Below are 55900 nucleotides of genomic sequence, written 5' to 3'. Positions count from 1 at the left end.
GCGTGGATGTGCCATGTGCGTTGATATAGCTCACCTTGCGGCCCTCAGGCAGCGATTGCAGCGCCAAACGCATGGCGCGTTCGCCGCCCTCACCTGATGGGGCAACCATATCGTGGCCATCTGAGGTGGCCGCATAACCTGTGACCTCAGCATAGATTTTGGCACCACGCGCCAAGGCGTGCTCAAGATCTTCCAGCACAACCATGCCACCACCGCCAGAGATCACGAACCCGTCGCGATCCTGATCGAACGCGCGGGATGCCAACTCTGGCGTATCGTTATACTTGCTGCTCATCGCGCCCATGGCGTCAAACAGACACGACAGGGTCCAGTCCAGCTCTTCTCCGCCACCAGCGAACATTACGTCCTGCTTGCCCATCATGATCTGCTCTGCCGCGTTGCCGATGCAATGCAGCGACGTCGAACAAGCCGAGGTGATAGAATAGTTGATGCCCTTGATCTTATAGGCGGTCGAGAGGTTCGCGCTGACAGTGGATGACATGCATTTTGGCACGGCAAACGGCCCGATGCGTTTTGTCGCGCCGGTGGTTTTAACGACCTCATGCGCGGCCAGCATTGCAGACGTGGACGGCCCGCCAGAACCAGCAACCAGACCGGTGCGCGGGTTCGAGATGACATCCTCGGACAGACCGGAATCTTCGATCGCCTGCCCCATCGCAAGATAGGCATAGGCAGCGCCCGGCCCCATAAAGCGGTAGGTGCGCTTGTCGATATGCGCGGCCGGATCAATCTTGAGCGTGCCCGCGATGCGGCTACGGAACCCGTGCTCAGCCATTTCGGGCGACGCGACAATGCCGCTTGTGCCGGCCTTGAGCGATGCTTTGACCTCAGTGGCATTGTTCCCGATGGACGAAATGATCCCCAAGCCTGTGACGACGACGCGGCGCATATGCAGCACTCCCTGTTATATTCCTCCCCCCTTATTAGGCCAGCGTGCCGCGCAGGTGCAAGCGGGTAGCGCATTGGCACACTGCGGGACCGGTCGGAACTAACCTGCTTCGCCACGTGTTTAGATGGTAACAAGAGAAGGAAATCGAAATGTCGAAGTTCACCACAATAAATCCCGCGACCGCAGAACCCATCACCAGCTACACCCAGATGAGCGAAGCAGAGGCTTTCGCCGCCGTTGATGACTGCCATGATGCATTTGAGGACTGGCGCCTGCTTAGCCATAAAGAGCGCGGCACGCACCTCAAGGCCATTGCGCAAAAACTGCGCGATAACAAAGAAGAGCTGGCAAAGCTGATGACCCGCGAAGTCGGCAAGCTGTACAAAGACGGCCTGACCGAGGTTGAGCTATGCGCACGAATCTTTGAATACACTGCCGAAAACGGCCCGGACGCGCTCAAGGACGAAGAGCGTACACACTCAGGCGGTAAAAAGCGCGGCATCGTCACGTATCAACCGATTGGCGTGATCTATTCGATCCAACCGTGGAACTTCCCACTGTATCAGCCCGTGCGCGTGCTGGCCGCCAATCTGATGGCAGGAAATGGCTGTGTTCTGAAGCATGCCGAGATTTGCACAGGCAGCGGTCTGCGCTTGCGTGAATTATGCGTAGAGGCGGGTCTGCCCGAAGATATCTTCAAAGTGATCGTGATTGACCACGACGTGAGCGACACCCTGATCGCCTATAAAAAAGTGCGTGGTGTGACCATGACCGGCTCCGACGGAGCAGGTCGCCACATTGGTGCGAAAGCCGCTGAAGCGCTGAAAAAGACAGTGCTGGAGCTGGGCTCGAACGATGCCTATCTGGTGCTGGAGGATGCTGACATTGAGACGGCGGTAAAATTCTCTGTCATGGGGCGCCTCTATAACAACGGCCAAACCTGTGTATCGGCCAAACGCTTCATCGTCGCGGACAAGGTTTATGATGCCTTCATCGACGCCTATGTCGAGCAGATGTCGAAAATCCCGATGGGCGACCCGATGGATGAGGCCACCAAGCTGGGACCATTGTCGAGCACGGAGCAGCTTGAAACTGTACGCGACCAAGTCGAGCAAAGCGTAAGCAAAGGCGCAAAGGTGCTTTGCGGTGGCGAAGTGCCCGACCGCACCGGTGCCTACTACCCAGCAACCGTTCTGGGCGACGTCACCCCCGGCATGCCAGCCTATGACGACGAAATCTTTGGGCCCGTCGCCGCCGTGATCCGCGCCAAGGATGATGAAGACGCCATGCGCATCGCCAATGACAGCCGCTACGGCTTGGGTGGGGGTATCTTCTCACAAAACGAAGAGCGCGCGATTAAACTTGCGCGGGTCCACTTTGACACCGGCATGATCCGTATCAACTCCTTCGGGGCAGCCGATCCGAACATGCCATTCGGTGGCGTTAAGGACTCCGGCTATGGCCGCGAACACGGTGGCTTTGGCATGAAAGAGTTTGTGAACGTCAAAGCTGTGTACCTGCCTTCCTAAAGGCCGCGAAATCCACACATCAAATGGGCGGCGCATCTCTTGTGCCTCCGATATCAAAGGAAAATTATTTCATGACTATGAATGTACTCGTCGCTGGCTCGACCGGCAAAACCGGAAGCCAACTTGTCGCAGAGATCAAGGAACTGGGGCAAACCCCCGTGGCACTTGTGCGCGAAAGCTCGGACACCAGCGTGCTGCCTGACGGCGTGGCTACGCGGATCGCCGACCTTACCGATCTCAACGATGACGTATGCGCCGATGCGGATGTGGTGGTTTTCGCCGCAGGCTCAGGCGGCAGCACCGGCGCCGGCGCCGAAATGACAGATAAAGTAGACCGCGAAGGCGCAAAGCGGCTAATTGACATCGCTGCTAAGTCGGGCGTGAAACGGTTTGTTATGCTCAGCTCTGTCGGGGCAGACAATCCGAACCCTGAGGGTGACCTTGCCCACTATCTTGAGGCAAAGCACGCTGCAGATGAACATCTGAAGGCGTCCGGTCTGACCTATTCCATCCTACGCCCGGTCGCACTGACCGACGGTGGCCGGACGGACAACATTAAACTGGGGTCTGACGTAGATAAATCCGCCCAAGCCAGCCGCGCAGACGTCGCCCACGTGTTGGCGGATGCAGCTGTGAACGGATCCTACGACGGTCAGTCGCAGGACATGCAATCCGCCTGACAGATGGAAATCTAGGGAAATGCGCCCTGCTCCGATCCTTTATACTCTTACTGAGCCGGATCGGAGCAGGGTCTTTTTAGTGTCAGCTCTCTGATAGAGCGACCTTCATGTCTTTGACCTGATAAATAACTTCACCGTCCGCCTCTACGATACCATCAGCGACGCCCATGGTAAGACGGCGTGTCTGAATCGCTTTCGTGAAATCGATTTTGTACGTCAGCATCTTGCGATCAGGACGCACCATACCGGTGAGCTTCACTTCGCCAACGCCCAGCGCATAGCCACGCCCCAGCCAACCGCGCCAGCCAAGGTTGAAACCCGTCAGTTGCCACAAGCCATCGAGACCCAGACAGCCGGGCATGATCGGGTTGCCGGGAAAATGGCATTCAAAAAACCACAGGTCAGGATTGATATCGAACTCTGCAACGATATGACCCTTCCCGTGCGCTCCGCCGTCCGCCGAAACTTCGGTGATCCGGTCCATCATCAGCATGGGGGGCGCCGGCAATTGCGCGTTACCGGGGCCGAATAATTCGCCGCGCGCGCATTTCAGCAAGTCATCTTTGTCAAAACTAGTGGGGTAATCTGCCATCGGGCTGTTCTCCTGCGCATCTTTACAATGGGGGCCAAGTAACACTCTGCAAAGCCGAGCCGCAAGAGCGCTCCGCGTCACATTGGATGTGACACCTCTCCTAAAGTTGCGGTTTTCCGGTCGCATCGTGCGCCAGAGCCGTCTGTCGCAGCATTTGCAATTGAAAATCAGGGCCATCGTCCTCTATATTGAGGCTAGTCCGCAAAGAGGTCCGACATGTCTGATACCTATCTGGAAACCGGAACGAAATGGCTTGCCACAGCAGGGCTGCGCCCGACGCGCCAGCGCCTGACATTGGCGTCACTTCTGGTCGGGGATGGCCAGCATCGCCACGTGACCGCTGAAAGCCTTTTTGAAGCGGCAAAAGACGGCGCCGACAGTGTGTCGCTTGCGACCGTCTACAACACCCTGCGCGCTTTTTGCGATGCGGGCCTGCTGCAAGAGGTCACCGTAGACGGCTCTCGTAGCTACTTTGACACCAACACCCACGATCACCCGCACTTCTTCTGGGAGGATGAGGCGCGTCTGACCGATGCCCCCTCTGACCAACTGGTGATCGCACAGCTGCCCGACGCACCCGAAGGCGCCGAGATTGCGAGCGTCGACGTCGTGATCCGTTTGCGTAAAAAATCCTGATGTCTCACCCGTTAGTGAGCCAAGAAACCATTGACGCCTACCAGCGAGATGGCGTCGTCGTGATCCGTGGTTTGTTTGCAGATCATGTAGAAACACTGCGTGCCGGGATCGAGCGCAACATCGCCAACCCTGGCCCCTACGCGTCGAACAATGACAAAGCAGGCGAGACGGGGCGTTTTTTCGACGATTATTGCAACTGGCAACGCATCCCCGAGTTTCAGCAAGTGATTGAAGCGTCTCCAGCTGCCGAAGTGGCTGCCGATCTGATGAACTCCAACCACGTACAGCTTTTTCATGACCATGTGCTGGTGAAAGAGCCGGGTACCTCCATGGCAACGCCGTGGCATCAAGACGGTCCCTAATACTTTGTCGAAGGGCGCCAAAACGTCAGCTTCTGGTCCCCGCTTGACACAGTGACTGATGCTGCGCTGTGTGGCTGGCTCACATCTTTCGGACAAACCTGTTCTTCCCACCCGCTGGGCCAAGAATGAGCCATTTTTTGACCCGGCCCCCTATATGCACGTCCCCGATCCAGACGCCGAAGATATGGATATTCGTGAATGGCACATGGCACCGGGTGATGCCGTCGCCTTTAATTATGGCATCCTGCACGGCGCGCGGGGCAATACCTCCCCAAACCGTCGCCGCGCCTTTTCGCTTCGCTTACTTGGCGATGACGCACGCTACACCCAGCGCCCCGGCCCGACCTCACCGCCATTCCCCGATCACGGCATGACCCAAGGCCAATCCTTGCGCAAAGACTGGTTCCCAACCCTTTACACACGCCCCGAATAGAAAATTCCGCCCGGCGAATCGGACGGCATTCTATAGCATTCGGCTGAAAATATCTTGGGTGTGCCAGTAGCACAGGCGGGGGCTGCGCCCCCTACCTCCCAATTTATCAGGCCGCGTCGATCTTCACCAGTTCGATATCGAACTGCAGGTCCTTACCGGCCAGCGGGTGGTTTGCATCCAGCGTTACAGTCACCTCGTCCACTTCAATCACCGTCACCGGCATCGCCTGACCATCCGGAGTTTGCATCTGCAATTGGATGCCTACTTCCAGCGGAATTTCTGGCGGGATGCCTTCGCGCGGCACAGCCTGACGCATTTCGGGGTTCACCTGACCGTAGGCGTCATCTGCGCCGATGTTGACCACTTTCTTGTCGCCCACCTGCATGCCGGGAATCGCCACGTCCAGACCGGGAATGATCTGGCCGGAGCCCACGGTGAACTCCAAAGGATCGCGCCCTTCCGAGCTGTCAAAGGTGGTGCCATCCAAAAGGGTACCAGTGTAGTGCAATTGTACAGTGTCGCCTGCCTGAACTTCGGCCATATGTCGTCTCCAGTCTGATCGGGGAAATGGGGCGGAGGCCGCGTATCTGCGCAGGTGCTCCGAAAGATGGCCACACCCTTTCAAGCCACGCGCAAAACCACAACCCCCTTTTCGCCCTTTTCCACACGCCTGCCTCATGCCACTGTGCAGGTCATCAACCCCCAATCTGCGCGGAGCCCCCATGCCAATCACAACCTGCATCTTCGACGCCTACGGCACGCTTTTCGATGTGGCGGCCGCCGCACGTCAGGCCGCGTCCGAGCCCGACTTTTCCGCCATCAAAGACGACTGGCTTGCGCTGGCCGAACATTGGCGGCTTAAACAGCTGCAATATAGCTGGCTACGTGCCATCACCGGCGCGCATTGTGATTTTTGGCAAGTCACGCAAGAAGGTCTCGATTGGGCGCTAGAGAAAACCGGCCACGCAGGCGACGGAGCTTTGCGCGAACGTCTTTTGCAGCTGTATTGGGAGCTGGGCGCCTACGTCGAAGTGCCTGCCATGCTACAGACCCTTAAGAACGCAGGGCTGAACACGGGCATCCTGTCCAATGGCTCTCCATCTATGTTGCGCGGCGCTGTGGACAGCGCAGGCATTGACGGCGTTCTGGACGCGCTTTTATCGGTAGAAAGCGTCGGCATCTTCAAACCTGACGCGCGGGTTTATGATCTGGTCGGAGAGGCCTTCGGTTGCGCCAAGGACGAAGTGCTGTTTGTCTCGTCGAACGGCTGGGACGCAGGCGCCGCCACCGGCTATGGTTTTACCACCGCTTGGGTGAACCGTTCCGGTGATCCGGTGGACCGACTTCCGTGGACACCTGCACATATGCTCACCGATCTGACCGGAATTCCGGCACTGGCGGGTGTGTAATGGCAACGTTTACAACCTCCGACGGCCTATCGCTTTACTATACCGATGAAGGCGTCGGCCTGCCGATCCTTTGTCTTGCCGGTCTGACCCGCACCACAGCAGATTTCGACTATGTCACGCCGCATCTTTCAGGCCAGCGCCTGATCAAGTTGGACCACCGCGGACGCGGGCGTTCTGATTTTGACCCTGAATGGAAGAACTACACCCTGCCTGTTGAATGTCGCGATGTGACGGAGTTGCTTGATCACTTGGGATTAGAAAAGGTTGCTATCCTTGGCACCTCTCGCGGTGGGCTTAACGCGATGGGGCTGGCGATGGATGCAAAACAACGCATGCTTGGTGTGGCGCTCAATGATGTGGGGCCCGTAATTGACCCTAAGGGCATGGAGACGATCAAGGATTTTATCGGCCGCAACCCCGCTGCAAAAACCTATGAGGAAGCTGCCACAGCAATGGCCCGCGCCTTTCCCGAATTTCCCAACGTCCCCGAAGGCCGCTGGCTGGAGGAAGCGCGCAAGCATTACACTCAGGACGCCAAAGGGCTGCACATCACATATGACAAGCATCTGCGCGATGCCGTACTGGCGGCAGGCGAAAAGATGATGCCCGACCTGTGGCCGTTTTTTGAAGCGTTGGAAGACCTGCCTCTGGCGTTGATCTGGGGGCTGAACTCAAATCTGCTAACCGCTGATACGGTCGACGATATGCAAAAGCGCCGCCCAGATATGATCCTTGCCCGCGTGCCGGATCGGGGCCACATCCCGTTTCTGGATGAACCTGAGGCCGTCGCCGCCCTGCACCAGTGGATCGAGACAATGCAATGAATATCAACATGATCCGTGCCGCAGCCAAACGCATCGACGAGATTGCCCAGCGCACGCCTTTGTTAAACTCAAGCTTTCTGGATGCAATCGCCGGCCGACGTGTTTGGGTTAAACCCGAATGCTTGCAGCACACCGGCAGCTTCAAGTTTCGCGGCGCCTACAGCGCGCTGTCCGCATTGGATGACGCGACACGTGCGCGCGGCGTTATCGCGTTTTCGTCTGGTAACCATGCACAAGGCGTGGCGCTAGCGGCCAAGATGCACGGCACCAGTGCTGTGATCATCATGCCCTCCGATGCCCCCGCGCTGAAGATCGCCAACACAATAGCGTACGGCGCCGAAGTAGTGCTTTATGACCGCGCGACAGAATCCCGCGACGAAATCGGTGCGCGTCTGAGCGACGAGCGTGGCTTGACGCTGATCAAACCTTACGACGAACCGCAAGTCATCGCCGGTCAGGGAACTTGCGGATTGGAGATCGCAGAAGATGCCAATGCGCTGGGTATCAAAAACGCAGACGTGATCGTTTGCTGTGGAGGCGGCGGGCTGACCTCTGGCATCGCCCTTGCACTAGAGGCCGATGCCCCCACTCTGCGGGCGCGTCCGGCGGAACCTATGGGCTTTGACGATGTGGCCCGCTCCCTTCGTGCTGGCAAGATTGAGCGCAACCCGTCCCTGTCGGGCAACATCTGTGACGCTATCATTACCCCTCAGGCTGGCGATCTCACGTGGCCGCATATGCAGCGCCTCTGCGGTCCGGGACTTGTGGTGTCAGAAGACGAAGTCCTCGACGCGATGGCGCAGGCGTTTTTGCGGCTTAAGCTGGTGGCGGAACCGGGTGGTGCTGCCGCCCTTGCCGCTGCACTGTACCGCACAGACGAGATCGAGGGTGATGACGTGATCGTCACCATCTCGGGCGGCAACGTTGACCCCGCGATGTTCACCCGCGCGTTGGCGCGCTTATGACCGGCTTTACCATTGCCAGCTTCAACGCCAAAAACCTGATCGGTCCGGACAGCGAATACTACCGCTTCCAGACCTACACTCCTGAGGAATACGCGTGGAAGCGCGATTGGCTGGCAGACCAGATCGTCACGCTGGACGCTGATATCATAGGATTTCAGGAGATCTTTGACGAAGACCCCCTGCGCGATGTGATTGCTTTGGCCGATACATATGGCGCGGCTCACAATGACTTTTCCCTGCCGGACGGCACCAAACGCTACCGCAAACGCGCGATCTTTCGAAAGCTCGCCTATGGCAGCTACCGCGACGCAGAGATCGTGTTCGCCCCGAATATAAATGATGGCGAACCCGGCGAGCGGCGGCCCGGGCTGGCAGTGCTGTCACGCTTTGGATTTGCGGACGAGCCTGAAATCATTCAAGATCTTGGACGACCGCTGGACATACCGTTTTCTGACGGCGGAGAGGACGGCGGCTTTTTCCGTATCAGACGGCTGAGCCGACCTATCCTAAAAGTACGTATCCCCGTGGGAGATCAGGTGGTGACAGTGTTCAACTGCCACCTCAAATCGAAACTAGGAGAATTTATCCGCCCCAAAGATGGCGGCCCTGCACCAGAAGCTGACTTGACCGACTACGATCCCGTGGGCCGCGCGCTGGGTTCAGCCCGTGCCGCTATGCGCCGCATGGCCGAAGCTTGGGTGCTACGCGGTGCGATTGTGCAAGAAATGCAGCTCGGCAATCCCGTCCTTGTTCTGGGTGATCTCAACGATGCCCAGAATGCTGTCAGCTCTGAAATCATCTCTGGAGAGATTCCGTTCAAGAACTACGCGTGGATGCTGCGGCACGATGCCAAACACGCAGCAGACCGTTATTCAGACGAAGAGTCAGAGCAGATCACACAAGATATCGAAGCTGTACGCCTACACTCTGCGGAAAAACTGTTTATGCGCAAATCGCTACGGGACATGGTGTTTACGACGGCATTTGGCGGGGTTTATGAAAGCATCGACCAGATTTATATGTCGCGCCATTTCTTGCCCGAAAGTGAAGGCTCCATCGGTGAGATGACCTATTTCAGTGTATTCAATGACCATTTGACCGATGGCAGCCACGCTGAAGCACCCTATAATAAACTTGCCTCCGATCACGGTCAGATCATGGCTCACTTCAATCTGAAAGGGGACGCATAATGCAAATATTCGATGCTGGAGATGTCCGTATTCACTACCGCGTAGATGGCACCGAAGATGGCGCACCCGTTGTGTTCGCCAATTCGCTGGGAACAGACATGCGCCTGTGGGACCCTATTCTACCGCTGCTGCCCGAAGGATTGCGGATCATTCGCTGGGACAAGCGTGGCCATGGCCTGTCGACCGTTCCCTCGGGGCCCTACAAGATGGGATCGCTGATCACCGATTGCGAGCGTCTGCTCGACCATCTCGAAGTCAAGGGATGCGTCTTTGTAGGCCTCAGCATCGGTGGCATGATTGCCCAAGGCCTGGCGGTCAAACGTCTCGACCTGATCCGCGCCTTGGTGCTGAGTAATACCGCCGCGAAAATCGGCAATCCGGCGCTTTGGGATGAACGCATCGCTGCCGTGCATGCAGGCGGCATAGAGAGCCTCGCCGATGCCGTGATGGAGCGCTGGTTCTCGGCCGAGTTCCGCGCCAAACCGGAGCTTGAACTGTGGCGCAACATGCTCGTGCAGCAAGCCAATGACGGCTATGCTGGTTGTTCCGCTGCGATTTCGGGCACAGATTTCTACACCCCTACAAGCGGACTACGCCTGCCCTGCCTGGGCATCGCCGGTTCCGAAGACGGCTCCACCCCGCCCGATCTGGTGCGTGAAACGACCGATCTTATCCCCGCCTCAAAGTTTCATCTGATCCGGCGTGCAGGCCACCTGCCCTGTGTCGAGCAACCCGAAGAATTCGCCCGCGTGCTAGGTGACTTTCTGAAAGGCGTGGGGCATGTCTGAGCCCTACTTCACACGCTAAGGCGCGCCAAAGCCGCCCTATCAAATCAAACTGGCCACACCACGCGAGCCGAGACGGAGCTAACGACCTCATGACAGCAAGTGTTTTTGACAGCCCGCTTTACGCGCATCTGTTTCCCACCGGTGAGGCCGGTCGCCTGTTCTCTGACACGGCAGCCATCCGCGCGATGTTGCTGGTTGAGGGGGCGCTTGCCCGCGCGCAAGGCGCACAGGGCATCATCCCGGAGCTGAGCGCTAAGGCCATCCAACGTGCCACGCTGGAAATTCAGGTAGATCCCGGAGCCATTGCAAAAGCCGCCGGAGAAAACGGCGTGAGCGTCCCCGGCCTCGTGGCCGCCTTCCGTGCCGAGATGAACGCACCCGAACACGCGCAATACGTCCATTGGGGAGCCACATCGCAGGATATTATCGACACGGGCCTGATGCTGCGATTGCGGCAGCTGTTGTTGCTGGCCGAGACCGATCTGAGTCACGTGATCAAGGCCCTAGGGCAAAAAGCATCACAACACGCCACCACGCCGATGGCGGGACGCACCTATGGCCAGCAAGCCACGCCGACCAGCTGGGGCGCTGTTCTGGCCGATTGGGGGCACCCGTTGTGCGACCTGCTTGAGGCGCTTCCCTCTCTGCGGTCATCATCGCTGTTGGTATCACTCTCAGGTGCTGCGGGCACCTCTGACGCATTGGGGCCAGACGCGGCACAGACCCGTACAGCGCTTGCTGAGGGTTTGGGGCTACATGATCCGGCACGCAGTTGGCATGTGGACCGCGGCCCGATCCTACGCATCGCGGACTGGCTGGCGCAGGTCACCTCCGTACTAGCCCGTATGGGCGCGACACTGATTGCACTGACAGGCAGTGAGATCGCCGAAATACGCCTAGGCGCAGCGGGCGCGTCCTCAACCATGCCGCAAAAACAAAACCCTGTCGCGCCCTCGGCCTTGCAGGCGCTGGGCCATCAAATGACCGGCCTGCGCGCTGCTTTGGCCCCTGCCACCCAGCACCTGCACCAACGCGACGGCGCGGCGTGGTTTGCAGAATGGATGGTCTTGCCGCAAATCGCCCTTTCCACCGCCTGCGCCCTGCAACACGCGAAAGCACTGGCTGACGGGATCGAGCCTGACGTAGACCGTATGGCCCAAACGCTGACAGGCGGCCTAGGACTTATCCACGCCGAAGCGCTCAGCTTTGCACTCGCGCGGGCCATGCCACGCCCGCAAGCACAGACCGAGACCAAGGCCCTGTGCCGTAAAGCCCAAGAAACCGGAACCGAGCTGGAGACACTCGCACGTGCAGCGCATCCGGACCTGCCAGACGGGCTGTTTAATGCAACACAAGCGCTGGGCATTGCACCGCAAGAAGCGCGCGGCTTTGCTGCGCGGGCCCGAGCGCTTTAGCACGATGCGCCTGCCAGTTATTTTCATCCTGCTGACGGTCATGATTGATGCCATGGGAATCGGTCTGATCATCCCTGTGATGCCCGATCTTATCCAAAACGTGGACGGCGGATCACTGGCCGACGCCGCTATCTGGGGCGGCATTCTTTCGACCACCTTTGCGGTCATGCAATTCCTGTTTGGTCCGGTTATTGGGGGGCTGTCAGACCGGTTCGGTCGCAGGCCGGTGCTGTTGATCGCCCTGGTAGTCATGGCGCTGGACTATGTGCTCATGGCCGTTGCCGGTGCCATCTGGTTGCTACTGGTGGGCAGGGTCATCGGCGGTATCACGGCGGCCACGCAAAGCACCGCTTCGGCGTATATGGCCGACATCTCGGCCCTGCACGAGCGCGCTGCACGCTTCGGACTTGTGGGGGCCGCATTTGGCGCGGGCTTTGTGCTTGGCCCGCTTTTAGGCGGGTTGCTGGCTGAATACGGCACACGTGCCCCTTTCTGGTTGGCGGCTGTATTGGCCGGCGCGAACGCCGTGTTTGGCTGGATCGTGCTGAAAGAAACCGTGACCGATGCCACCCGCCGCCCCTTTAGCTGGCGCCGCGCCAACCCGCTGGGCGCGTTTCGCGCGTTGGGTCGATTGCCCGGCGTAACGCCACTGCTGGTGGTCTATTTCATCTACCACGTCGGCTTTGCCGTCTACCCTGCAGTCTGGCCATACTTCGGCAAGGAGCGGTTCGATTGGACGCCCGCCACTGTCGGGCTGTCACTTGGCCTATTCGGGGTCACTATGGCGCTGGTCCAAGGTGGGATGATCCGCCCAATCCTCAAAGCTTTGGGCGAGCGAGGAACCGTTATTGCAGGGCACATATTCAGCATCGCTAGCCTGGTCCTGATTGCGGTTGTCACCTCTAGCACGTGGGTATTGCTGCTAACGCCGCTGGCCTCCATGGGCGGGATCATCCCGCCGGCGCTTCAGGGGATCATGTCCGCCCGCGTGGCAGACGATGCGCAAGGAGAGCTGCAAGGCGCGCTCTCATCGGCTTCCGCTTTGGCGATGATTCTGTCGCCTTTGGTTATGACCTACACGTTTGCGCAGTTCACCGATGCTCAGGCGCCGATCTACCTGCCGGGGGCACCTTTCCTGCTGGCCGCAGGATTGAGCACGCTGGGTTTGGCGGCCCTGCTGATCGGGACGCGACGCGACGGCTGACGTAACGTCGCATTTAGGGGCCGGAAAAGACCTTGTCGGCTGGCATGATCTGCGCAACGCTGCAGAAAACCAGCCAAAGGATATCCTATGCAAAAGATCACAGCCGCCGTCTGCCACGAATTTGGCGCCCCGCTGAAGCTTGAAGAGATCATCCTGCGCGCCCCGGAAACAGGCGAAGTCGAGGTCAAACTGGACGCGGTCGCGATTTGCCATTCAGACATTTCCTTTGCCGAAGGCGCATGGGGCGGATCGCTGCCTGCCGTCTACGGACATGAGGCTGCCGGCAAGGTCAGTGCTGTAGGTACAGGGGTAAAAGGCATCGCAGTGGGCGATCATGTGGTCGTCACGCTGATCCGGTCGTGTGGCACCTGCGCTTCTTGTGCAGGCGGTGCGCCGACACTTTGCAGCACGCCCTATGACGGCGACAAAGGACCCATCAAAACAGCCGACGGTGGCACGCTCCATCAAGCAATGGCCTGCGGTGCGTTTGCCGAATCCGTGGTGGTGGACCAACGACAAGTCGTGAAAATCAGCGAGGACATCCCGATGGAATGTGCCGCGCTGATTGCTTGCGGTGTGATCACCGGTGTGGGTGCTGTGGTGAATGCCGCAGGGCTGCGCGCGGGTCAGGATGTGGTGGTGATTGGCGCGGGCGGTGTTGGTCTCAACGCGATCCAAGGCGCACGTATCGCCGGTGCTCGGCGTATCGTGGCCGTCGATATGAGCGAAGAGAAACTGGAAATCGCGCGCGAGTTTGGCGCGACAGACGGCATTCTAGCCACTGAGGGCAAACCGTGGACGGCCGCCAAACGTGCGATGGGACGCGGTGCTGACGCGGTGATCGTGACGGTCGGTGCAATCCCCGCCTATGACACCGCGCCCAGATACCTCGCCTATGGTGGCAAGGTGGTTATGGTCGGCATGCCCCACTCTGGCCAGAAGTCAACGTATGAGCCGGTGGTATTGGCCGCCGTGGGTCAAGGAATGGTTGGATCAAAGATGGGCGATGTTGTAATCCAGCGCGACATTCCGTGGATGGTAGACCTTTACACTCAAGGCCGCTTGAAGCTGGACGAACTGATCTCGGGTCGCTGGAAGCTGGAGCAGATCAACGAGGCAATTGCAGACACCAAAACAGGTGCCGCGCGGCGCAACGTGATCTTGTTTGACCGCTAGGCGGCAAACCAAAAAACCTCACCAACAAACGAGAGATCTGGCATGCAGCTTAAAGATTTGGACATCATCGTCACCGCGCCACCCGCGCCAGGCTGGGGCGGGCGGTACTGGATACTCGTCAAGCTGACCACGGCCTGCGGTATCGTCGGCTGGGGAGAATGTTATGCTTCGACCGTAGGACCCGAAGCAATGCGCGGCGTGATCGAAGATGTGTTTGCGCGACACATGGCAGGCGAAAACCCCGAGAACATCGAGATGATGTTCCGCCGCGCCTATTCCTCCGGCTTCACACAACGGCCGGACCTGACGGTGATGGGCGCGTTCTCAGGGCTTGAGATCGCCTGCTGGGATATTCTGGGCAAGGCACGGGAGCGGCCTGTCTATGCCCTGCTGGGCGGAGTTATGAATGCACGCGTACGCGCCTATACCTATCTGTATCCGCTGCCGCACCATGACATCAGCGCCTTCTGGAATTCACCCGATATGGCAGCGGAATCGGCACTTGATGCGGTGAACCGTGGCTTCACGGCAGTGAAGTTCGATCCCGCAGGTCCATACACGGGACGCGGCGGTCATATGCCCGCGATGAGCGATATCACGCAATCCGTCGCCTTTTGCCGCGCAATCCGCGAAGCTATCGGAGATCGCGCAGACCTGCTGTTCGGCACCCATGGGCAGTTCACGACAGCCGGTGCCATCCGGTTAGGTCAGGCGTTGGAGCCCTACAGCCCACTTTGGTACGAAGAACCGATCCCACCTGACAACGTGGCCGAAATGGCAAAGGTTGCAGGCGCCGTCCGCATCCCCATCGCCACAGGAGAGCGTCTGACCACCAAGGCAGAATTCGCACCCGTGCTGCGTGCCGGAGCAGCGACGATTTTGCAACCTGCACTGGGTCGCGCAGGTGGTATCTGGGAGATGAAGAAAGTCGCCGCCATGGCAGAAGTCTATAACGCGCAGATGGCACCCCATCTTTATGCGGGTCCGGTGGAATGGGCTGCCAACATTCATTTTGCGGTGAGCATTCCTAATCTTCTCATGGCGGAAACGATCGAAACTCCCTTTCACGACCAGCTTATCAAGGGCAGCATTCGGGTCGAAGACGGCTATATCACGGCTCCGACGGCACCCGGTCTGGGGATCGAAGTGGACGAGGACCTTGCGCGGGCGCATCCCTATACCGGAACCGGTCTACATCTTGAGATGCAAGAAGAACCTTGTGACTACAGCAATGGCAACCGTTTCGAGGGAGGTGCACCTGCGCCGAAGGATTGAACGCTCAGGCCAACTGGCCGCTGAGGAAATCCAGCCAATTCTCGTGCGCCAGCTTGGCAATCAGCGCCTCCCCGCACCCATGGGTGCGCATGGCATCAACCAACGCAGGCAAATCGCCCGCGTTGGCAAGACCACGCGGCATCGGCGCGCCATCAAAGTCTGAGCCGAGACCCACATGATCCTCACCCGCGACAGCGATCATATGATCGAGCTGGCGCAGGCAATCTTCCAGTGTGGCATAACCCTGTGCCCACCCTTCATCGCTCAGAAACAGGCTGGCAAAGTTGAGGCCAACCATGCCGCCTGACTGCCCGACGGCGCGCAACTGGTCATCAGTCAGGTTTCGCGTGTTCAGCGTCACAGCACATGCATTTGAATGGGTCGCAACAAGCGGCAAGCCAGCATCGGCCACATCCCAAAACCCCTTCAGGGTAAGGTGGGACGTATCGACCATTATGCCCAGCGCCTTGCATTTGGCCACCAACGCGTGCCCCGCTTCGGTAAGCCCACCGCCCGTATCGCCATCGCGACCATGAGCAAAAGGCACGCCTTCGCCAAAGATCGTCGGCCGTGACCATACAGGCCCGAGTGAGCGCACGCCCATCGCATAGAGGGCATCCAGATCCCACAACTCAGGCCCGATACAATCAGCGCCTTCAAGATGCAGAACACAGGCGATGGGATCGCTGATAAAGGCGCGTCCCAGCTGGGCGGACGATGTGCAAATCTCGATCTGCCCTGCAGCTTGAAGATGTTGCGCTATGCCTGCCTGCGCCACCACCGGCTCCAACGCCTGAGCGGCGGGCATGGCAGGCGGCAGCGGCAAAGCAGGTGCGCCGCCGTCGAAAATGGAAAAATCGAAAGCGCCTTTTGCGTCTGCTGAATAAAGCGCGAAAAATCCGCCCTGCAAACCGCCTGTACGGGCTTGCGGGATGTTCACATGACCAACTGGTTTTGCGAATTCACTGACCGGATCAGTGCAGGTGCCCCAAAGCCTGCTTAGGGCGTCATTATGACCGTCAAATATCTGCATCATCTGCTCCTCGCCGGTGCGGCGCCTCATCCCCATATTGTCTGAAGCCTTGCCCGTGGCGCGTCAATGAAAGCCGTCGTATGACCAGCTTCATAAATAAAAAAACCCGCGCAACAGGCGTTGCGCGGGAAGTATGTACTCAGGAAAATACTCGTTACTGGGAATAACTTCTAGAAAAACGCCTGCAGGCCAGTCTGGGCACGGCCAAGGATCAGCGCGTGCACATCATGGGTGCCTTCGTAAGTGTTGACTGTTTCAAGGTTCATCATGTGACGGATGACCTGGAATTCGCCAGAGATGCCGTTGCCGCCGTGCATGTCACGGGCGTGTCGCGCGATCTCAAGCGCTTTGCCGCAGTTGTTGCGTTTGATGATGCTGATCATTTCCGGTGCAGCATTTGCGGCATCCATCAGTCGACCCACCTGCAAGGACGCCTGCAGACCAAGGCTGATCTCGGTCATCATGTCGGCCAGCTTTTTCTGGAACAGCTGTGTTTGCGCCAGTGGCTTGTTGAACTGGTGACGGTCCAGACCGTATTGGCGGGCGGCGTGCCAGCAGAACTCGGCCGAGCCCATAACACCCCAGCTGATGCCGTAGCGTGCGCGGTTCAGACAGCCAAACGGGCCTTTCAGGCCCTGTACGTGGGGCAAAAGCGCATCTTCGCCCACTTCGACGTTGTCCATTACGATTTCACCGGTGATTGACGCACGCAGCGACAGCTTATTGCCAATCTTCGGTGCGCTGAGACCTTTCATGCCTTTTTCAAGGATGAAGCCGCGGATCTTGCCGCCATGCTCTTCCGACTTTGCCCAGACAACAAACACGTCCGCAATCGGCGCGTTGGAGATCCACATCTTGGAGCCGGTGAGTTTGTAGCCATTGGCGGTTTTCACGGCGCGGGTTTTCATGCCCGCAGGGTCGGAACCCGCGTCAGGTTCTGTCAGGCCAAAGCAGCCGATAAACTCGCCCGAAGACAGTTTCGGCAGGTACTTTTTGCGCTGCGCCTCGGAGCCGTAGGCATAGATCGGGTACATGACCAACGACGACTGTACTGACATCATCGACCGGTATCCGCTGTCCACACGCTCAACCTCGCGTGCGACCAGACCATAGGAGACGTAAGAGCCGCCCAGCCCACCGTATTCTTCTGGCACGGTGACGCCCAACAGGCCCATGTCGCCCATTTCGCGGAAGATACTGATGTCAGTTTCTTCATCGGCAAACGCCTTGATAACGCGGGGCTGCAGCTTTTCCTGCGCATAAGAACGCGCGCTTTCCATGATCATCCGCTCATCTTCTTGCAGTTGGTCGTTCAGGCGCAGTGGATCGGACCATTCAAAAGCCCCCAAGTCGGGAGCATCTTTGGCTTTGAGGACAGGTGTTTCGGCGTTCATGGCGTATCCTTTCAACAGGGAACTGCTATATGATTTGAGAGTCTTATTGCATATCAGCCATCAAAGTTCTAACGATGCTTAATCCTCAACCTATAAGTTTTAATCATACATGATCGCGCCGCGCCGATATTTGCCGTCAGTTTCTGCCCTACTTGCCTTTGAGGCTTGTGCGCGGCTGGGCAGCGCCACGCAAGCTGCCACAGAGCTGTCGCTGACGCAGTCCGCGATCAGTCGGCAGATCAAGTCTCTGGAGGGTCAACTAGGCGTGCAACTCATGTCGCGGCAAGGTCGGCGGTTAGCGCTGACACAGGCAGGAACGGAATATGTGCGCGAGGTGCGTGAGGTATTGGGACGTCTTGCTCAGGCTTCGCTAAACGCTGCAACAGAGCGGCAGTCAGGGGTGCTCACGCTGGCCATTCTGCCGGCTTTCGGGATGCACTGGTTGGCGCCGCGTTTGTCCGATTTTTCCTCAGAGCACCGCGAGGTAACCGTGAACCTGTCGACACGGCTGCACCCCTTCGCGCTGGGGCCAAGCCCGTTTGACGCGGCCATCCACTTTGGCCACGAGGACTGGCCCGGGGTGCATTATCTGCCCCTGATGCCAGAGATCGTGGTGCCCGTCTGCGCGCCAGATCTTGTGGGCGCGCCATTCGACTCGCCCGCGAACCTGTTATCGCACCCGTTGCTGCACCTAGAAACACGCCCGCGCGCATGGGCGCGTTGGTTTGAGGCCGTGGACCATCCCTGCGATCCACCTCATGGCATGATGTTTGACCAGTTCGCCACAATGGCTCAAGCTGCTCTGCACGGGCTAGGCATCGCATTGCTGCCCACCTTTGTGGCGGAGCCATATCTGCGCGACGGTCAACTGGCCCTTGCTTCTGACAAAACCACAGAGAGCATCGGCAGCTACTACCTTGTTTGGCCCGATGACCGCCCCGCACCACCGCCCTTGCTGGCCTTTTGCGACTGGCTGAAAGGTCAGACTGAGGCGCTGTGAGCTGCAAAGTGATGGTTAACGAAATGGATGTTATGCCTCACTTCGGCCACATTCCATCCATATAGCAAATCTCTGTGACGGTGGGGGCCGACACCAAGGAGCATAGCAATGCTTAACAAGATTTTGAAAGGCGCTGCCGCAGCAGTTGCCGCGCTAACATTCACGGCAGGGTCATCCGCTGCCGAAAACTACCGCGTTCTGATGATGGGTCAAGCGTTCTTTCCGGACGTCTCCTATGTGCAGGATGGCGACACCCTGACTTTCGTGAACATGTCAGGTATTTCGCGCACGATCTCTGCCGACGACGGCTCATGGTCAACGCCAGAGCTTTCCGACGGCGCAGAAGCAACTATCTCGGTCATCCGAGGGATGGCCAATATCTTTCAGTTTCAGCTTGAAGCGGTAGACCCCGCGGCTGCCACTGCTGATGACACAACCACCGCAGAAGAGACCACCACCGAGGCACCTGCAGATGACATCATCATCGGCAAGATGAACTTCAGCACCCAACCTACAGTCCAGTCCAACTAAAGCGATTGGTGTCGCACGTCAGGCATGACCCTGCCCCCGCTTCAGGGGGTCAGGGTCATGACGCTTGGCGGTTCTTCCCATGGCTCAATCAGTTCGGGACCGGACGCGCGGTTGGAATTGACGTCCCGGCATACTCGGTGCCAGTGTAACGTATCGTCATCGGCGGCTCGCATCAGCGGCGCGGCGCCTTTTCCCTTTTCACCCAACCAAATTGACCAATCGGCCGACTCGATAATCACAGGCAACCGGTGATGGATCGCCTGCGTGGGCTCGTTAGCGTCAATCGTCAGAGCAGCGACCGTTCGTAGCACCTCATCGCTTGAAGGATCGAGCCAAGCCTGCCAAAGTCCGGCAAAGGCCAGCGGCGCCCCGTCACGGCGGGTGATATACCACGGATCACGCGCACTACTTTCGTCTTTGGTCCACTCATAAAAACCGCTGGCAACCACCAGCACCCGCCGCGCATGAACTGCAGAGCGGAAGGCAGGCTTGTCCAGCACCGTCTCGGCACGGGCGTTAATCAGCAACGGTCCATCGTTAGGCTTCTTGTACCACGGCGGGATCAACCCCCAGCGCATGGCCTCCATCCGCCGCGGCTGCTCTGGGCCACCGGTGATGACCGCGATCGGGTTTGTCGGGCAGATGTTATAGTTCGGCCCCTCCGGCAGATTATTTGCCGGTTCGGCTGCAAACACCTGCGCCATAGCTTCGGGCGGCAAGGTCAGGGAAATGCGTCCACACATCTCCATCTCCTCCGGTTGCGTCCCTGCGCATATCTTAGCGCAGTGAGCGCATAAATGTGAATGCGCAGAAAACGGGTCGATTTGAACGATGCCGCCTTGCCATAAACAGGCAAAGGAGCACGAATATGACTCACCTCTCCTATCATCCCATAGCCACACCAATCGTCGCCGCTCTGCGTGAAGGCGGCCCCGACGCCTATGGCGTGACGCCAGAGCACGCCATCTCGGACGCAGCCAGCAATCCTTGCCGCCACTGCCTTAACGATATCGCGCAGGTTGCCGGAATGCTGATTTTCGCCCACCGCCCGTTCGAACGGCTTCACGCGTACGCCGAAACCGGGCCCGTATTCCTGTGTGCCGACGCTTGCGCCGCCTATCGCGGCAAAACACCGCCGCCAATCCTCACCACGCGGCCAGAGTATCTGCTCAAAGGTTACACTAACGACGAGCGCATTCGCTACGGCACGGATAAAATCGTCTGCTCAGCCGATGTTACCACCTATGCAACACAGGTGCTGAAGCAAAGCGAGGTTGCCTTTATCGATGTACGCTCGGCCCGAAACAACTGCTTTCAGCTGCGCATCACCCAAGCATAAAAAAAGCGCCCTCGTTTCAGAGCGCGCCTTTCCTTGTCCGTAGCTTCGGACCTACTTCATCTTGATGCGACCATCAGTAAAGGGCTTGTAAGGTGCGTTTGCCGCCAAATACTCAGCCGTGACATCAGCAACATCGGGGCCAAAATCATAGGGGTTGGTTGCGGTTTTAAACATCGCATAACCGTCCCCGCCGTTGCGCACGTAGTTGTTGGAAACAACGCCGTAGACCTTGTCCAGATCCACAGGCGCGTCACCGATCATCACATCCGACACGCGGCTGCCCGCTTCGGCGGCAGCATCGAAGACATAGCTCATACCTGCGACTTGCGGGAAACGACCTGCGCCTTCTTCGACTTGGCTTACGCCGTTCTCCAACGCTTCGACCAGCACGGCGCCGGTAACCTGAAAGGTTGAAAGCGTGTTCTGGAAGGGCAACACGGTCAACACATCACCCATGGTGACTTCGCCCGCGTCGATGGAGGCGCGGATACCGCCGCTGTTCTGGATGGCGACGTCAATGCCCTGATCGGCCACGCGTGCCAGCATTGCATCGGCAATCAGGTTGCCCATGCTGCATTCCTGCGCGCGACAGATCGCGCGATCACCGCCAATTGGCTCGTTTGTTTCGGCCACGACTTTAGAGCGGAGCTCCTCAAGCGGCGCGGCAAGTTCGGCAATGCGCGCCAGCGTGTCCGCGTCCTCGGCGAAAGAGGCATCAATCAGAACCGGCTCACCCTTGGCTTCGGTGATGTTGCCCGCGTCATCAAACGTGACATTCAGCTCACCTAGATATTTACCATAGGCATATGCCTGCACGATCGCGGTATTGCCGACCATTGTGGGGTATGGGCCTTCGGCTTTCTCATTGGTGTTGCTGAGCAGCGTGTTGGAGTGGCCACCCACAATCACATCAACGCCAGTCGTCTCGGCCGCAACCTTTTGGTCTACGGTATAACTGGAGTGGCTGAGCACGATGATCTTGTTCACGCCTTCAGCCGTCAGCTTGTCAACTTCGCCTTGCACCGCAGCGACCGGATCAGAGAAAGCCACATTGTCACCAGGGCTTGCCAGTTCGTCCGTATCCTGAGGTGTCAGCCCTATCAGGCCGATCTTTTCGCCGCCCCGCTCGATCACCGTGGATTTTGCCAGCTTGTCGGCCAACAAGGGCTCGGCGCTGACATCGGCGTTGGACATCAAGATCGGAAATTTGATTGCTGACATGAAGGAAGCCAGCACTTCGGGGCCATCGTCAAATTCGTGATTGCCGACGGTCATACCGTCATAGCCAAGCTTGTTCATCATCTCGGCAGTCATCTGGCCTTTGTAATAGGAATAGAACAGCGTGCCCTGAAACTGGTCCCCGCCGTCCACAAGTAACGCGTTGTTGGTACGGCCACGCGCCTCTTTGATCGCGGTTACCAGACGGGCTGTACCGCCAAAGCATTTGCCCTCGGTGTTGTCTTCGGCACCGCAAGGCCCGTCATATTTGCTGATCGGTTCAAACCGCGCGTGAAAGTCGTTTGTGTGCAGAATGGTGATTGAATAATCAGCGCTGGCCATGCCTGCCGTCAAGCTCAAAGCGGCGGCGCTCAATAGGAATCGGTTCATGGTGTTTCCCCCAATGGAATGTGTGCGCATATCGTGGCGCGTGCGCGGGAAGCTGTCAAAGCAGATAACCACCTTGCGTTGCGTCAATCTGTTGCGCGTGCCCAAAGCAAAGGCACCGCGTTCGCCCTTGACCACTGCGGCGCAGGGCGGCATCACAGCGCTATGCTTATATTCAAAATCTTCCGCACCGATGAATGGCAGACCCTGCGTAAGCAAGGCGAAACCGCAGGCGCGCCCATTGATCTGGCCGACGGCTACATCCATTTCTCAACCGCCACGCAGGCAGCTGAAACAGCGGCCAAGCATTTCACCGGAGCCGAAGGTCTTTTTTTGGTCGCGGCCGAGGCCAAGACCTTGGGCGATGAGTTGAAATGGGAGGTGTCGCGCGGCGATGCGTTGTTCCCCCACCTGTACCGCAAGCTGACAATGGCGGATGTCACATGGGCCCAGCCCTTGCCGTTGGTCGACGGGGCGCACCAGTTCCCCGCAGGGCTGGAGGAAGCCGCACAATGACCCACTACCGCGATACAAACCGCACGCAATTCGAGATATTCAAATCGCTCGACCGCGACGCACCGATAAACATGCTCAACCTTGTGCAGTTCTTTGACAAGGCGGCGTATCCTGCCGACCATCCGCTTGCTGGTGAGAACCTGACCGGCGCGCAGGCCTATGGCAAGTACGGCGAAACAAGCGGTCCGGTATTGGCCCGCGTTGGGGGCACCGTCATTTGGCGCGGTGGTTTTGATGTCTCCCTGATCGGCGCACCGGATGAGGCATGGGATGCGATGTTTATCGTCCACTTCCCCAAAGCGGCAGCATTTCTGGCGATGGTAACCGACCCCGAATATCAAAGCTCTGTGATCCATAGGCAAGCTGCGGTTCAGGACTCGCGCCTGATCCGCACGCGGCCCCTGCCCCCATCGGATGTTTTCGCATGAACGCGCTGATTGAGGCGATGGGCCTGAGCGTGCTACGCCACTTTGACCCCGAAACAGCCCACGGTCTGGCCATACGCGCTCTGCGTGCAGGGCTAACGCCAAAGCTAGGCCCTGTGACAACCCCTCGTCTTGGCGTTGATCTGGCGGGGATGCATCTGTTGAACCCTGTCGGCCTTGCAGCAGGCTTTGACAAAAACGCCACCGCCATTACGCCACTAAGTGAAGCCGGTTTCGGATTTATCGAAGTCGGCGCTGCGACGCCTTTGCCGCAGCCTGGCAACGACAAACCGCGCCTGTTTCGCCTGACCGAGGACCGCGCCGCGATCAACCGCTTTGGCTTTAACAATGACGGGATGGAGGCGATCTGCGCCCGTCTGGCGGCCACTCCGCGCACCATTCCCGTGGGCCTCAATCTGGGGGCAAATAAGACAAGCACCGACCGCGCGGCGGATTTCGCCCGCGTCATGGAAGCCGCACGTGACCATGTGGATTTCGCCACGGTGAATGTATCCTCTCCCAACACCGAAAAACTCCGCGACCTGCAAGGCAAGGCAGCACTAACGGGTCTGCTGGAAGGGGTGATGGCTGTGCGCGGCACCACGCCTGTCATGCTCAAGATCGCGCCAGATCTGAGCGAAAGCGAGATTGCCGATGTGGCGCAAGTGGCGCAGGACGCAGGCGTGGCCGCGATCATTGCAACCAACACAACGCTTTCGCGTGAAGGACTGCGGTCCGTCCATAAGGAAGAGGCCGGCGGTCTTTCCGGCGCGCCTCTGTTTGAAAAATCAACCCGCGTTCTGGCGCGGCTTTCAACTTTGACCGATGTGCCAATCATCGGCGTTGGCGGCATCGGCTCTGCAGATCAGGCCTACGCCAAGATTTGCGCGGGCGCCTCTGCGGTGCAATTGTACACAGCGCTGGTCTTTGGCGGGCTGTCGCTTGTCGGTGACATCGCGCGCGGGATTGATGCGCGGTTGGCGCAAGACGGGTTCAGCTCGGTTGCCGATGCAGTAGCCAGCCGTCGGGAGGAGTGGCTGTGATAACGTTGTGGCACAATCCGCGCTGTTCCAAATCGCGCCAGACCCTCGCACTGATCGAAGCCGCGGGTGTGGCGCGTACCCTCCGCAAATACCTCGAAGACGCGCCCACTGTGGCCGAGCTTGAGGCTGCGCAGAAAGCCCTTGGCTTGCCTGTGATTGAGATGCTCCGCCCCAACAAGAAGCTTTTCAAAGAGCTGGGGCTTAGCGGCAGTGATGATGATGCGACCCTGCTGGCCGCCGTTGCAGCCCACCCGATCTTGATCGAACGGCCCATCGCGTTCGATGGTGATCGTGCGGTTATCGGCCGTCCGCCAGAGGCGGTTCAAACGATTCTCTAAAGGCCTCCGGCGCGCAATTACGCCCCTGCAGCGCGCTCCAAAGACGGGTAGCGCGCGCCAAGGGTCAGCCCCCGCGCGATGAACGATATTAGCATCGCCACCCACAGACCATGATTGCCAAGGACCGGCACTAAAAGCAGCACACATACCGCATAAACGCCGAACGACAGGGCCATCATATTGCGCATGTCACGGCTGCGCGTTGCGCCCACAAATATCCCGTCCAGCATGAACGCCGCACAGGCAATTACCGGCAGCACCACCAGATAAGGAAGATAGATGCGTGCTTGTACCCGTACCTCTGGTGCGGTTGTCATCGCGTCCACAATCTGCGGGCCGAACAGGGCGAAACCCAACCCCATGCAAGCCGCCGCAACCATCCCCCACCCAGAGGCCAGCAGTGCAGCGCGCCGCAGATGCATCCTGTCACCCCGTCCAAACGCCTTCCCAACCAAGGCTCCAGCAGAGAAGGCAAAGCCATCCAGCGCGTAGCTTGCAATCATCAGGAACTGCAGAAGCACCTGATTAGCCGCCAACGTCACATCACCCTGCCCCGCGCCTATGAACATAAAGCTCACGAAAATCGCTTCCAGCAGCAAAGAGCGGATCAGGATATCCGTGTTCACGCCCATCATCCGGCGCCACCGCGCCCCGTCAAGCACGCGATCCCAAGCCCGCCACGCGACATCAGCAAAGGCTGCGCGACAGAACCACAAGCCCAAGCCAAGACCGCTCCATTCAGCAATCGCGGTCGCAAGGGCCACGCCCTGCACGCCCCAACCCAGCCCGATCATAAACCACAGATCAAGCGCGATGTTCAGCCCGTTCATCCAAAGCTGCAAGACCAGCACAGCGCGCGTACGCTCTTGCGCAATAAGCCAGCCAGTGATGCCATAAAGCGCGATGGCCGCAGGCGCGGACCAGACCCGTAGCGCCATATACTGACGCGCTAGGCCTTCGACCTCTGCACTGGCGGGCGACACTTTGAACGCGGCCCAAAAAAGCACGCTTTGCAACGCGATGATCGCCACACCAGCGCCGAGCCCGATCATAAGTGCTCGGGTCAGCAAGGCGGCGACCTCGTTGCTGTCGCCCTGTCCCTCAGCCTGCGCAGTCAACCCCACCGTGCCCATGCGCAAAAAGCCGAACATCCAGTAGAAGGCCGAAAGGACAACTGAGCCAATACCAACTGCGCCAATAGGAGCGGCCAACCCTATCTGACCTACCACGCCCGTATCCACAGCACCCAATATTGGCACAGTCGCATTGGACAGCACCACGGGCACCGCGATGTTGAGCACACGTTTGTGGGTCAGTCTGGCGGCAGCAACCTCAGTCACGCGGGGCGGGCATCACGAAATGCCCCATCGCCTCAGCATAAAGACGCGCGCGATTGTCCTGCCACGCCTCGACCTGCACGGAGGCATAGCGCCGTCCTGCGCGGGTAATCCGCGCCCGCGCATAGGCATCGCGCGGCAGACCGGTGCGCAGGTAGTCCACAGTGAAATCGACGGTTTTTGGCTGTCGCGGTAAATCCTGCGGCGCGCAATCCGTGAGGTCCAGTTTGCCCGCTTCCAGATCATCCCAAAGATAGGACCAGTTCAGCGTCATTACTGCCGTGACTTCGAGAAACGCGGCCGTGGCACCACCATGCAGCGCCGGCAGCAAGGGGTTGCCGATCAGTTCCTGCTTAAAGGGCATAATACCGGTCAGCTCATCCCCACGCCGCTCGAACTCGATCCCCAGAAAACGAATGTAGGGCACGGCGCCAGCCAGTGCGGCGAGCGCTGCGTCACGCCGTTGCTTGACCACCTGAACAGGCTCGGGACGCTTGCAACCGCTCATCGTTTTTCCTCCACGGTGAAGGCCCCAGTAGCGGTAGCCACCGGATTTTCTGTATCATCGTCCAATGCTACTGCGCGCACGAAGGCGACTGAGCGGGTCATGTGATAACATGTGGCACGCGCCGTGATCGTCTGGCCCGGAGTGGCCGCGCGCATATAGTCGATGCGCAAATCAATCGTGGCCGTGCCGCCCTTATTGTCAGGATGACACATCACCGCAGCACCGCAGCACGTATCCATCAAAGCCGAGACCGCCCCGCCGTGAATAACACCTGTCACCGGATCGCCAATAAGGTCGTCCTTGTAGGGCATGCTGATCGAAGCTTTGCCGCCGCCCATCTCCTGCGGCGCCATCCCCAATAGAACGGAGTGCGGCAATGCTTGGATAAACTGGCGCGCTAGCGCTGTCAGGTCGACCATATATTCTCCTTGCGCGGGCCAAATTGCCCTGCTTTTCGCGCCCTTTACAGCAGCCGCTTGCACAAAGGGCAATAGGAACCGTTGCACATCTTGCGCGGGGCTTTTAGCGTAAGGGTCCGGAGGACATTCCAGACATGAGCGACGAGACACGCCTGACATTTAAAGAAATGTGCGCGAAATTTGACGTAACGCCACGCACATTGCGGTATTACGAATATATCGAGCTGCTCTCGCCTGATCGCGAGGGGCGCACACGCTTTTACGGTCCACGCGAACGCGCGCGGATGGAACTGATTCTGCGTGGACGCAGTTTTGGAATTGCACTGGAAGATATCCGCCAATGGCTGCTCATCTACGAAAAAGAAGGCACAGTCGCGCAAATGCAGGCTTGGGTGGTCATGGCAAACGACCAACTAGACGAGTTAACCGAGAAGAAGCGTCAGCTGGACGAAGCGCTCAAGGAATTGACCCGCCTGCGCGATGAAACCCTCAAGGCGTTGGGCGAAAAGGCCTAATCCCCGCGCCGGACGCGGGCGGCAGTTTTTTCGATATGGCTGGCGATGGCCATAAGCTCTTCGATTCTTGACGCCGAAGCCCGTGTAGCCATTTCATAGGCTACAGTTTCGACAATCTTTGCGGCGGCTTCAAGATACACGTCGAAGGCGGCAGTATCGGGGGGCGTCGGACGCGTTGCGTCAAAAACTAGCGTCGGCATGTCTATCCTACCGCATATCTAAATCAAAGTGAATTTGTGGCCGTTTGAAATAGAACAGCAGGGAGTTCAATGATTGTTTCTACTTTTGCGAGATATCCGCCTTATTAGTAGCAATCGTGCATATCTTCGCCGAAAGCTGGAAATTTACAGGCGGAAACTAGCGCACGGCTAAATTGACGTAAGGTTACGAAAGGTAACCCTAGAAACTGACGTTACGTACCACTACGTAAGCTTTCTCAAAAGCGGTATCGGGTGCTCAAGCCAGTGATCCCACCGCGATCTGATGGAATTGTGAGAGCATTATGAGTACCGATACACTGACTATCCGCGAGATGTGCGACACGTTTGACGTCACGCCCCGCACCTTGCGTTTCTACGAAGCCAAAGAACTGCTGTTTCCACAGCGGATTGGTCAAAAACGCCTTTTCACCAAACGCGACCGCGCACGTCTAAAGTTGATCCTGCGCGGCAAGCGCTTCGGCTTTTCGCTCGAAGAAATCCGCCAACTTCTGGACCTTTATTACAAAGGCGACGGTCAGTTGAGCCAACTTGAGCAAAGCTATGATCTGGCCTGTAAGCGCCTTGAAGATCTTCAGCGCCAGCGCACCGAAATCGACAGCGCGATCGACGATCTGCGCGACCAGTTAAAATGGGGTGAGAAGATGATCTCGTCCTTGCGCCAGCCCCGCAAGGCCGGCTGACGCGCACCATGGTTCATACCGCTTCAGGGAGAGAGACCACAATGCCAACATACACCGCACCGACGAAAGACATGCAGTTCGTTCTGCACGATGTTCTTAAGATTACCGAAGCCTCCACCCCTGGCTACGCCGAACTGGAGCCTGATTTTACATCTGCGATTCTCGAAGAGGCGGGCAAGCTGACTTCCGAAGTTCTGGCACCACTGAACGCTGTCGGCGACAGGGAAGGTTGCCGTCTGGAGAACGGCGTCGTCTACACGCCAACAGGCTTCAAAGACGCCTTCGAGAAAGTGAAAGAGGGCGGCTGGCCCGGTCTGGACATGCCCGAAGAATACGGCGGGCAGAACATGCCATACGTGATCGGCTCGGCCGTGGGCGAGATGTTCTCAGCCGCCAACCAGGCGTTCACCATGTATCAGGGTCTGACCCACGGGGCGGCCTCTGCCATCCTTGCCCACGGCACAGTTGAGCAAAAAGACATGTATCTGCCCAAGATGGTCAGCTGCGAGTGGACAGGCACCATGAACCTGACCGAGCCGCATTGCGGTACCGATCTGGGTCTGATGCGCACAAAAGCCGCACCTCAGGCCGATGGCTCCTACAAAATCTCCGGCCAGAAGATCTTTATCTCGTCGGGCGAGCATGACATGGCCGACAACATCATCCATCTGGTGCTGGCCAAGATCGAAGGCGGCCCAGAAGGTATCAAGGGCGTTTCCCTGTTCATCGTGCCAAAATTCAATGTGAACGCGGATGGCAGCCTTGGCGCACGCAATGGCGCGACTGTGGGTTCCATCGAAGAGAAAATGGGCATCCACGGCAACTCTACTTGCGTGATGAACTATGACGAAGCGACAGGTTATCTGCTGGGTGAAGAGCACAAAGGCATGCGTGCGATGTTCACCATGATGAACGAAGCTCGTCTGGGCGTGGGCATGCAAGGTCTGGCACAGGCCGACGTCGCCTACCAGAACGCGCTAGCCTATGCCAACGACCGTCTGCAAGGCCGTGCCGTGACAGGTGCCGAAGCCCCTGACAAACCTGCCGATCCGCTGATCGTACACCCTGACATCCGTCGCTCATTGATGGACCAGAAAAGCTTTGTTGAAGGCGCACGTGCCTTCATTCTGTGGGGCGCGACGATGATCGATGCTTCCCACCGTTCCGGTGACAAGGATGCGGACGGCCTTGTGTCGCTGCTGACACCTGTCATCAAAGGTTTCCTGACCGACGTCGGCTACGACATGACCGTAAAAGCCCAACAGGTTTATGGCGGCCACGGCTACATCGAAGAATGGGGCATGTCGCAGTTCACCCGTGATGCACGCATCGCGATGATCTATGAAGGTGCCAACGGCGTTCAAGCGCTTGATCTGGTAGGCCGCAAGCTTGCTCAGGATGGCGGCAAGCATGTCATGGCCTTCTTTGATCTTGTCAAATCGTTCTGCAAAGAGAATGCAGGACAGGACGAAGCATTCGACAAAGACTTCATTGAGCCACTGAAAACCGCGTCAAAAGACCTTCAGGCTGCTGGTATGTACTTCATGCAGAACGGCATGAAGAACCCGAACCACGCACTTGCCGGCTCCAATGACTTTATGCACATGTTTGGTCACGTTTGCCTTGGCCTGATGTGGGGCATGATGGGCAAAGCGTCGCGTGAAGCACTGGCGAACGGCACCTCGGACGCCACGTTCCATGAGACAAAGCTGGCGACCGGTCGCTACTATATGGCACGCCAACTGCCAGCCACAGCCCTGCACCTGACCCGCATCCAGTCAGGCGCGGACACTGTCATGGCGCTTGAAGCGGCAAACTTCTAAGCTGGTCGGGCGAGGGCACGGTGCCCTCGCCCACCCTATACGGAGAGACCATGCCAAAACGCTTTCGCCTGACCCGCCGCTTTCCTGTCGCCATGACAGAGGACGGCTACCGCCGTCTCAAGAAATTCAGCACGGACGCTGGTTTGGACGAAGGTGAAGCGCTGTCGTTTTTGTTCGAAAACTTCTCTTCCGTCATGAACGAGGAAAATTTGATAGCCCGCCTGCGGCTGTTCAATTCGGATTTGGAAGACCGCAAGAAATAAAGCTGATCGGGGGATAACATCCGGCAGCATAGGTGACAGGGCAGAACGCCCTTTCATATCGACACGAGAGGAGACTTGAAGATGCTTCGTAAATTGCTCATCCCGGCAATGCTGCTTATCGCCGCGTGCGCCGTGCCCTATTCCCTGCCCACCGATGACCGTGCTGATATCGCCGCACACATCGCCAGCTTTGAACGCGCATTTGTGAAGGGCAACACTGCCGAAGCCATCAACGTCGTCCCGCCGCGCATGATCGCGGTCATTGCCCAACAGGGCGGCACAAAACTGCAATTAGACAACACTATGCTCACGCTTGAAGAAGGCGGCGAATGGCACCTCGCACGTATTGATGAGGACCGTCAGATCGACCTGATGCGCAGGGTCTATCCAGACTTCAAAGACGTGACATTCCCCAAAAGCACTTCGAAAGTGATCGGATAACCCCATGAAAGACTTCGCCCCCGCCACCTCAAGCTGGATGACAGACGAGCATAAGATGCTTGCTGAGATGACAGCGAATTTCATCAACACTGAATGGGCTCCGCGTTTCGAGAAATGGCGTAAGCAGTCCCAAATGGACCGCAGCACGTGGAACGAGGCCGCCGAACTGGGCCTACTCTGCCCGTCCATACCCGAGGAATACGGCGGGGCCGGTGGTGATTTCGGGCACGAAGCCGCGATCCTGATCGAGAGCGCCCGCGCCAATCTGGCAAGCTGGGGTGCGGGCATCCACTCGGGCATCGTGGCACATTACATCCTGCACTACGGAACCGAAGAGCAAAAACACCGCTGGCTGCCCAAGATGATCTCGGGTGAGATGGTCGGCGCATTGGCGATGACCGAACCCTCCACCGGATCAGACGTGCAAGCGATCAAGACCAAAGCCATCAAAGATGGCAACGCTTACCGGTTGTCGGGGCAAAAAACCTTTATCACCAATGGCCAGCACGCTGATCTGATTATCGTCGCGGCCAAAACGAACCCGACAGAAGGCTCCAAGGGAGTGAGCCTTGTGGTGGTGGAAACCGAAGGGACCACTGGCTTTCAACGTGGCCGCAATCTTGAGAAAATCGGCAAACACGCTTCCGACACATCCGAGTTGTTCTTTGACAACGTCGACATCCCGCCAGAGAACATCCTTGGCGGCGAGGAAGGCAAAGGTTTCTACCAGATGATGCAGCAGCTTCCGCAAGAGCGCCTGATTATCGCTTGCGAAGCAGTCGGTGCCATGGAAGGCGCCGTTGCACGCACCATCCAATATTGCCAAGAGCGCGAAGCCTTTGGCGGCCCGCTTACCCAGTTCCAGAACACTCGCTTCAAGCTGGCCGAGTGCAAAACCAAAACCACCGTAGCCCGCGCGTTTCTGGATCAATGCATCTCCGAGCACCTGCGCGGCGAGCTGACAGTGGACCGTGCTGCCATGGCCAAATACTGGCTGACGGACACTCAAGGTGAAGTGCTGGACGAATGCCTGCAACTGCACGGCGGTTACGGCTTCATGCAGGAATACGCCATCGGCGAGATGTGGACCGACGCCCGCGTGCAGCGGATCTATGGCGGCACGAACGAGATCATGAAGGAGCTGATTGCGCGCAATCTCTGACCATTGGCGCCAAGCCCCAGCTGCTTCAACCCGCGCGGGCTCATCCGCACCCACGATCAACAACAGGAACCGGACCTATGACAATCAAACTCTACTGCTTCGGCGAAAGCGGCAACGCGTATAAGGCGGCCCTAGCTCTGCAACTCTCGGGTCTGGATTGGGAGCCTGTGAAAGTTGACTTCTTTGGTGGCGAAACACGCACGCAGGATTATCGCGGGATGATCAACGCAATGGGCGAAGCGCCGGTAATGATAGACGGCGATGTCAAGCTGACCCAGTCGGGTGTCATCCAGGACTACGTGTCCGAAAAGTCGGGAAAATTCGGCGGCAAAGATGCGACCGAGCGGCGCGAAATTCTGCGGTGGGTTCTCTGGGACAACCACAAGCTCAGCTCGATGGCCGGTATGACGCGGTTCTTGATGAACTTCCTGCCCGCGGACAAGCAACCAAAAGAGGTGATTGCCTTCAACCAAGGCCGCCTTGCCGCTGCGTATGAGCTGCTGAACGCGCACCTTGAGGTACGCGACTGGATTGTGGGTGACAGCATCACCAACGCCGACCTTAGCTGCTGCGGCTATCTCTATTACCCGGAACCGTTCGGCTTTGACCGCAGCGCATATCCGAACATCGACGCCTGGCTGACACGCCTGTCCGAAACACCGGGCTGGAAATCACCCTATGACCTGATGCCCGGCTCGCCCGCCGACCGCGCATGATATTTGCTGCGGCCTCCCGCTGGTTTGCAACGTTCAGCCCCTTCCGCAGTGCCACACTAGGCAGAAAGCAGATTTCGGAGGGGCTGATGATGTATGAAACCGACGATGCCGCAAAGCCCGTGACCTTCCGGTTTTTTACCGACGAAGGCAAAGCACAATACAGCCTCACACCCCGTGAGGTTGCCTATCTCGCCAAACAGCTGGACGACTTCCTCCAGAAAGGACCTCAATCATGACCGAAGCATATATCTATGACGCCCTGCGCACACCGCGTGGCAAAGGCCGCGCTGACGGCGCGCTGCACGAGCTGACATCCCTGCGCCTCTCGGCGCTGACGCTCAACGCTTTGAAAGAACGCAACAACCTAGAAGGCCACGCTGTTGAGGATGTAATCTGGGGCAATGTAACTCAAGTGATGGAACAAGGCGGCTGCCTTGCCCGCTCTGCCGTTCTCGCCTCGGATCTGGACGAGCGTATTCCAGGTCTTGCCATCAACCGTTTCTGCGCCTCTGGCATGGAAGCCGTGAACCTTGCGGCTAATCAGGTCAAAGGCGGGGCTGGCATGGCCTACATCGCAGGCGGGGTTGAGATGATGGGCCGCGTGCCGATGGGCAGCGACGGGGCCGCAATTGCTGCCGATCCTTCCATCGCAATGGACAAATATTTTGTACCGCAGGGCATCTCGGCGGACATTATCGCCACTGAATATGGCTTTACCCGCGATCAGGCGGATCAGCTGGCAATTGCCTCCCAGCAACGCGCGAAAAAGGCGTGGGATGAAAACCGGTTCGCCAAATCCGTGATCACCATTCGCGATCAAAACGGCCTCGAGATCCTCAGCCATGACGAATACATGCGCCCGCAGACCGACATGCAGTCTCTTGGCGCGCTGAACCCTGCATTTCAGGCCATGGGTGAAGTCATGCCCGGCTTTGATAAGGTTGCATTGCTGAAATACCCGCATCTGGAAAAGATCAACCACATCCACCATGCGGGCAACTCCAGTGGTATCGTAGACGGTGCCGCGGCTGTGCTGATCGGCAACAAGGAATTCGGTGAGAAATACGGCCTCAAGCCGCGCGCGCGCATCCGTGCAACCGCCAAAATAGGCACCGATCCAACCATCATGCTGACTGGTCCCGTTCCTGTGACGCAGAAAATCCTTGCCGATAATGGCATGGATATCAAAGACATCGACCTGTTCGAAGTGAACGAAGCTTTTGCATCTGTCGTGCTGCGGTTCATGCAAGCATTCAATGTGGACCATGACCGCGTAAACGTAAACGGCGGTGCCATCGCGATGGGCCACCCGCTGGGTGCGACCGGTGCGATGATCATCGGCACGCTTCTGGATGAGCTGGAGCGCGCTGACAAAGAAGTGGGTCTTGCAACGCTTTGCATCGCGTCCGGCATGGGTGCCGCAACCATTATCGAGCGCGTATAATGGCCGTCAGCTCCCACCCTTTTCATGCGGTTGCCAAGTTGGCAGCCGCCAATGGCATGGATAATTTGAAGATCAGGGTCGCCCATGATGGCGACTACGTCAGGTTGTTCCAAAGCGACCCGCCGCTGTTCTTCAAACATAAAAATGACCCGAGTAATGAAATCGACCGGGCCGAATTCAATCACTTCAAACGCATCTTGCTGAGTGAGGAAGACTGCAGCAGCGGTCCTGAAGCCACTTTGGCGCTGGTAGAAATGTTATTGGAGAAGTTTGCTAATTACGAATCCCAGCGTCCCACGAAAAAACCCAAATCCGGGAGAGACATATGACCGATTTTACAATGAACATCGACGCCGAAGGCATCGCCACCATCACATGGGACGTCGAAGACAAATCGATGAACGTGATGTCCATCAACGGCCTTGAAGAGCTGGACGCGCTGACCGATCAGGCGCTGGCCGACGAAGCCGTTAAAGGCATCATCATCACCTCCGGCAAAGAGGGTTCTTTCGCGGGCGGCATGGACCTGAACCTGCTGGTCAAAATGAAAGACGACGCAGGCGACGATCCGGCACGCGGCCTGTTCGAAGGCACGATGCGCATGCACAAACTGCTCCGCAAGATCGAGCGTGCAGGCATGGATCCCAAGACCAACAAAGGCGGCAAGCCTGTCGCTGCTGTTCTGCCCGGTACCGCCGCTGGTATCGGACTTGAGCTGCCATTGGCCACGCACCGCACCTTTGTCGCCAACAACCCCAAGGCCCGTATCGGCCTGCCGGAAATTCAGGTTGGTATTTTCCCCGGTGCCGGTGGCACCACGCGCCTTGTGCGCATGCTGGGCGCAATGGCTGCCTCACCGCTGCTGTTGGAAGGCAAGATGCTGTCCCCCGATGCCGCGAAAAAAGCTGGCATCATCAACGAGGTCAGTGATGATCCGATGGTAGATGCCCGTGCATGGGTCCTGTCGGCCACGGATGCCGACACGCTCAAGCCTTGGGATGCCAAGGGCTACAAAATGCCCGGCGGCGCGCCTTACCACCCAGCAGGTTTCATGACGTTTGTTGGCGCCTCTGCGATGGTGAACGGCAAGACAAAAGGCGTCTACCCAGCGGCCAAAGCATTGCTGTCAGCGGTTTATGAAGGCGCACTGGTGCCGTTCGACACAGCCCTGAAGATCGAGGCGCGCTGGTTCACATCCGTCCTGCTGAACCCGACGTCCTCTGCGATGATCCGCTCGCTCTTTCTAAACAAAGAAGCGCTAGAAAAAGGCGCTGTGCGCCCCAAAGGTATCCCTGACCAGCGCGTTAAAAAGCTGGGCGTATTGGGTGCCGGTATGATGGGTGCAGGCATCGCGCTTGTCTCCGCTCAGGCGGGCATCGAAGTTGTGCTGATCGACCGTGATCAGGCGGCTGCCGACAAGGGCAAAGCCTATTCCGAAGCTTATCTGGACAAAGGCATTGCCCGCAAGAAGGGCACTGTTGAGAAGAAAGAGGCACTGCTGTCTCTCATCACTGCCACGCCTGATCTGGACGCGCTTAAAGGCTGCGATCTGATCATCGAAGCTGTGTTCGAGGACCCGAAGGTCAAAGCCGAGATGACCCAAAAGGTCGAGGCTGTGATCCCCGAGGATTGCATCTTTGCCTCCAACACCTCCACCCTGCCAATCACCGATCTGGCCAAAGCGTCAAGCCGCCAAGAACAGTTCATCGGCATCCACTTCTTCTCACCTGTTGAGCGGATGTTGCTGGTGGAAATTATCAAAGGCGCCAACACAGGTGACCGCGCGGTGGCAAAAGCGCTCGATTATGTGCGCCAGATCCGCAAGACGCCGATCGTGGTCAACGATGCGCGCTTCTTCTATGCGAACCGTTGCATCATCCCTTACGGTGGCGAAGCAAACCGCATGATCACCGAAGGTGTGGCACCTTGGTACATCGATCAAGCCGCACAAATGCTGGGCTTCCCTGTTGGTCCTGTGCAGCTGGGCGATGAGACCTCTGTTGATCTGGCCACCAAGATCATGCGCGCCACGAAGGCCGCGATGGGCAACGCCTATCCAGCCTCCGAAGCGGATAATCTGATTGTCTGGCTCGAAGAGCAGGGCCGCTTGGGTCGTAAAACCAAAGCGGGCTATTTCGACTATGACGAAAAAGGCAAGCGTCTGGGCTATTGGAAAGGCATGCAGGACAAGTACCCGCTGGCCGAAGTCCAGCCTCCGTTGCAGGACGTTCAGGACCGTCTGATGTTTGTGCAGGTGCTGGAAGCAGTTCGTGCGCTGGAAGAAGGCGTTCTGATGGACATCCGCGAAGGCGATGTTGGCGCGATCCTTGGCTGGGGCTTTGCACCTTGGTCCGGCGGCCCGTTCTCATGGCTCGACATGATCGGCACACCCTATGCGGCCGAACGCTGTGACCAACTCGAGGAGCAATTCGGTGAGCGGTTCAAATGCCCTGACCTGCTGCGTGAGATGGCCGCGAAAAACCAGGCGTTCTACGGCCGCTTTGGCCCAAAATCTGCCAACGCAGCCTGATCCTAGGTATCCGAACCAATCAAAAGGGGCGCTTCTAGCGCCCCTTTTTCGTGTTTGTTTTAGCTATATCGTTTTCGCGCAAGCGGGCCCTGAGACAAGCAAAAAGGGGCCGCGTGAGCGACCTCTTTGAAACCACGGGGAATGGTTGAGTTTCTGTGGCCTTCGCAGGCTTTGGTTTTACAAAGAGGCGCGGAGGTATTCGGCCTCTGCTGATGCTTCCATATGGTCTTCAAGACCGATGTGGAACGCCAGCTCTTCTGCTTCTTCGCCGTCCAGAACGACGTAGGTCTGAGAGCCTGCCTCAAGAAACTTATCCAGAGTGGAAATATCCGCAGGGCAATGGATCAGCGCGCCACCTTCGGCATAGATCACTTCGTCATATTCGAAATACACGGCAACCAGTTCAACCCGCTGGAGGGGTTGGCGACGGCGGATACCGCGCAGGCCGACAAGGTTATGCGCGGTCATGATGACAAACGGGTCACCGTTGAGGTCCTGCGCCGCGTCGCTTTCAATCATCACGCCCTGATCAGGGAGCAACACCAGTTCTTCACGGTTGCCCAGCGCCCCTTCGGGGATCACGACAGGCCACATCATGTCAGCGGTTTCAGGAGCATCGAGCCAAACATGGGCGCGGCGGATTTCGGTAATCTCCTGCATGCCGTGATCAAAGGTCAGCGCCTTGTCGCCAACGGCCAATGCATCAATTGCACGCCAGCCCAGATTGCTGGCAACCCTCGTTCCGATCATCAGGCCATGGCTCAATGTTGCCATACACCCATCATAGGCACCGCTCATCTCAACTGCGCGGTGTACAGGTTGTTGTGTCTTAAAACCCATTCCAAACATCGTTTCCATTCACCTTAGTCTGCACCCTCTTTGTGGTGCGTTGTTTTGTTGAAACCAATTGGCGTGATTCTCAGGGCAAGCAAGCGCCATGATCAGGGCAGATTTGAGGTATTGTCCCCGAATAGAGGTACAATTCACCCAGAAGCCCTAAGATTTGGTTGATTTTGCCGACAATCTCACACGCGATGCTTGAGAATTATGACATAAGCCAAGAATTCTTCCCCGCCCCACAATCGCCTAAAATGTGATTCTTTGGTTAATTCTCGAACCGGTAACCAAAACGCGCGATGTCAGACGCGCACATCTGCGCCACCCGATCCCGGCTGGCATCGGTATAGGCAACACGGTAGTCCGCCGCCCTTGTGCTGCGGTTCACATGCGGCAGGTCCAGTTTGAAGCCCAGATGCTCTTCTAGCGGCACCAAGTCCTCTGACAGATGCTCAAGCCGAATAAACAGATCGGCACGCTCGCGGCCGCTGGCATCGGTCACGTAGGATGTCGCTGGAGAATTGGCCAAGCTCTGCACGATCACCGGCTCGGCCACGAAGGCCTCGAACCCGAGTTGTTTGGCAAGCGTAACGGAAGGATGGTCAAAGCTCTGCGCCTGAAGCCAGTGATAAAAGCTTACCATTCGGTCCCAAGGATTACGCACCATGGTAAATATGAACAATCCGTCCAGTTCATCCGCCTGCACCAGCCCGTCCAGATCGGCCAGCGTGGCGTGCTTCCATAGCCGTCCCGTAGTGCTGACACCATCAAGCCGCTTGCGCCGCTGTCGCGCTTTGGGCGTATCGCCCAGCATGATGTCATCCTTCATCGCCCGCGCCTCTAGCGCCAGCGCCATAGAGGTGCCCCCCGTCTTGGGCGCATGGATGAATAGATACCGTCGTCCGCAGGACAGGATCATAGTGCTTCCTCTGGCACTTTGACCGCGCGGACCGGCATCGCCTCGTCGGTCCGCAATGTGATCACCACACCAGCGCCCGCGATCAGTGCCATTCCGGTCAGGGCTATCAGGTTGACAGTCTGCCCCCATAGCACCCAAGCCCAGAAGCTGGCAAACACCAGCAGCGAGTATTCGAACACCGCAACATGGCCCGCCTCTCCGATCAGATAGCCCCGAAAGATAAGCGCGATCCCGATCATTGAGCCGACAGCCTGCACTGTAATCCAGAACCACATGGCCCCTGTCAGCTGCACCCAGCCTCTATGTACGAAACCGTCAAAGCCCGTTGGTCCGCCTGCTGGCAGGACCAGCAGACCGATGGCTCCAAAGACCGCCAACATCGCGAAGAATCCTGCAGACAGCGCGATGGTGCCCTCTTGCGCGCACCACAACCGCGTGACCACAGCCCCAATGGCATAGAGCATCCCCGCCACAATCGGCAGAAACGCCACCGGATCCAGCGCCCGCGGATCAGGCTGGATCACCAGCAACGCGCCGACAAAGCCCAGCAGGACCGCTCCAAGGCGCACAGGCCCCACCCGCGCGCCCTGAAACACGACCGAGATGAGCAACACAAACATCGGCGCCGTGAACAGTCCTGCCACCACGACTCCGATCGGCAAAACAGAAAGGCAGCCGAAATAAATGAGCATCGCCGTGGCGGGAAACAGGCTGCGCCCCATCACGGCCCGCCAGCTGATCGGTTTGATCACGCCAAAGCCCAGCGCGGCGATCAGCCCCAGCATCACAACCGCCATTATCCCGCGCACCATATGAAACTGCCACAATGATCCGGTTTCCGAGATATACGGCACGAAGTTATCGGTGATCCCCAGTGTGAACATCCCGCCGATAATAGAGAGCGCCGCAAGTCCCGGCCGCAATGCTGTATCGTTCATATGTCGCCCTCTCCCTTCGCGTTCACCATCTTGGTGATTGCATATTTCTTCCCCCTGCATATCGTGCTGGGACGTATGCGCAATATTGTTGTCAGGGAGGGCTACACATGGGCTGGATGAAAGATGAAGCCGGGTTGGAGAAATGTGCCGCCAATTATGTGCCTCTCAGCCCGTTGTCCCACCTGCGCCGCGCTGCGGATGTCTTTGCCAAACATATGGCGGTGATCTACGGCGCGCACCGCGTGACCTATGCCCAGTATCATGCACGCTGCACACGGCTCGCTTCGGCGCTGGCGGGCATGGGCGTGAACAGCGGTGAAGTGGTGGCAACTCTGTTGCCCAATACTCCCGCACAGGCAGAGGCGCATTTCGGCGTGCCCGCTTGTGGTGCCGTGCTTAACACCATCAACACACGCCTAGATGTCGACACGGTCACTTATATCTTCGAACACGGCGGTGCGCGCGTTGTGCTGGTCGACACCCAATTTGTCGAACTGGCAGAAGCGGCCTGTTCGCGTATGGAGGGCCAAGGGCCAATGCTGATCGAGGTTCCCGATGCACCCGCCGGATTTCCCGCGACGGGGCGGCATCCGGTCTATGAGGATGTGCTTGCCGGTGCAGACGAAAGCTATGACTGGATCATGCCACAGGATGAATGGGAGAGCCTCGCGCTCAATTACACCTCGGGCACTACGGGTCGGCCTAAAGGCGTTGTCTATCACCACCGTGGCGCTTACCTGATGACCATGGGCACAGTGATCAGCTGGCGCATGGTGCTGCATCCCGTATTCATGCAGATTGTGCCGCTGTTCCACTGCAACGGCTGGAACCACACGTGGATGATGCCGCTGATCGGCGGCACGCTGGTCTGTTCCCGCGACATCACGGCCAAGGCCATTTTTGACGCCATCGCCGATGACGGCGTGACCCATTTTGGCGGCGCACCTATCGTGCTCAACATGATGGTCAACGCAGATGAGGAAGACCGTCGCGATTTCCCCCATCTGGTCGAAGTCTTTACCGCAGGCGCCCCTCCCGCCCCTGCCACGTTGGGAAAGATCGAAGCACTGGGGTTCAATGTCACCCATGTCTACGGCCTGACCGAGACCTACGGCCACGTGACCGAATGTATCTGGCGCGCGGCTGATTGGGCTGATCTCGATAAGAAAGCCCTCGCCGCTGTAAAGTCCCGACAGGGCGTCGCCATGCCAATGATGGAACATATCACCGTCATGGACGAAAACATGGCCGAGGTGCCACGCGATGCCACGACACAAGGCGAGATCATGATACAGGGCAACTCGGTGATGAAAGGCTATCTGAAGAACCCCGAAGCCACTTCTGAGGCCTTTAAAGGCGGATACTTCCATTCCGGTGACCTCGCCGTGCAACACGGCGACGGCTATATCCAGATTGCCGACCGAGCCAAGGACATCATCATTTCAGGCGGCGAGAATATTTCGTCCGTTGAGGTCGAAGGCACGCTGATGGGGCATGACGCTGTGATGCTGGCCGCCGTGGTGGCCAAACCGGACGAGAAATGGGGCGAAGTGCCCTGCGCCTTTGTAGAGCTAAAGCCCGGTGCGGTGGTGGACGAAGCAACGTTGATCGCTTTCACCCGAGAGACACTGGCAGGTTTCAAAGCGCCAAAAAAGGTCGTATTTCAAGAGTTGCCCAAAACATCGACCGGCAAGATCCAGAAGTTCGAGCTCCGAAAAATCGCCGCAATGCTCTAGGCAGACGCCTACCTAAATATCTTTTTCGAAGCGCCAAATGCTGACAGGTTTGGGGCCAGACGAAGTCTCGACCTTAAGCTCCTCAACGCCTGTATTCTGCCATCCGCATTTCTGATAAAATCGTGCCGCGCGGCTGTTGCCGACACTGCATGCCAGCCACGCCCGCGGTGCGGGCAGCAGCGCTTCGGCGTGCGTCATCATCCCTTGCGCCAGTCCGCTGCCCTGATGACCGTTTGCAATATAGAACTGATACAGCTCATCGCCCTCGATCATAAAGAAGCCTGCCAAAGCGCCATCAACCAGTGCAACATAGGTCTGCGGTAAATGCGCAGTGGTGCGCGCGTTAAACTCTGCCGGAATTCGCGAATTAACCAGATCGGCATCTACTATGGCTCCATGGGCGCTGTGCCACTGCGCATGCCACAATTTTGCGATGGCACTGGTATCATCTGTTGTCGCGACTCTGATCTGCATATCGTCCTCCGGCATTGCCCTGCCCCACTCAAATGCTAATATGCTTCCATAACAACCCCGAGCAGATACTCCGATGACCGCGTTACCTAAATATGACCGCCTTGAGGCCACAGGTCTCTGGCGCCCTGCTCCTGACGGGCAGCGGCGCGAGGTCATTGTGTCGATCGGAAATGCGACTCTTATTATCGCTGACGTGAACGATCAGGCGATTGCGCATTGGTCCTTGGCGGCGGTGGCCCGCGCCAATCCTGACGTCCTTCCTGCCATCTACCACCCCGACGGCGACGAAGGCGAAACGCTGGAGCTTCCGCTGGACGAGACAGAGATGGTGAGCGCCATCGAGACGCTGCGCACCGCCATCGCCAAACGCCGGCCCCGTCCGGGCCGCTTGCGGTGGTTGGGCGTCGGACTGTCCATCACTGCCGTTGCCGGCCTGTTGATTTTCTGGCTGCCCGGCGCGATGCGCGACAACACCTTGCGCGTGGTACCGCAGGTCAAGCGCGAGGCGCTTGGTGTTTCCCTGATTGAGCGTATGGAGCGCGTCACTGGTCCGCTGTGCAATGATCCGGCAGGGCTGCGCGCGCTTCGCCGCCTTGGGGGCCGCATTCAGACGGTCAAACTGGCTGTGGTTCCGGCCTTGGGCCGCCCTGCCCTCCACTTGCCCGGCGGCGTGATCGTTTTAGACCGTTCGGTGTTTGAGGATTGGGAAGAACCCGATGTCGCCGCAGGCTATATTCTGGCCGAGCTTGCCTTGCAGGTTGAGCGTGACTCGCTTGCTGATCTGCTGGACGTGGTAGGGCCTTGGGAGAACTTCCGCCTGCTCACAACCGGCGAAGTCTCTGGCGCTGCTTTGGATACTTATGCGGAGCATCTGATGACCATCCCCAGAACCGAGCCGAACATAACAAACCTGCTGGCCCTCTTCGAGGCGTCAGATGTGCGCGCCACTCCCTACGCCCGTGCGCGGGATATCACAGGGGAAAGCGTGCTGGCGCTGATTGAAGGTGACCCGATGCAGGGACGCGATACCGAGCCGCTGATCGCCGACAGCACTTGGCTGCGCCTACAAGGTATTTGCGGGGGATGAGCCGGAGCGATGTGCTGGTCGCAGCCGTCCTTTCCCCTGTCTTGTTGCTTCAGGCATTACTGCTCCGCAAGCGCGCCCTGCGCCTGCCAGAAGCAACGGGGCCCCGCGAGGGCCAGACCGGCCAAGGCCCATCGCTTGGAGTGCTGATTGTCGGTGACAGCTCTGCCGCTGGTGTCGGGACAGACACCCAAGAAACTGCCCTTGCAGGACAGCTGGTCTCGGCGCTTGCCGCACATCACACAGTGGACTGGCAGCTAATCGCCAGCACAGGCGCCACAACGCCGACAACGCTAAAGCGTTTGGAGGAGGCCGATTTGTGGGCCTTTGATATAGTGATTGTTATTCTAGGCGTGAACGATGTGACCCGTGGCGGGCCGCTTGCCGGATGGCTGCGTTGCCATAGAAATCTGCGCGCGCTGCTGCGCAACCAGACCGGTGCTCGACAGCTCTATATCTCTCAAGTTCCGCTGCTTGGCGCCTTTCCCCTGCTCCCTGATCCTCTACGCTGGTTACTGGGGCGGCGGGCGCTGCGTTTTGATGCGGCCCTGATAACGGTCCTCCGGTCAGAACCGGACTGCGTCTATGTCCCCCTTCCCAAAACACTGAACGCAGACGACATGGCCGAAGACGGCTTTCACCCCGGACCCACTATTTATGCCGCTTGGGCAAAAGAAATGGCCCGCCGGATCCTCTCCGAAGGGCCATCCCATTAAGCTTTTAATCGCTTTAGCGCGCTGAAGCGTTGAATCCTGCACCGCGCAGACGGCTGATGACGCGGTTCACGTCACGCTCTGCGCCGAACGGACCTGCAATTACCAAACGCGAAGTTTGGCCATCACGGTTCGAGATACCAATACGCACCGGAAGCCCCATACGCTGAATTTTCTGCGCCTGAAGCTGCGCTGCAGCGGCATCAGAGAACCGGCCAACCTGCACATACCCGCGACCGGCAACTTCGGCCTTGGGCTGCGCGCGATTGGCTGTGGCCTTTGGCGTTGCCGAGCGGCTTGAGTAGACCGGCTTGCGCGGCACGGTCGCCACGCGGGCCTGACGCGGCTCAGGAGAGAGCACGCCAGTCACGTTTCGCACGATCCGCTTAAGCGTCTGACCGTTACGCTGCACGATTGTTACCTCGCCCAGCTCACGCTGTTGCTGGGCATAATCCGTGTATGGGTACACCAGCGGCACAGAAGCGGTCACATCAGAGCCATTCGCCTGATTGATCAGACGGCGTGGCACCGTCGAGGTCCAGATCATGCTCATCGCCATGTGACCCGCCAGAGATTGCTCTGCGCGATGGGGGTTCAAACGGTCGTCTTCCCAAACGCGTTTATAGCCGCGCGGCACTTTAACATTGTTCGTATTTACACGGTTCACGGCCACATGGCGCGGCACGATCCGTGTGTTTGGCGACACGTTCACAGGCTGCTGCGCCACCGCTACCTTGCGCTGGACGACCGTTCCCGTGGTTGCGCGCGGTGCAGGTGCGCTGGAAATACGCGCGCCCACAATCGGAGCAGCTTGCGGACCACAACGCACCGGAGAGCGTCCGACCCGCATGTATTGCTGTGCAATCGGTGACAGGTTAAAACAGGCCGTCTGCCCCTCAGGCGCAACCCGCGCGGTTTTCACAACAGGTGCCGGAGGCTGAACGGCTTTTTCGACGATCAGCGGCGCTGGTTGGGCAACCTGACGCACAACTTTCGGCTTTGGCTTGGGTGCTGCGGCGACAACTTTCGGCTTGGGCTTTGCAGTCACCTTGGCTTTGGGGGCTGGTGTGGGGTTGGCAATCTGGGTCACAGCAGCCGTCTGTACCGGCTCAGGTGGCGGTGTCACTTCACCCGCAAATGTCGGTTTGAACCCGCAAACGCCGGTACGCTTACGAGTGACACGCGGCACCCAGGAGACGTTTCCGTCAATCCCTGCGCGGATGAACACACAGCCTTTGCTATCTACGTATTGCTTGCCCTTGTAGGACGTGGGCGGGAACTCTGACGGGGTGCTACCCGGATAACTTTGTGCCGAAAGCGCAACCGCGCTGGCAGACCCCAAGATAAATGCAACAGTGACAAGTCTTGTAAGTTTCATGCACGCCCCCACATAATATTGTGGCAGAATGTCAAACCATCACGGTCGAGTAAAGCGATTGCGTGAACAATCGCTTTAACTCTAATGTATTACGCGACATTTTAGACTCTACCCAATCATCTTGATACAGATGTCAGAGACAATCGGGTACGCTTAGACGCTATTTGGTGCCAAACATCCGGTCACCCGCATCACCAAGCCCAGGCAGGATATAGCCCAGCTCGTTAAGGCCATCATCCACGGATGCAGTGACAATTGGCACATCGGGATGCGCTTCTTTCATCCGCTCGATCCCTTCAGGTGAGGCCAGCAGACACAAGAAACGAATGTTTGTCGCGCCCGCTTCCTTGAGAAGATCAATCGCCGCGACGGATGAATTGCCTGTCGCCAGCATCGGGTCCACCGCAATCACCAACCGGTCATCTAGGCCTTCGGGTACTTTAAAATAGTACTGCACCGGCTTGAGCGTTTCTTCATCGCGGTAAAGCCCTACGAAGCCCACCCGCGCCGATGGGATCAACTCCAACACACCGTCGAGCAGACCATTGCCTGCGCGCAGAATGCTGATCAGCGCCAGCTTTTTGCCATCCAGCGTCGGTGCGTCCATCGTTTGCATGGGCGTTTCGATCTTTTTGGTCGTCATCGCCAGATTGCGCGTTACCTCATAGGCGAGCAGCTGGCTTATTTCGCGCAGCAATTGGCGGAAGACCGCTGTGGGCGTATCGCGGTCGCGCATGATGGTAAGCTTGTGCTGTACCAGCGGGTGATCCACTACGGTGAGATATTGATCGCTCATTTCGGTCTCCTTGCTGTCCGGCTTAAGGCACGTCTACCCCCAGATGCGCCGCAACAAAAGACGCTACATCCACAAATCCAATTTGTCCCAATGTGCCAGCTCCAGCACCAGCCACCAGCACTGGCACCCGCTCACGCGTATGATCGGTGCCGATCCATGTGGGATCATTGCCGTGATCGGCCGTTAGCACCATGATATCACCTGCGCGCAGGTGCCCGATCAAGGCGCCGATCTCTTGGTCAAACCACTCCAGCGCACGGGCATAGCCCGACACATCGCGGCGGTGACCATAAAGGCTGTCGAACTCAACAAAATTGGCAAATGCCAGGCTGCCATCGGGCGCGTCGCGGACAAGATCGCCCAAATGCTCTATGAGCTTGGCGTCAGGGCCTTTACGCACCTCGTCGAAACCCTGCATCGAGAAAATGTCGCCGATCTTACCCACGGCAAAACAGGCCCGCCCAGCGTCCTGCACCCAATTGCTCAACACAGGGCGCGGGGGCATGATCGCAAAGTCGCGTCTGTTCGGTGTGCGGGTGAAACCTGCTTCGGCATTACCGACAAAGGGGCGCGCAATCACGCGACCCACGCGCACTTCATGCAGCATCGGCGCAATGTCCGCGCAGAGCTTCAGCAAGCGGTCCAGCCCGAAGGTTTCTTCATGCGCGGCGATCTGGAAGACGCTGTCTGCTGAGGTGTAGCAAATCGGGTAACCCGTGCGCATATGCTCGGCGCCCAGCGCCTCGATAATCGCAGTGCCGGGGGCATGGCAGTTGCCAAGGATGCCCTCACAGCCCACAGCCGCGCAGACCTTTGCAATCAGCTCTTCATCGAACGAATTCTCGACCTGCTCAAAATAGTGCCAAGCCCACGGAACAGGTAAACCAGCCAGCTCCCAATGCCCAGATGGCGTATCCTTCCCGCGCGAGACTTCAGTCGCAGCTCCCCATGTGCCGGTCACCGGCACGTCAAAGCTCTGGATATCCAGCCCGCTGGCGGCCTTTAGCGCCGGACCAAGGCCCAGCGCCGCCAAATGGGATAACTGGAGCGGGCCACTTCGCCCCTCTTCGGCCAGCCCATCAGCACAGGCTTGCGCAATATGGCCCAGAGTGTTGGCGCCTGTATCCGGCACATCACCGTTAAAGAATGTATCAGCATCCGGCGCACCGCCGATGCCTACAGAATCCATCACTACCAAGAATGCACGTTTCGCCATCAGCTTATCAGCTCCACAATCAATGCAGGTTCACTTACGGGCGCATCACCCAATTTGATCGCCGCGAGGACTTCTCCGACCGAACGATCCGCCTGCATAGGGCGGGAGGCGTGAACAACCGCCAACGGCTGCCCCTTTTCCACCCGCGCACCCAAGCGCACGACGTTCGACAAACCTACCGCAGGGTCCACCGGATCGCTCTCCACAACACGTCCGCCGCCGAGTGCTACGACCGCAAGGCCCAGCGCTTCGCCATCAATGGACTGCACAATGCCTGCCGCGGGTGCGGTGACTTCGCGCATCACTGTGGCCTCGGGCAGGAAACGGCGCCAGTTTTCGACAAAGTGCACCGGCCCACCAAGGGCTGCGATCATCGCGCCAAAACGCTCTGCGGCGCGGCCATCCGCAATTGCAGCTGCGATCTTCGCAGCACCGTCATCTGCATCTTTGGCCAGCCCTGCGCCCGCAAGCAGCACACCGCCAAGGGCCGCGCAAAGCTCTGCAATCGGGCCCTGCACCTCACCGCCCAGCACGCGCATCACCTCGGCCACTTCCAACGCATTTCCAAGGCTAGGCACCAACGGCTGGCTCATGTCACTGATCAGGGCGCGCGTCGGGCATCCCGCCGCATTTGCCGTGCCGACCAACGCCTGCGCCAGATCGCGCGCGGCACCGATATCTTTCATGAACGCACCCGAGCCGACCTTGACGTCCAGCACCAGACCTTCAAGCCCCGCCGCCAGCTTCTTGCTGAGGATCGAGGCGGTGATAAGGTCCAGACTGTCCACCGTGGCCGTCACATCGCGGACCGCATAAAGCCGTTTGTCCGCCGGTGCGATATGACCCGTCGCCCCGACAATGGCGCAGCCAACGTGTGACACAACCGCGCGCAAACGCGCCTCATCCAGCATCACGCCGACCCCAGGGATCGCCTCAAGCTTGTCTAGCGTGCCGCCTGTGTGGCCCAGACCACGCCCCGAAATCATCGGCACATAAGCGCCACAAGCCGCCAGCGCGGGCGCCAATACAAGGCTCACGCAGTCGCCGACTCCACCGGTTGAGTGCTTGTCGAGCACAGGCTTGTCCAAGTCCCACGTCAGCACATGACCCGACGCGCACATCGCCCGTGTCAGCGCCACACGGCCCGCCTCACTCAACCCATTGCGGCATACGCCCATGGCAAAGGCACCGGCCTGCGCATCGCTGAGCCGTCCGTCCGCCAGCGCCGCCGCAATCCATGTCAGCTCATCCGCTGCAAGTGGCTCATCATGGCGCAGCTTGGCCAATATACCTCGCGCGTTCATTCAACGCCCCAAGAAAGAAGGATCAAAAGCACCGGGCAGTAGATCGGCAATGCTCATAGTCTGCTCTACGCCTTCTACCGTTGACATGGTCACCGTTACATCGCCTGCGCCAAATTCCGCCATTTTCTGACGGCAGCCACCGCAGGGTGTCACTGGCAGGGGCGATCCCGCCACGACGTAAGCCTCAATAAACGAAGTCTCGCCCGCAGCGATCATCGCAGCAATCGCGCCCGCCTCGGCACAGGTGCCTTCGGGATAGGCCACGTTTTCAACATTGCAACCGCTGTAGATGGCACCAGAGGCCCCTCGAAGGGCCGCACCCACCTGAAAGTTGGAATAGGGTGCATAGGCCTTCTCGCGCACCGCGAGCGCTGCCTGCCGCAAATCTGTCATCGTGATCTCCTTGGTCTCTAGCAGACCACCCTAGCGCCGCGCGGCCAGAGAAGCGACGGTTTTTCGCACAGTTTTCTTCCCCGCGTTAAGCTGGCCAAATTATTAGCAATACAGCTACCTATGCACAGTATAATGACAAACAACCAACGCCTGTTTGCGAAATCCCCGCTGGCACTTCTGCCGCAATAGTTTAATACTAAACTAAATCCAAAAATGAGGTCAGCCCCATGTCCGACAACAGCTCAACCCGTCAGGCCGCCCTTGACTATCACGCCTTTCCAAAGCCCGGAAAGCTTGAAGTTCGGGCGACCAAACCATTGGCCAACGGGCGCGATCTGGCCCGCGCCTACAGCCCCGGCGTGGCGGAAGCCTGCATCGAAATCCAAAAAGATCCCGCGACCGCTGCTCTCTATACCAGCCGTGCGAATCTGGTAGCGGTGGTCACCAACGGAACGGCGGTGCTGGGCTTGGGTAACATTGGGCCACTGGCCTCAAAACCGGTGATGGAGGGCAAGGCCGTCTTGTTCAAGAAGTTCGCCGGTATCGACTGCTTCGACATTGAGGTGAACCAGTCCGACCCGGAAAAACTGGCCGACATCGTTTGTGCACTGGAGCCGTCCTTTGGCGCGATCAACCTTGAAGACATCAAGGCGCCCGATTGCTTTACGGTTGAACGCATCTGCAACGAGCGGATGAACATCCCTGTGTTCCACGACGACCAGCACGGCACTGCCATCGTGGTGGGCGCTGCGGCAACCAACGCGCTGTTTGTGGCAGGCAAAAAGTTCGAAGACATCAAGATCGTCTCGACCGGTGGAGGTGCTGCTGGCATCGCCTGCCTGAACATGCTGCTGAAGCTGGGCGTAAAGCGTGAAAACGTCTGGCTGTGCGACATTCACGGGTTGGTCTACGAAGGCCGCACCGAGGATATGAACCCGATCAAGTCCGAATACGCGCAGAAAAGCGATCTGCGCACTTTGGACGATGTTATCGACGGGGCGGATATGTTCCTTGGGCTTTCCGGTCCGAATGTGCTGTCACCCGAAATGGTTAGCCGGATGACTGACGCGCCGATCATTTTCGCCCTCGCCAATCCCAACCCCGAGATCATGCCAGACGCCGCGCGCGCGGTCTCTCCCAATGCCATCATTGCCACGGGGCGTTCGGACTTTCCCAATCAGGTGAACAACGTCCTGTGCTTTCCGTTCATCTTCCGCGGTGCGCTGGATGTGGGCGCAACCACCATCAACGACGAGATGAAGATCGCCTGTATCGAAGGCATCGCAGCACTGGCACGCGCCACCACCTCGGCCGAGGCCGCCGCCGCTTATCAGGGCGAAAAGCTATCGTTTGGCGCGGAATATTTGATCCCCAAACCCTTTGACCCGCGCCTGATCGGCATCGTTTCCTCCGCTGTCGCACGTGCCGCGATGGAGACGGGTGTCGCCACCCGCCCCATCGCTGATCTGGAGGCTTACAAGGCCCACCTCGATGGCTCGGTCTTCAAATCTGCGTTGCTCATGCGTCCGGTGTTTCAGGCCGCGCGCGCTTCTCCGCGCCGCATCGTTTTTGCCGAGGGCGAGGACGAGCGTGTACTCCGCTGCGCCCAAGCAATGCTGGAGGAAACCACTGAACGCGCCATCCTCATCGGCCGCCCCGAGGTGATCGAGCGTCGGATGGAACGCGCAGGCCTTGCCCTCAAACTGGGTACCGATGTGGATGTGGTGAACCCCGAAAACGACCCACGCTACCGCGATTATTGGGAGACTTACCACAACCTACTCGCACGGCGCGGAGTCTCGCCCGATATTGCACGTGCAATCATGCGCACCAACACCACTGCCATCGGTGCGGTCATGGTGCACCGCGAAGAGGCTGACAGCCTGATCTGTGGTACCTTCGGGGAAACCCGCTGGCACCTCAATTATATCGATCAAGTGCTTGGCCGTGATGGTCGGCGCGCCCATGGCTCACTGTCGCTGATGATCCTTGAGGATGGCCCTCTGTTCATCGCGGATACGCAGGTCCACCAGCACCCGACGCCGGAACAGCTTGCCGAAATCGCTATTGGTGCCGCGCGCCATGTGCGCCGCTTTGGTCTGACCCCGAATGTTGCGATGTGTTCACAAAGCCAGTTCGGCAATCAGGGCGAAGGGTCAGGCAGCCGTCTGCGCCGCGCGATCCGCATTCTGGACGAGGGCAACCATGATTTCTGCTATGAGGGTGAGATGAATATCGACACAGCCCTTGATCCCGAACTGCGCGCGCGGTTGTTTCCGGACAACCGCATGAAAGGTCCGGCCAACGTGCTGGTCTTCGCCCATGCCGACGCCGCGTCAGGTGTGCGCAATATTCTGAAGATGAAAGGTGGCGGTCTGGAAGTCGGGCCAATCCTGATGGGAATGGGAAACCGCGCCCACGTGGTCTCCCCCTCAATCACTGCGCGGGGCCTGTTGAATATGGCCGCCATCGCAGGCACGCCGGTTGCCGAGTACGGTTAAAAGGAAAAAGGCGGGGGATTTGCCCCCGCCCGCCCGTCTACTTCTTGCGCTCCACCAGTGCCGTCAGGCTTGCCGCTTTTACAGCGGCTGTCTGGGCTGTGGTCACCGCTTTTACCCGGCGTTTGGCTTGTTTGTCTTTGTTGGCGCGCTTGTCGCCCATTGGGTTTGACCTTCTTGAGGTTGATGCAGACGTCATGTCTGCACCTACCCCTACTAGAGCTAAACCCTTGCCGAAAATCTGATCCGTTTTCGACAATCCTGCCGAAATCCGACAGGTCCGAAAAATACAAACAGCACACCATTTGCCAGGCGCCGGGTGTAAATTCATTTACACAAACCCGACCCGTCTTGCGTATTCTGCTTGCCGCCACGGCATCACAGCGCCTAACACTTTGCCAATCATCAGGGAAGGATACGCGATGGGATACGCCGAAGTTTATAAAGCAGCTGCTGACAATCCAGAGGCATTCTGGCTGGAGCAGGCACAGGCAATCGACTGGATCGAGGCCCCCACGCGCGCGCTGTTCGAGAAAGGGAATGACCTTTACGAATGGTACGCAGATGCCAAGGTAAACGGCTGTTACAACGCCGTGGACCGTCATGTTGAGAACGGTCGCGCTGATCAGGCTGCGATCATCTACGACAGCCCGATCACAGACACCAAAGAAACCATCACCTTCGCGCAACTGCAAACCCGCGTTGCGGCGCTGGCCGGGGCGCTAGTGGCCCAAGGCGTCACAAAGGGCGACCGCGTCATCATCTATATGCCGATGGTTCCAGAAGCGCTGGAAGCGATGCTGGCCTGCGCACGTATCGGGGCAGTGCATTCGGTCGTGTTCGGCGGGTTTGCCGCAAATGAGCTGGCCGTGCGGATCGACGATTGCACGCCCAAGGCGATCATTGCCGCTTCGTGCGGGTTGGAGCCGAACCGCATCGTTCAATACAAGCCTCTGCTCGACGGTGCCATTGAGCTGGCAGGTCACAAGCCCGATGCCTGCATCATCCTGCAACGCGAACAGGAAATCTGTGAGCTGATTGAAGGCCGTGATTTCGAATGGCACGCGGCGATTGCTCTTGGCACTCTTGCCGAGTGCGTCCCGGTTGAGGGCAACCATCCGGCCTATATCCTCTACACCTCAGGCACCACCGGCGCGCCCAAAGGTGTTGTGCGCCACACCGCAGGCCATCTGGTGGCGTTGAACTGGACGATGAAAAATATCTATAACGTCGATCCCGGTGACGTGTTCTGGGCCGCTTCAGATGTAGGCTGGGTCGTGGGCCACAGTTATATTACCTACGGGCCATTGATTCACGGCAACACAACTGTTGTGTTCGAGGGCAAGCCTGTTGGCACCCCCGATGCAGGCACCTTCTGGCGCGTTATTTCCGAGCATAACGTCCGTAGCTTCTTTACCGCCCCAACTGCGATCCGCGCCGTCAAACGCGAGGACCCAAAAGGGCTGGAGGTTGCGAAATACGACCTGTCTTGCCTGCGCGCGCTCTACCTTGCTGGTGAGCGGGCCGATCCCGACACAATCATCTGGGCGCAGAATGTATTGGGCAAGCCGGTCTATGACCACTGGTGGCAGACCGAAACAGGCTTCACCATTGTCGGCAACCCTGCAGGGCTTGATGCGATACCGGTCAAAATCGGCTCCCCTACGGTGCCCATGCCCGGCTATAACGTGCAAATTTTGGACGAAGCGGGCCATCCGATGCCAGCGGGCGAGCTTGGGGCGATTGCCATCAAGCTTCCCCTGCCCCCCGGTACTCTGCCCACGCTTTGGAACGCCGAGGACCGCTTCCGCAAAAGCTATCTGACCACCTTCCCCGGCTTTTATGAGACCGGCGATGCAGGAATGATCGATGAAGACGGGTATCTGTACATCATGGCGCGCACCGATGACGTGATCAACGTTGCAGGTCACCGTCTGTCTACTGGCGCCATGGAAGAAGTTCTTGCCGGCCACCCCGACGTAGCCGAATGTGCGGTGATCGGAGTAAGCGACCAGTTGAAAGGTCAGGCCCCCATGGGTTTTGTGTGCCTGACCAAGGGTGTGGATCGCGACCACGCAGACATCACGGCAGAATGCGTCAAGCGCATTCGGGACCAGATCGGTCCTGTCGCAGCGTTCAAGCTGGCGTTGGTTGTGGACCGTTTGCCCAAGACACGCTCGGGAAAGATTTTGCGGGCGACAATGGTAAAGATTGCGGACGGAGAAGACTTCAAACTTCCGGCGACAATCGACGATCCCGCCATCCTTGATGAGATCAAAGAAGCGCTTCAAACCATTGGCTTTGCAAAAGCCTGAAGCCAAAGCCGCCTATGGGCTTTGAGCACAAGAAAACGGCCCCACAATCGGGGCCGTTTTCTTTTAGCATGAGGCAGCTATTAGCTGACTTTTGCCGCAAAGGAATTCACCTGCTTCTCGGCTTCTTCCTTGGCAATACCGTATTTTGCCTGAATTTTGCCGACCAGCTGATCGCGGTCGCCTTCGGCTTCGGTGATCTCGTCATCGGTGAGGTCGCCCCACTCTTCCTTGATCTTGCCAGTCATCTGAGTCCAGTTACCTTTGATTGTATCCCAATTCATTGCTGATCTCCTTTTCCATTATCTCTTATGGCCCAGAGCACGTGATTGTGTACTGCGCCCTCTTCATTGAAATAACACCGTGACGGGATGTTCGTTCCGCTGGATCAAAAAAAGTTGGCTCACTTAAAAACGCGAATGCTTTAGCAATTCGGCTGAAGCCGAAAGATAAAGCCCCCCCGATTTCAGCCTGTTGCTTCGCCCCGAAGCTCAGGTGAACTGCTCAGAGATCAACCGCTCTTCCAAGCCGTGGCCGGGATCAAACAGGATTTTGTGGATGATGCTTGGCTCCGACCGGATTTCCACCCGCGCGACATCACGGTAGCTGGTGCCATCCGCATCTGCCATCACCGGCCGCTTTTCCGGCTCAAGCACATCAAAGCGGACCAGTGCGTTCTTGGGCAACAACGCCCCGCGCCAGCGACGCGGCCGGAATGCAGCCACAGCTGTCAGCGCCAACACATCCGCCCCGATCGGCAGGATCGGGCCGTGCGCTGAGTAATTATAGGCAGTCGATCCTGCAGGTGTCGCCAAAAGTGCCCCGTCACAAACCAGCGCCTGCATCCGCAGGCGGCCATCGACGGTGATCTGCAGCTTGGCCGCCTGCGGGCCCTGACGCAACAGCGCCACCTCATTGAGCGCGAGGGCGCGCGATTCCGTACCGTCCATGTGAGTGGCTTTCATCGACAGCGGATTAATCTCCGCCTCCTCCGCCACCGCAAGCCGCAACCGCAGATCGCTTTCAGCATAAGTATTCATCAAAAAACCGATGGTCCCGCGGTTCATGCCGTAGACTGGCGCAGGCAGAGACTGGGTCGCATGCAGGGTTTGCAGCATAAATCCGTCCCCGCCAAGCGCGACGATCACGTCGGCCTCTTCGGGCGGCACATCGCCATATCGACCGATCAGTACCGCGCGTGCGGTTTGTGCAACTGGCGCTCTGCTGGCCATAAAGGCTAATTTTTGGGGCATTGTGTTTCCGATCTGCGCCGCTTTCCCCGCAGAGAACCACAATATTCCGGTGCGCACCAGCACTGCCCGACTAAATGCACTGAAGCGGCTAAATGACAGATGCAGACCGCGCAAGACGCATCTATCTCAGCTTCAGTCGCTTTCACGTCTTCACCCCTGCATGCGTTTCCGATACGAAACAAGGCAACAGGACCCCACGCTCAAGGAGCCAATCACATGTCATCCAACACAACCGAATTTTTCACCCGTTCGCTGGCCGATACCGACCCTGCCATCGCTGACGCGACAGCAAAAGAACTCAACCGACAGCGCAGCGAGATCGAGCTGATTGCTTCCGAGAACATCGTCTCCGCTGCCGTGATGGAAGCGCAAGGCGGGGTGATGACCAACAAATACGCCGAAGGCTATCCAGGCCGCCGCTATTACGGTGGCTGCGAATACGTCGATATCGCCGAGCAACTGGCGATCGACCGCGCCTGCGAACTGTTCGGCTGTAGCTTTGCGAACGTGCAGCCAAACTCCGGCTCCCAAGCGAACCAAGGTGTTTTCCAAGCACTGCTCCAGCCCGGCGATACCATCCTAGGCATGTCGCTGGACGCAGGCGGCCACCTGACCCACGGCGCAAAACCGAACCAGTCTGGCAAATGGTTCAACGCGATCCAGTACGGTGTGCGCAAAGAGGACAACTTGCTCGATTATGAGCAGGTACAGGCACTCGCCACCGAGCATCAGCCGAAAATGATCATCGCAGGCGGCTCTGCCATTCCCCGCCAGATCGATTTCAAACGCATGCGCGAGATCGCTGACAGCGTTGGCGCCTATCTGCACGTCGACATGGCCCACTTTGCGGGTCTGGTTGCAGCCGGAGAGCACCCCTCCCCATTCCCGCACGCCCACGTCGCGACCACCACCACCCACAAAACCCTGCGCGGCCCACGCGGCGGCATGATCGTCACAAACGACGAGGCATTGGCCAAGAAGTTTAACTCCGCCATATTCCCCGGCATTCAGGGCGGCCCGCTGATGCACGTCATCGCAGCCAAGGCCGTGGCATTTGGTGAAGCGCTTCAGCCGGATTTCAAAACCTACATCAAGCAGGTCATCAAGAACGCCCAAGCGCTGTCTGACCAGCTGATCAAAGGCGGCCTTGATACCGTGACCCACGGCACCGACACCCATGTTGTGCTGGTTGACCTGCGCCCCAAAGGCGTGACGGGTAATATCGTGGACAAGGCATTGGGCCGCGCCCACATCACCTGCAACAAAAACGGCGTGCCGTTTGACCCTGAAAAGCCAACGGTCACCTCCGGCATCCGCCTCGGCTCCCCCGCCGGTACCACGCGCGGCTTTGGCGAGGACGAATTCCGCCAGATCGCCG

59 protein-coding genes and 1 pseudogene (2 of these 60 only partly in view) are annotated in these 55900 nt (G+C 58.4%); 37 read left to right on the top strand and 23 right to left on the bottom strand.

What is annotated here, in order from left to right:
* Positions 1 to 910, bottom strand: partial view of a beta-ketoacyl-ACP synthase I gene (gene fabB, locus V7730_RS03320; protein ID WP_335746167.1) — the 5' portion only. It extends 320 nt beyond the left edge of the window; the window shows 910 of its 1230 coding nt (coding positions 1-910); it begins with the start codon at positions 908 to 910; its stop codon lies off the left edge, out of view.
* Between the two features lie 149 nt (positions 911 to 1059).
* On the opposite strand from fabB, the gene V7730_RS03315 reads away from it, so the two are divergent.
* Both V7730_RS03315 and V7730_RS03310 read left to right on the top strand, forming a co-directional pair.
* Entirely contained in the window at positions 1060 to 2439 is a 1380-nt protein-coding gene (locus V7730_RS03315) for an NAD-dependent succinate-semialdehyde dehydrogenase (RefSeq protein ID WP_335746166.1), read from the top strand.
* Positions 2440 to 2516: 77 nt separating this feature from the next.
* Positions 2517 to 3119 carry an SDR family oxidoreductase gene (locus tag V7730_RS03310; RefSeq protein WP_335746193.1) on the top strand — a complete coding sequence of 201 codons (603 nt, stop codon included), beginning with the start codon at positions 2517 to 2519 and terminating at the stop codon, positions 3117 to 3119.
* 82 nt (positions 3120 to 3201) lie between these two features.
* Here the strand turns inward: V7730_RS03310 and fabA are convergent, their stop codons facing one another.
* A complete protein-coding gene (fabA, locus tag V7730_RS03305; RefSeq protein ID WP_335746165.1) occupies positions 3202 to 3711 on the bottom strand; it encodes a bifunctional 3-hydroxydecanoyl-ACP dehydratase/trans-2-decenoyl-ACP isomerase in 510 nt (169 codons plus the stop codon).
* Positions 3712 to 3927: 216 nt separating this feature from the next.
* Between fabA and irrA the strand changes: the two genes are divergently transcribed.
* Both irrA and V7730_RS03295 read left to right on the top strand, forming a co-directional pair.
* A complete protein-coding gene (gene irrA, locus V7730_RS03300) occupies positions 3928 to 4347 on the top strand; it encodes an iron response transcriptional regulator IrrA (RefSeq protein ID WP_335746164.1) in 420 nt (139 codons plus the stop codon).
* Positions 4347 to 5142: pseudogene (locus V7730_RS03295) on the top strand (phytanoyl-CoA dioxygenase family protein). Before irrA ends, V7730_RS03295 begins: the two are co-directional and overlap by 1 nt.
* 106 nt (positions 5143 to 5248) lie before the next feature.
* On the opposite strand, the gene V7730_RS03290 reads toward V7730_RS03295, so the two are convergent.
* Positions 5249 to 5683, bottom strand: coding sequence for an FKBP-type peptidyl-prolyl cis-trans isomerase (locus V7730_RS03290; RefSeq protein WP_335746163.1), 435 nt, complete (start codon positions 5681 to 5683; stop codon positions 5249 to 5251).
* Between the two features lie 181 nt (positions 5684 to 5864).
* On the opposite strand from V7730_RS03290, the gene V7730_RS03285 reads away from it, so the two are divergent.
* The 9 genes from V7730_RS03285 (at position 5865) to V7730_RS03245 (ending at position 15388) form a co-directional block, all read left to right on the top strand.
* Entirely contained in the window at positions 5865 to 6551 is a 687-nt protein-coding gene (locus tag V7730_RS03285; protein WP_335746162.1) for a haloacid dehalogenase type II, read from the top strand.
* Positions 6551 to 7375 carry an alpha/beta fold hydrolase gene (locus V7730_RS03280; protein WP_335746161.1) on the top strand — a complete coding sequence of 275 codons (825 nt, stop codon included), beginning with the start codon at positions 6551 to 6553 and terminating at the stop codon, positions 7373 to 7375. Before V7730_RS03285 ends, V7730_RS03280 begins: the two co-directional genes overlap by 1 nt.
* The gene (locus V7730_RS03275) at positions 7372 to 8340 is read left to right on the top strand and encodes a threonine ammonia-lyase (RefSeq protein ID WP_335746160.1); all 969 of its coding nucleotides are present in this window, start codon (positions 7372 to 7374) and stop codon (positions 8338 to 8340) included. The genes V7730_RS03280 and V7730_RS03275 overlap by 4 nt, the downstream gene beginning before the upstream one ends.
* Positions 8337 to 9530, top strand: a complete 1194-nt coding sequence (locus V7730_RS03270) for an endonuclease/exonuclease/phosphatase family protein (RefSeq protein ID WP_335746159.1) — start codon at positions 8337 to 8339, stop codon at positions 9528 to 9530. The genes V7730_RS03275 and V7730_RS03270 overlap by 4 nt, the downstream gene beginning before the upstream one ends.
* Positions 9530 to 10318: a 3-oxoadipate enol-lactonase gene (gene pcaD, locus V7730_RS03265; RefSeq protein ID WP_335746158.1), complete on the top strand. Its 789-nt coding sequence runs from the start codon at positions 9530 to 9532 to the stop codon at positions 10316 to 10318. The genes V7730_RS03270 and pcaD overlap by 1 nt, the downstream gene beginning before the upstream one ends.
* Positions 10319 to 10407: 89 nt before the next feature.
* Positions 10408 to 11733, top strand: a complete 1326-nt coding sequence (locus tag V7730_RS03260) for a lyase family protein (RefSeq protein ID WP_335746157.1) — start codon at positions 10408 to 10410, stop codon at positions 11731 to 11733.
* 4 nt (positions 11734 to 11737) lie between these two features.
* On the top strand, positions 11738 to 12937 hold the full coding sequence (locus V7730_RS03255; protein ID WP_335746192.1) for a TCR/Tet family MFS transporter: 1200 nt from the start codon (positions 11738 to 11740) through the stop codon (positions 12935 to 12937).
* A gap of 87 nt (positions 12938 to 13024) precedes the next feature.
* Positions 13025 to 14113 (top strand): Zn-dependent alcohol dehydrogenase, encoded by a 1089-nt coding sequence (locus tag V7730_RS03250; protein ID WP_335746156.1) that lies wholly within the window; start codon positions 13025 to 13027, stop codon positions 14111 to 14113.
* A gap of 42 nt (positions 14114 to 14155) precedes the next feature.
* On the top strand, positions 14156 to 15388 hold the full coding sequence (locus V7730_RS03245) for a mandelate racemase/muconate lactonizing enzyme family protein (protein ID WP_335746155.1): 1233 nt from the start codon (positions 14156 to 14158) through the stop codon (positions 15386 to 15388).
* Between the two features lie 4 nt (positions 15389 to 15392).
* On the opposite strand, the gene V7730_RS03240 is transcribed toward V7730_RS03245, so the two are convergent.
* Together V7730_RS03240 and V7730_RS03235 are read right to left on the bottom strand one after the other, a co-directional pair.
* Positions 15393 to 16451 (bottom strand): dipeptidase, encoded by a 1059-nt coding sequence (locus V7730_RS03240; RefSeq protein WP_335746154.1) that lies wholly within the window; start codon positions 16449 to 16451, stop codon positions 15393 to 15395.
* A gap of 140 nt (positions 16452 to 16591) precedes the next feature.
* On the bottom strand, positions 16592 to 17815 hold the full coding sequence (locus tag V7730_RS03235; RefSeq protein ID WP_335746153.1) for an acyl-CoA dehydrogenase: 1224 nt from the start codon (positions 17813 to 17815) through the stop codon (positions 16592 to 16594).
* A 109-nt stretch (positions 17816 to 17924) separates the two neighbouring features.
* On the opposite strand from V7730_RS03235, the gene V7730_RS03230 reads away from it, so the two are divergent.
* Entirely contained in the window at positions 17925 to 18815 is an 891-nt protein-coding gene (locus V7730_RS03230; protein ID WP_335746152.1) for a LysR substrate-binding domain-containing protein, read from the top strand.
* A gap of 108 nt (positions 18816 to 18923) precedes the next feature.
* Entirely contained in the window at positions 18924 to 19346 is a 423-nt protein-coding gene (locus V7730_RS03225) for a hypothetical protein (protein ID WP_335746151.1), read from the top strand.
* Between the two features lie 41 nt (positions 19347 to 19387).
* Here V7730_RS03225 and V7730_RS03220 read toward each other — a convergent pair whose 3' ends face one another.
* Complete coding sequence (locus tag V7730_RS03220) at positions 19388 to 20089, bottom strand: SOS response-associated peptidase (protein ID WP_335746150.1); 702 nt, start codon at positions 20087 to 20089, stop codon at positions 19388 to 19390.
* A gap of 125 nt (positions 20090 to 20214) precedes the next feature.
* Between V7730_RS03220 and V7730_RS03215 the strand changes: the two genes are divergently transcribed.
* Positions 20215 to 20685 (top strand): DUF1203 domain-containing protein, encoded by a 471-nt coding sequence (locus V7730_RS03215; protein WP_335746149.1) that lies wholly within the window; start codon positions 20215 to 20217, stop codon positions 20683 to 20685.
* Between the two features lie 51 nt (positions 20686 to 20736).
* On the opposite strand, the gene V7730_RS03210 is transcribed toward V7730_RS03215, so the two are convergent.
* Entirely contained in the window at positions 20737 to 22293 is a 1557-nt protein-coding gene (locus tag V7730_RS03210) for a bifunctional metallophosphatase/5'-nucleotidase (RefSeq protein ID WP_335746191.1), read from the bottom strand.
* Positions 22294 to 22455: 162 nt separating this feature from the next.
* On the opposite strand from V7730_RS03210, the gene V7730_RS03205 reads away from it, so the two are divergent.
* The 4 genes from V7730_RS03205 to arsC are packed head-to-tail and all read left to right on the top strand — an operon-like array spanning position 22456 to position 24612.
* Positions 22456 to 22806, top strand: a complete 351-nt coding sequence (locus V7730_RS03205) for a DUF952 domain-containing protein (protein ID WP_335746148.1) — start codon at positions 22456 to 22458, stop codon at positions 22804 to 22806.
* Complete coding sequence (locus V7730_RS03200) at positions 22803 to 23234, top strand: DUF1330 domain-containing protein (RefSeq protein ID WP_335746147.1); 432 nt, start codon at positions 22803 to 22805, stop codon at positions 23232 to 23234. The genes V7730_RS03205 and V7730_RS03200 overlap by 4 nt, the downstream gene beginning before the upstream one ends.
* Entirely contained in the window at positions 23231 to 24274 is a 1044-nt protein-coding gene (locus V7730_RS03195; RefSeq protein ID WP_335746146.1) for a quinone-dependent dihydroorotate dehydrogenase, read from the top strand. Before V7730_RS03200 ends, V7730_RS03195 begins: the two co-directional genes overlap by 4 nt.
* The gene (gene arsC / locus V7730_RS03190) at positions 24271 to 24612 is read left to right on the top strand and encodes an arsenate reductase (glutaredoxin) (protein WP_335746145.1); all 342 of its coding nucleotides are present in this window, start codon (positions 24271 to 24273) and stop codon (positions 24610 to 24612) included. Before V7730_RS03195 ends, arsC begins: the two co-directional genes overlap by 4 nt.
* Positions 24613 to 24629: 17 nt before the next feature.
* Here the strand turns inward: arsC and V7730_RS03185 are convergent, their stop codons facing one another.
* Genes V7730_RS03185 through V7730_RS03175 form a run of 3 tightly spaced genes read right to left on the bottom strand, consistent with a single transcriptional unit; the run spans position 24630 to position 26876 of the window.
* Positions 24630 to 25952, bottom strand: a complete 1323-nt coding sequence (locus V7730_RS03185; protein WP_335746144.1) for an MATE family efflux transporter — start codon at positions 25950 to 25952, stop codon at positions 24630 to 24632.
* Complete coding sequence (locus tag V7730_RS03180) at positions 25945 to 26457, bottom strand: PaaI family thioesterase (protein WP_335746143.1); 513 nt, start codon at positions 26455 to 26457, stop codon at positions 25945 to 25947. Before V7730_RS03180 ends, V7730_RS03185 begins: the two co-directional genes overlap by 8 nt.
* Entirely contained in the window at positions 26454 to 26876 is a 423-nt protein-coding gene (locus V7730_RS03175; protein ID WP_335746142.1) for a PaaI family thioesterase, read from the bottom strand. The genes V7730_RS03180 and V7730_RS03175 overlap by 4 nt, the downstream gene beginning before the upstream one ends.
* Before the next feature lie 134 nt (positions 26877 to 27010).
* Between V7730_RS03175 and V7730_RS03170 the strand changes: the two genes are divergently transcribed.
* The gene (locus V7730_RS03170) at positions 27011 to 27391 is read left to right on the top strand and encodes a MerR family transcriptional regulator (RefSeq protein ID WP_335746141.1); all 381 of its coding nucleotides are present in this window, start codon (positions 27011 to 27013) and stop codon (positions 27389 to 27391) included.
* Here the strand turns inward: V7730_RS03170 and V7730_RS03165 are convergent.
* Entirely contained in the window at positions 27388 to 27591 is a 204-nt protein-coding gene (locus V7730_RS03165; RefSeq protein ID WP_335746140.1) for a hypothetical protein, read from the bottom strand. The two genes, V7730_RS03170 and V7730_RS03165, sit on opposite strands and share 4 nt — an antisense overlap.
* Before the next feature lie 302 nt (positions 27592 to 27893).
* Between V7730_RS03165 and V7730_RS03160 the strand changes: the two genes are divergently transcribed.
* The 10 genes from V7730_RS03160 to V7730_RS03115 all read left to right on the top strand — a co-directional run bounded on the left by V7730_RS03160 (position 27894) and on the right by V7730_RS03115 (position 36671).
* The gene (locus tag V7730_RS03160) at positions 27894 to 28292 is read left to right on the top strand and encodes a MerR family transcriptional regulator (protein ID WP_335746139.1); all 399 of its coding nucleotides are present in this window, start codon (positions 27894 to 27896) and stop codon (positions 28290 to 28292) included.
* Positions 28293 to 28333: 41 nt separating this feature from the next.
* Positions 28334 to 30115, top strand: coding sequence for an acyl-CoA dehydrogenase C-terminal domain-containing protein (locus V7730_RS03155; RefSeq protein WP_335746138.1), 1782 nt, complete (start codon positions 28334 to 28336; stop codon positions 30113 to 30115).
* Between the two features lie 50 nt (positions 30116 to 30165).
* Complete coding sequence (locus V7730_RS03150; protein ID WP_335746137.1) at positions 30166 to 30378, top strand: hypothetical protein; 213 nt, start codon at positions 30166 to 30168, stop codon at positions 30376 to 30378.
* A gap of 81 nt (positions 30379 to 30459) precedes the next feature.
* Positions 30460 to 30819, top strand: a complete 360-nt coding sequence (locus V7730_RS03145) for a hypothetical protein (protein WP_335746136.1) — start codon at positions 30460 to 30462, stop codon at positions 30817 to 30819.
* A gap of 4 nt (positions 30820 to 30823) precedes the next feature.
* The gene (locus tag V7730_RS03140; protein WP_335746135.1) at positions 30824 to 31981 is read left to right on the top strand and encodes an acyl-CoA dehydrogenase family protein; all 1158 of its coding nucleotides are present in this window, start codon (positions 30824 to 30826) and stop codon (positions 31979 to 31981) included.
* A 77-nt stretch (positions 31982 to 32058) separates the two neighbouring features.
* On the top strand, positions 32059 to 32697 hold the full coding sequence (locus V7730_RS03135) for a glutathione S-transferase family protein (RefSeq protein WP_335746134.1): 639 nt from the start codon (positions 32059 to 32061) through the stop codon (positions 32695 to 32697).
* Positions 32698 to 32783: 86 nt separating this feature from the next.
* The gene (locus tag V7730_RS03130; RefSeq protein WP_335746133.1) at positions 32784 to 32933 is read left to right on the top strand and encodes a hypothetical protein; all 150 of its coding nucleotides are present in this window, start codon (positions 32784 to 32786) and stop codon (positions 32931 to 32933) included.
* Positions 32930 to 34141, top strand: a complete 1212-nt coding sequence (locus tag V7730_RS03125; RefSeq protein WP_335746132.1) for an acetyl-CoA C-acetyltransferase — start codon at positions 32930 to 32932, stop codon at positions 34139 to 34141. The genes V7730_RS03130 and V7730_RS03125 overlap by 4 nt, the downstream gene beginning before the upstream one ends.
* Positions 34141 to 34470 (top strand): acetyl-CoA acetyltransferase, encoded by a 330-nt coding sequence (locus tag V7730_RS03120; RefSeq protein WP_335746131.1) that lies wholly within the window; start codon positions 34141 to 34143, stop codon positions 34468 to 34470. Before V7730_RS03125 ends, V7730_RS03120 begins: the two co-directional genes overlap by 1 nt.
* A complete protein-coding gene (locus tag V7730_RS03115; RefSeq protein WP_335746130.1) occupies positions 34467 to 36671 on the top strand; it encodes a 3-hydroxyacyl-CoA dehydrogenase NAD-binding domain-containing protein in 2205 nt (734 codons plus the stop codon). Before V7730_RS03120 ends, V7730_RS03115 begins: the two co-directional genes overlap by 4 nt.
* A 177-nt stretch (positions 36672 to 36848) precedes the next feature.
* On the opposite strand, the gene V7730_RS03110 is transcribed toward V7730_RS03115, so the two are convergent.
* The 3 genes from V7730_RS03110 to V7730_RS03100 form a co-directional block, all read right to left on the bottom strand.
* Positions 36849 to 37511: a Hint domain-containing protein gene (locus tag V7730_RS03110; RefSeq protein ID WP_335746129.1), complete on the bottom strand. Its 663-nt coding sequence runs from the start codon at positions 37509 to 37511 to the stop codon at positions 36849 to 36851.
* Positions 37512 to 37776: 265 nt separating this feature from the next.
* Positions 37777 to 38427 (bottom strand): sulfotransferase family 2 domain-containing protein, encoded by a 651-nt coding sequence (locus tag V7730_RS03105; RefSeq protein WP_335746128.1) that lies wholly within the window; start codon positions 38425 to 38427, stop codon positions 37777 to 37779.
* On the bottom strand, positions 38424 to 39365 hold the full coding sequence (locus V7730_RS03100; RefSeq protein ID WP_335746127.1) for a DMT family transporter: 942 nt from the start codon (positions 39363 to 39365) through the stop codon (positions 38424 to 38426). The genes V7730_RS03105 and V7730_RS03100 overlap by 4 nt, the downstream gene beginning before the upstream one ends.
* A 107-nt stretch (positions 39366 to 39472) precedes the next feature.
* Here V7730_RS03100 and V7730_RS03095 point away from each other — a divergent pair, with 107 nt between their 5' ends.
* Positions 39473 to 41101, top strand: a complete 1629-nt coding sequence (locus V7730_RS03095) for an AMP-binding protein (protein ID WP_335746126.1) — start codon at positions 39473 to 39475, stop codon at positions 41099 to 41101.
* 12 nt (positions 41102 to 41113) lie between these two features.
* On the opposite strand, the gene V7730_RS03090 is transcribed toward V7730_RS03095, so the two are convergent.
* Positions 41114 to 41575: a GNAT family N-acetyltransferase gene (locus tag V7730_RS03090; protein WP_335746125.1), complete on the bottom strand. Its 462-nt coding sequence runs from the start codon at positions 41573 to 41575 to the stop codon at positions 41114 to 41116.
* Positions 41576 to 41648: 73 nt separating this feature from the next.
* Here V7730_RS03090 and V7730_RS03085 point away from each other — a divergent pair, with 73 nt between their 5' ends.
* Positions 41649 to 42662 (top strand): hypothetical protein, encoded by a 1014-nt coding sequence (locus V7730_RS03085; protein WP_335746124.1) that lies wholly within the window; start codon positions 41649 to 41651, stop codon positions 42660 to 42662.
* Positions 42659 to 43375: an SGNH/GDSL hydrolase family protein gene (locus V7730_RS03080; protein WP_335746123.1), complete on the top strand. Its 717-nt coding sequence runs from the start codon at positions 42659 to 42661 to the stop codon at positions 43373 to 43375. Before V7730_RS03085 ends, V7730_RS03080 begins: the two co-directional genes overlap by 4 nt.
* A gap of 13 nt (positions 43376 to 43388) precedes the next feature.
* Here V7730_RS03080 and V7730_RS03075 read toward each other — a convergent pair whose 3' ends face one another.
* From V7730_RS03075 to V7730_RS03055, 5 genes are all read right to left on the bottom strand, one after another.
* Positions 43389 to 44750, bottom strand: coding sequence for an SPOR domain-containing protein (locus tag V7730_RS03075; RefSeq protein WP_335746122.1), 1362 nt, complete (start codon positions 44748 to 44750; stop codon positions 43389 to 43391).
* Between the two features lie 160 nt (positions 44751 to 44910).
* Positions 44911 to 45546, bottom strand: coding sequence for a uracil phosphoribosyltransferase (gene upp, locus V7730_RS03070; RefSeq protein WP_335746121.1), 636 nt, complete (start codon positions 45544 to 45546; stop codon positions 44911 to 44913).
* Positions 45547 to 45568: 22 nt separating this feature from the next.
* Positions 45569 to 46762 carry a phosphopentomutase gene (locus V7730_RS03065; RefSeq protein ID WP_335746120.1) on the bottom strand — a complete coding sequence of 398 codons (1194 nt, stop codon included), beginning with the start codon at positions 46760 to 46762 and terminating at the stop codon, positions 45569 to 45571.
* Positions 46762 to 48066 carry a thymidine phosphorylase gene (locus V7730_RS03060; protein ID WP_335746119.1) on the bottom strand — a complete coding sequence of 435 codons (1305 nt, stop codon included), beginning with the start codon at positions 48064 to 48066 and terminating at the stop codon, positions 46762 to 46764. The genes V7730_RS03065 and V7730_RS03060 overlap by 1 nt, the downstream gene beginning before the upstream one ends.
* On the bottom strand, positions 48067 to 48459 hold the full coding sequence (locus tag V7730_RS03055) for a cytidine deaminase (RefSeq protein WP_335746118.1): 393 nt from the start codon (positions 48457 to 48459) through the stop codon (positions 48067 to 48069).
* A gap of 227 nt (positions 48460 to 48686) precedes the next feature.
* Between V7730_RS03055 and V7730_RS03050 the strand changes: the two genes are divergently transcribed.
* Positions 48687 to 50960: an NADP-dependent malic enzyme gene (locus V7730_RS03050; RefSeq protein WP_335746117.1), complete on the top strand. Its 2274-nt coding sequence runs from the start codon at positions 48687 to 48689 to the stop codon at positions 50958 to 50960.
* Positions 50961 to 50997: 37 nt separating this feature from the next.
* Here the strand turns inward: V7730_RS03050 and V7730_RS03045 are convergent, their stop codons facing one another.
* On the bottom strand, positions 50998 to 51120 hold the full coding sequence (locus tag V7730_RS03045; RefSeq protein WP_335746116.1) for a hypothetical protein: 123 nt from the start codon (positions 51118 to 51120) through the stop codon (positions 50998 to 51000).
* A 259-nt stretch (positions 51121 to 51379) separates the two neighbouring features.
* On the opposite strand from V7730_RS03045, the gene V7730_RS03040 reads away from it, so the two are divergent.
* On the top strand, positions 51380 to 53272 hold the full coding sequence (locus V7730_RS03040) for a propionyl-CoA synthetase (protein ID WP_335746115.1): 1893 nt from the start codon (positions 51380 to 51382) through the stop codon (positions 53270 to 53272).
* Between the two features lie 80 nt (positions 53273 to 53352).
* On the opposite strand, the gene V7730_RS03035 is transcribed toward V7730_RS03040, so the two are convergent.
* Positions 53353 to 53553, bottom strand: a complete 201-nt coding sequence (locus tag V7730_RS03035; RefSeq protein WP_335746114.1) for a CsbD family protein — start codon at positions 53551 to 53553, stop codon at positions 53353 to 53355.
* Positions 53554 to 53760: 207 nt separating this feature from the next.
* The gene (locus V7730_RS03030) at positions 53761 to 54522 is read right to left on the bottom strand and encodes an NAD kinase (protein WP_335746113.1); all 762 of its coding nucleotides are present in this window, start codon (positions 54520 to 54522) and stop codon (positions 53761 to 53763) included.
* A gap of 216 nt (positions 54523 to 54738) precedes the next feature.
* Between V7730_RS03030 and glyA the strand changes: the two genes are divergently transcribed.
* Positions 54739 to 55900 carry the 5' portion of a serine hydroxymethyltransferase gene (gene glyA / locus V7730_RS03025; RefSeq protein WP_335746112.1) on the top strand. Its footprint extends 128 nt past the window's final position, so 1162 of the gene's 1290 nt are visible here — the first part of the coding sequence; it begins with the start codon at positions 54739 to 54741; its stop codon lies off the right edge, out of view.

The organism is Sulfitobacter sp. (genome assembly GCF_036961165.1).
GTDB lineage: Bacteria > Pseudomonadota > Alphaproteobacteria > Rhodobacterales > Rhodobacteraceae > Sulfitobacter.
Note: the sequence above shows the minus strand (reverse complement) of the source record. Positions and strands in the feature narration are given on the sequence as shown.

Bases quoted from the DNA above. Each gene is read 5' to 3' on its own strand.
- V7730_RS03215 (WP_335746149.1), top strand. From the start codon at position 20,215: ATGACTCACCTCTCCTATCATCCCATAGCCACACCAATCGTCGCCGCT.
- V7730_RS03245 (WP_335746155.1), top strand. From the start codon at position 14,156: ATGCAGCTTAAAGATTTGGACATCATCGTCACCGCGCCACCCGCGCCA.
- V7730_RS03205 (WP_335746148.1), top strand. From the start codon at position 22,456: ATGCTTATATTCAAAATCTTCCGCACCGATGAATGGCAGACCCTGCGT.
- V7730_RS03250 (WP_335746156.1), top strand. From the start codon at position 13,025: ATGCAAAAGATCACAGCCGCCGTCTGCCACGAATTTGGCGCCCCGCTG.
- V7730_RS03065 (WP_335746120.1), bottom strand. From the start codon at position 46,762: ATGGCGAAACGTGCATTCTTGGTAGTGATGGATTCTGTAGGCATCGGC.
- V7730_RS03080 (WP_335746123.1), top strand. From the start codon at position 42,659: ATGAGCCGGAGCGATGTGCTGGTCGCAGCCGTCCTTTCCCCTGTCTTG.
- V7730_RS03200 (WP_335746147.1), top strand. From the start codon at position 22,803: ATGACCCACTACCGCGATACAAACCGCACGCAATTCGAGATATTCAAA.
- V7730_RS03140 (WP_335746135.1), top strand. From the start codon at position 30,824: ATGAAAGACTTCGCCCCCGCCACCTCAAGCTGGATGACAGACGAGCAT.
- V7730_RS03125 (WP_335746132.1), top strand. From the start codon at position 32,930: ATGACCGAAGCATATATCTATGACGCCCTGCGCACACCGCGTGGCAAA.
- V7730_RS03260 (WP_335746157.1), top strand. From the start codon at position 10,408: ATGACAGCAAGTGTTTTTGACAGCCCGCTTTACGCGCATCTGTTTCCC.
- V7730_RS03210 (WP_335746191.1), bottom strand. From the start codon at position 22,293: ATGAACCGATTCCTATTGAGCGCCGCCGCTTTGAGCTTGACGGCAGGC.
- V7730_RS03230 (WP_335746152.1), top strand. From the start codon at position 17,925: ATGATCGCGCCGCGCCGATATTTGCCGTCAGTTTCTGCCCTACTTGCC.
- V7730_RS03175 (WP_335746142.1), bottom strand. From the start codon at position 26,876: ATGGTCGACCTGACAGCGCTAGCGCGCCAGTTTATCCAAGCATTGCCG.
- V7730_RS03030 (WP_335746113.1), bottom strand. From the start codon at position 54,522: ATGCCCCAAAAATTAGCCTTTATGGCCAGCAGAGCGCCAGTTGCACAA.
- V7730_RS03315 (WP_335746166.1), top strand. From the start codon at position 1,060: ATGTCGAAGTTCACCACAATAAATCCCGCGACCGCAGAACCCATCACC.
- V7730_RS03195 (WP_335746146.1), top strand. From the start codon at position 23,231: ATGAACGCGCTGATTGAGGCGATGGGCCTGAGCGTGCTACGCCACTTT.
- V7730_RS03060 (WP_335746119.1), bottom strand. From the start codon at position 48,066: ATGAACGCGCGAGGTATATTGGCCAAGCTGCGCCATGATGAGCCACTT.
- V7730_RS03095 (WP_335746126.1), top strand. From the start codon at position 39,473: ATGGGCTGGATGAAAGATGAAGCCGGGTTGGAGAAATGTGCCGCCAAT.
- V7730_RS03155 (WP_335746138.1), top strand. From the start codon at position 28,334: ATGCCAACATACACCGCACCGACGAAAGACATGCAGTTCGTTCTGCAC.
- V7730_RS03160 (WP_335746139.1), top strand. From the start codon at position 27,894: ATGAGTACCGATACACTGACTATCCGCGAGATGTGCGACACGTTTGAC.
- pcaD (WP_335746158.1), top strand. From the start codon at position 9,530: ATGCAAATATTCGATGCTGGAGATGTCCGTATTCACTACCGCGTAGAT.
- V7730_RS03135 (WP_335746134.1), top strand. From the start codon at position 32,059: ATGACAATCAAACTCTACTGCTTCGGCGAAAGCGGCAACGCGTATAAG.
- V7730_RS03105 (WP_335746128.1), bottom strand. From the start codon at position 38,427: ATGATCCTGTCCTGCGGACGACGGTATCTATTCATCCATGCGCCCAAG.
- V7730_RS03075 (WP_335746122.1), bottom strand. From the start codon at position 44,750: ATGAAACTTACAAGACTTGTCACTGTTGCATTTATCTTGGGGTCTGCC.
- V7730_RS03120 (WP_335746131.1), top strand. From the start codon at position 34,141: ATGGCCGTCAGCTCCCACCCTTTTCATGCGGTTGCCAAGTTGGCAGCC.
- V7730_RS03130 (WP_335746133.1), top strand. From the start codon at position 32,784: ATGATGTATGAAACCGACGATGCCGCAAAGCCCGTGACCTTCCGGTTT.
- V7730_RS03220 (WP_335746150.1), bottom strand. From the start codon at position 20,089: ATGTGTGGACGCATTTCCCTGACCTTGCCGCCCGAAGCTATGGCGCAG.
- V7730_RS03165 (WP_335746140.1), bottom strand. From the start codon at position 27,591: ATGCCGACGCTAGTTTTTGACGCAACGCGTCCGACGCCCCCCGATACT.
- V7730_RS03035 (WP_335746114.1), bottom strand. From the start codon at position 53,553: ATGAATTGGGATACAATCAAAGGTAACTGGACTCAGATGACTGGCAAG.
- V7730_RS03235 (WP_335746153.1), bottom strand. From the start codon at position 17,815: ATGAACGCCGAAACACCTGTCCTCAAAGCCAAAGATGCTCCCGACTTG.
- V7730_RS03050 (WP_335746117.1), top strand. From the start codon at position 48,687: ATGTCCGACAACAGCTCAACCCGTCAGGCCGCCCTTGACTATCACGCC.
- V7730_RS03180 (WP_335746143.1), bottom strand. From the start codon at position 26,457: ATGAGCGGTTGCAAGCGTCCCGAGCCTGTTCAGGTGGTCAAGCAACGG.
- V7730_RS03280 (WP_335746161.1), top strand. From the start codon at position 6,551: ATGGCAACGTTTACAACCTCCGACGGCCTATCGCTTTACTATACCGAT.
- V7730_RS03240 (WP_335746154.1), bottom strand. From the start codon at position 16,451: ATGAGGCGCCGCACCGGCGAGGAGCAGATGATGCAGATATTTGACGGT.
- V7730_RS03110 (WP_335746129.1), bottom strand. From the start codon at position 37,511: ATGGGTTTTAAGACACAACAACCTGTACACCGCGCAGTTGAGATGAGC.
- V7730_RS03115 (WP_335746130.1), top strand. From the start codon at position 34,467: ATGACCGATTTTACAATGAACATCGACGCCGAAGGCATCGCCACCATC.
- V7730_RS03150 (WP_335746137.1), top strand. From the start codon at position 30,166: ATGCCAAAACGCTTTCGCCTGACCCGCCGCTTTCCTGTCGCCATGACA.
- V7730_RS03275 (WP_335746160.1), top strand. From the start codon at position 7,372: ATGAATATCAACATGATCCGTGCCGCAGCCAAACGCATCGACGAGATT.
- V7730_RS03285 (WP_335746162.1), top strand. From the start codon at position 5,865: ATGCCAATCACAACCTGCATCTTCGACGCCTACGGCACGCTTTTCGAT.
- irrA (WP_335746164.1), top strand. From the start codon at position 3,928: ATGTCTGATACCTATCTGGAAACCGGAACGAAATGGCTTGCCACAGCA.
- V7730_RS03100 (WP_335746127.1), bottom strand. From the start codon at position 39,365: ATGAACGATACAGCATTGCGGCCGGGACTTGCGGCGCTCTCTATTATC.
- V7730_RS03225 (WP_335746151.1), top strand. From the start codon at position 18,924: ATGCTTAACAAGATTTTGAAAGGCGCTGCCGCAGCAGTTGCCGCGCTA.
- V7730_RS03040 (WP_335746115.1), top strand. From the start codon at position 51,380: ATGGGATACGCCGAAGTTTATAAAGCAGCTGCTGACAATCCAGAGGCA.
- V7730_RS03085 (WP_335746124.1), top strand. From the start codon at position 41,649: ATGACCGCGTTACCTAAATATGACCGCCTTGAGGCCACAGGTCTCTGG.
- V7730_RS03090 (WP_335746125.1), bottom strand. From the start codon at position 41,575: ATGCAGATCAGAGTCGCGACAACAGATGATACCAGTGCCATCGCAAAA.
- V7730_RS03290 (WP_335746163.1), bottom strand. From the start codon at position 5,683: ATGGCCGAAGTTCAGGCAGGCGACACTGTACAATTGCACTACACTGGT.
- V7730_RS03045 (WP_335746116.1), bottom strand. From the start codon at position 51,120: ATGGGCGACAAGCGCGCCAACAAAGACAAACAAGCCAAACGCCGGGTA.
- V7730_RS03255 (WP_335746192.1), top strand. From the start codon at position 11,738: ATGCGCCTGCCAGTTATTTTCATCCTGCTGACGGTCATGATTGATGCC.
- V7730_RS03310 (WP_335746193.1), top strand. From the start codon at position 2,517: ATGAATGTACTCGTCGCTGGCTCGACCGGCAAAACCGGAAGCCAACTT.
- V7730_RS03145 (WP_335746136.1), top strand. From the start codon at position 30,460: ATGCTTCGTAAATTGCTCATCCCGGCAATGCTGCTTATCGCCGCGTGC.
- V7730_RS03055 (WP_335746118.1), bottom strand. From the start codon at position 48,459: ATGACAGATTTGCGGCAGGCAGCGCTCGCGGTGCGCGAGAAGGCCTAT.
- V7730_RS03170 (WP_335746141.1), top strand. From the start codon at position 27,011: ATGAGCGACGAGACACGCCTGACATTTAAAGAAATGTGCGCGAAATTT.
- V7730_RS03270 (WP_335746159.1), top strand. From the start codon at position 8,337: ATGACCGGCTTTACCATTGCCAGCTTCAACGCCAAAAACCTGATCGGT.
- fabA (WP_335746165.1), bottom strand. From the start codon at position 3,711: ATGGCAGATTACCCCACTAGTTTTGACAAAGATGACTTGCTGAAATGC.
- upp (WP_335746121.1), bottom strand. From the start codon at position 45,546: ATGAGCGATCAATATCTCACCGTAGTGGATCACCCGCTGGTACAGCAC.